The organism is Solirubrobacter phytolaccae, assembly GCF_027587195.1.
In the GTDB taxonomy this organism is placed as follows: domain Bacteria; phylum Actinomycetota; class Thermoleophilia; order Solirubrobacterales; family Solirubrobacteraceae; genus Solirubrobacter; species Solirubrobacter phytolaccae.
The window spans coordinates 112,121-167,043 of record NZ_JAPDDP010000004.1 but is presented as its reverse complement, the minus strand read 5'-3'; the positions used below and the strand labels follow the sequence as shown (position 1 = coordinate 167,043).

The 54,923-nt window shown below is 70.4% G+C and carries 59 protein-coding genes and 1 pseudogene (2 of these 60 running past the window's edge); 24 read left to right on the top strand and 36 right to left on the bottom strand.

The window, feature by feature from the left end; all coding sequences use genetic code 11:
* Together OJ997_RS03740 and OJ997_RS03735 are read right to left on the bottom strand one after the other, a co-directional pair.
* Positions 1-191: the beginning of a DUF7674 family protein gene (locus tag OJ997_RS03740; protein WP_270023671.1), read on the bottom strand. The gene continues 193 nt to the left of window position 1, outside the view; only the first 191 of its 384 coding nucleotides appear in the window; the start codon lies at positions 189-191; the stop codon falls past the left edge of the window.
* Between the two features lie 5 nt (positions 192-196).
* Complete coding sequence (locus OJ997_RS03735) at positions 197-730, bottom strand: hypothetical protein (RefSeq protein WP_270023670.1); 534 nt, start codon at positions 728-730, stop codon at positions 197-199.
* 48 nt (positions 731-778) lie between these two features.
* On the opposite strand from OJ997_RS03735, the gene OJ997_RS03730 reads away from it, so the two are divergent.
* From OJ997_RS03730 to OJ997_RS03720, 3 genes are all read left to right on the top strand, one after another.
* On the top strand, positions 779-1,618 hold the full coding sequence (locus OJ997_RS03730; RefSeq protein ID WP_270023669.1) for a hypothetical protein: 840 nt from the start codon (positions 779-781) through the stop codon (positions 1,616-1,618).
* 92 nt (positions 1,619-1,710) lie between these two features.
* Positions 1,711-2,283: a carboxymuconolactone decarboxylase family protein gene (locus OJ997_RS03725; protein ID WP_270023668.1), complete on the top strand. Its 573-nt coding sequence runs from the start codon at positions 1,711-1,713 to the stop codon at positions 2,281-2,283.
* Positions 2,280-3,149 carry an RNA polymerase sigma-70 factor gene (locus OJ997_RS03720; RefSeq protein WP_270023667.1) on the top strand — a complete coding sequence of 290 codons (870 nt, stop codon included), beginning with the start codon at positions 2,280-2,282 and terminating at the stop codon, positions 3,147-3,149. Before OJ997_RS03725 ends, OJ997_RS03720 begins: the two co-directional genes overlap by 4 nt.
* On the opposite strand, the gene OJ997_RS03715 is transcribed toward OJ997_RS03720, so the two are convergent.
* Positions 3,146-3,529 (bottom strand): VOC family protein, encoded by a 384-nt coding sequence (locus OJ997_RS03715; RefSeq protein WP_270023666.1) that lies wholly within the window; start codon positions 3,527-3,529, stop codon positions 3,146-3,148. The genes OJ997_RS03720 and OJ997_RS03715 overlap by 4 nt on opposite strands.
* A 278-nt stretch (positions 3,530-3,807) precedes the next feature.
* Positions 3,808-4,578 (bottom strand): hypothetical protein, encoded by a 771-nt coding sequence (locus tag OJ997_RS03710; RefSeq protein ID WP_270023665.1) that lies wholly within the window; start codon positions 4,576-4,578, stop codon positions 3,808-3,810.
* A 23-nt stretch (positions 4,579-4,601) separates the two neighbouring features.
* On the opposite strand from OJ997_RS03710, the gene OJ997_RS03705 reads away from it, so the two are divergent.
* Positions 4,602-4,970 carry a hypothetical protein gene (locus OJ997_RS03705; protein ID WP_270023664.1) on the top strand — a complete coding sequence of 123 codons (369 nt, stop codon included), beginning with the start codon at positions 4,602-4,604 and terminating at the stop codon, positions 4,968-4,970.
* On the opposite strand, the gene OJ997_RS03700 is transcribed toward OJ997_RS03705, so the two are convergent.
* Positions 4,963-6,138, bottom strand: a complete 1,176-nt coding sequence (locus OJ997_RS03700; RefSeq protein WP_270023663.1) for an aminotransferase class I/II-fold pyridoxal phosphate-dependent enzyme — start codon at positions 6,136-6,138, stop codon at positions 4,963-4,965. The two genes, OJ997_RS03705 and OJ997_RS03700, sit on opposite strands and share 8 nt — an antisense overlap.
* A gap of 44 nt (positions 6,139-6,182) precedes the next feature.
* Between OJ997_RS03700 and OJ997_RS03695 the strand changes: the two genes are divergently transcribed.
* Positions 6,183-6,629: a hypothetical protein gene (locus tag OJ997_RS03695; protein WP_270023662.1), complete on the top strand. Its 447-nt coding sequence runs from the start codon at positions 6,183-6,185 to the stop codon at positions 6,627-6,629.
* On the opposite strand, the gene OJ997_RS03690 is transcribed toward OJ997_RS03695, so the two are convergent.
* Entirely contained in the window at positions 6,626-7,072 is a 447-nt protein-coding gene (locus tag OJ997_RS03690; protein WP_270023661.1) for a nitroreductase family deazaflavin-dependent oxidoreductase, read from the bottom strand. The genes OJ997_RS03695 and OJ997_RS03690 overlap by 4 nt on opposite strands.
* A gap of 37 nt (positions 7,073-7,109) precedes the next feature.
* Between OJ997_RS03690 and OJ997_RS03685 the strand changes: the two genes are divergently transcribed.
* Positions 7,110-7,670 (top strand): TetR/AcrR family transcriptional regulator, encoded by a 561-nt coding sequence (locus OJ997_RS03685; protein ID WP_270023660.1) that lies wholly within the window; start codon positions 7,110-7,112, stop codon positions 7,668-7,670.
* Position 7,671: 1 nt separating this feature from the next.
* Here the strand turns inward: OJ997_RS03685 and OJ997_RS03680 are convergent, their stop codons facing one another.
* The 6 genes from OJ997_RS03680 to OJ997_RS03655 form a co-directional block, all read right to left on the bottom strand.
* A complete protein-coding gene (locus OJ997_RS03680; protein WP_270023659.1) occupies positions 7,672-8,100 on the bottom strand; it encodes an SMI1/KNR4 family protein in 429 nt (142 codons plus the stop codon).
* Positions 8,097-8,582 (bottom strand): TrmH family RNA methyltransferase, encoded by a 486-nt coding sequence (locus OJ997_RS03675; protein ID WP_270023658.1) that lies wholly within the window; start codon positions 8,580-8,582, stop codon positions 8,097-8,099. Before OJ997_RS03675 ends, OJ997_RS03680 begins: the two co-directional genes overlap by 4 nt.
* A 71-nt stretch (positions 8,583-8,653) precedes the next feature.
* The gene (locus tag OJ997_RS03670) at positions 8,654-9,025 is read right to left on the bottom strand and encodes a hypothetical protein (protein WP_270023657.1); all 372 of its coding nucleotides are present in this window, start codon (positions 9,023-9,025) and stop codon (positions 8,654-8,656) included.
* Positions 9,026-9,247: 222 nt separating this feature from the next.
* Positions 9,248-9,988 (bottom strand): enoyl-CoA hydratase/isomerase family protein, encoded by a 741-nt coding sequence (locus tag OJ997_RS03665; protein ID WP_270023656.1) that lies wholly within the window; start codon positions 9,986-9,988, stop codon positions 9,248-9,250.
* Positions 9,985-11,184: a CaiB/BaiF CoA transferase family protein gene (locus OJ997_RS03660; protein ID WP_270023655.1), complete on the bottom strand. Its 1,200-nt coding sequence runs from the start codon at positions 11,182-11,184 to the stop codon at positions 9,985-9,987. Before OJ997_RS03660 ends, OJ997_RS03665 begins: the two co-directional genes overlap by 4 nt.
* Positions 11,181-12,314, bottom strand: coding sequence for a pyridoxal-phosphate-dependent aminotransferase family protein (locus tag OJ997_RS03655; RefSeq protein ID WP_272599323.1), 1,134 nt, complete (start codon positions 12,312-12,314; stop codon positions 11,181-11,183). The genes OJ997_RS03660 and OJ997_RS03655 overlap by 4 nt, the downstream gene beginning before the upstream one ends.
* On the opposite strand from OJ997_RS03655, the gene OJ997_RS03650 reads away from it, so the two are divergent.
* The gene (locus OJ997_RS03650; protein WP_270023653.1) at positions 12,291-12,791 is read left to right on the top strand and encodes a hypothetical protein; all 501 of its coding nucleotides are present in this window, start codon (positions 12,291-12,293) and stop codon (positions 12,789-12,791) included. The genes OJ997_RS03655 and OJ997_RS03650 overlap by 24 nt on opposite strands.
* 279 nt (positions 12,792-13,070) lie before the next feature.
* On the opposite strand, the gene OJ997_RS03645 is transcribed toward OJ997_RS03650, so the two are convergent.
* Both OJ997_RS03645 and OJ997_RS03640 read right to left on the bottom strand, forming a co-directional pair.
* Entirely contained in the window at positions 13,071-13,595 is a 525-nt protein-coding gene (locus OJ997_RS03645) for a hypothetical protein (protein ID WP_270023652.1), read from the bottom strand.
* A 44-nt stretch (positions 13,596-13,639) separates the two neighbouring features.
* Entirely contained in the window at positions 13,640-14,197 is a 558-nt protein-coding gene (locus tag OJ997_RS03640) for a hypothetical protein (RefSeq protein WP_270023651.1), read from the bottom strand.
* 455 nt (positions 14,198-14,652) lie between these two features.
* On the opposite strand from OJ997_RS03640, the gene OJ997_RS03635 reads away from it, so the two are divergent.
* The 3 genes from OJ997_RS03635 to OJ997_RS03625 all read left to right on the top strand — a co-directional run bounded on the left by OJ997_RS03635 (position 14,653) and on the right by OJ997_RS03625 (position 19,014).
* On the top strand, positions 14,653-14,850 hold the full coding sequence (locus OJ997_RS03635) for a hypothetical protein (protein ID WP_270023650.1): 198 nt from the start codon (positions 14,653-14,655) through the stop codon (positions 14,848-14,850).
* 72 nt (positions 14,851-14,922) lie between these two features.
* On the top strand, positions 14,923-17,676 hold the full coding sequence (locus OJ997_RS03630) for an FAD-binding and (Fe-S)-binding domain-containing protein (protein ID WP_270023649.1): 2,754 nt from the start codon (positions 14,923-14,925) through the stop codon (positions 17,674-17,676).
* 21 nt (positions 17,677-17,697) lie between these two features.
* Entirely contained in the window at positions 17,698-19,014 is a 1,317-nt protein-coding gene (locus OJ997_RS03625; RefSeq protein WP_270023648.1) for an SLC13 family permease, read from the top strand.
* Here OJ997_RS03625 and OJ997_RS03620 read toward each other — a convergent pair.
* The 4 genes from OJ997_RS03620 to argS are packed head-to-tail and all read right to left on the bottom strand — an operon-like array spanning position 18,974 to position 23,957.
* Positions 18,974-20,719: a hypothetical protein gene (locus tag OJ997_RS03620; protein ID WP_270023647.1), complete on the bottom strand. Its 1,746-nt coding sequence runs from the start codon at positions 20,717-20,719 to the stop codon at positions 18,974-18,976. The genes OJ997_RS03625 and OJ997_RS03620 overlap by 41 nt on opposite strands.
* 40 nt (positions 20,720-20,759) lie before the next feature.
* A complete protein-coding gene (locus tag OJ997_RS03615; RefSeq protein ID WP_270023646.1) occupies positions 20,760-21,683 on the bottom strand; it encodes a CU044_5270 family protein in 924 nt (307 codons plus the stop codon).
* Positions 21,676-22,197: an RNA polymerase sigma factor gene (locus OJ997_RS03610; protein WP_270023645.1), complete on the bottom strand. Its 522-nt coding sequence runs from the start codon at positions 22,195-22,197 to the stop codon at positions 21,676-21,678. Before OJ997_RS03610 ends, OJ997_RS03615 begins: the two co-directional genes overlap by 8 nt.
* Positions 22,198-22,238: 41 nt before the next feature.
* Positions 22,239-23,957 carry an arginine--tRNA ligase gene (argS, locus tag OJ997_RS03605; protein ID WP_270023644.1) on the bottom strand — a complete coding sequence of 573 codons (1,719 nt, stop codon included), beginning with the start codon at positions 23,955-23,957 and terminating at the stop codon, positions 22,239-22,241.
* A 54-nt stretch (positions 23,958-24,011) separates the two neighbouring features.
* Between argS and OJ997_RS03600 the strand changes: the two genes are divergently transcribed.
* Entirely contained in the window at positions 24,012-24,296 is a 285-nt protein-coding gene (locus OJ997_RS03600; protein ID WP_372517863.1) for a DUF4287 domain-containing protein, read from the top strand.
* Here the strand turns inward: OJ997_RS03600 and OJ997_RS03595 are convergent.
* The 4 genes from OJ997_RS03595 to OJ997_RS03580 form a co-directional block, all read right to left on the bottom strand.
* Positions 24,293-27,595: a helix-turn-helix transcriptional regulator gene (locus OJ997_RS03595; protein ID WP_270023642.1), complete on the bottom strand. Its 3,303-nt coding sequence runs from the start codon at positions 27,593-27,595 to the stop codon at positions 24,293-24,295. The two genes, OJ997_RS03600 and OJ997_RS03595, sit on opposite strands and share 4 nt — an antisense overlap.
* A gap of 206 nt (positions 27,596-27,801) precedes the next feature.
* Positions 27,802-28,620: an NAD(P)-dependent oxidoreductase gene (locus OJ997_RS03590; protein ID WP_270023641.1), complete on the bottom strand. Its 819-nt coding sequence runs from the start codon at positions 28,618-28,620 to the stop codon at positions 27,802-27,804.
* Entirely contained in the window at positions 28,617-30,815 is a 2,199-nt protein-coding gene (locus OJ997_RS03585) for an LLM class flavin-dependent oxidoreductase (RefSeq protein WP_270023640.1), read from the bottom strand. Before OJ997_RS03585 ends, OJ997_RS03590 begins: the two co-directional genes overlap by 4 nt.
* 2 nt (positions 30,816-30,817) lie before the next feature.
* Positions 30,818-31,147 carry a winged helix-turn-helix transcriptional regulator gene (locus tag OJ997_RS03580; protein ID WP_270023639.1) on the bottom strand — a complete coding sequence of 110 codons (330 nt, stop codon included), beginning with the start codon at positions 31,145-31,147 and terminating at the stop codon, positions 30,818-30,820.
* 79 nt (positions 31,148-31,226) lie between these two features.
* On the opposite strand from OJ997_RS03580, the gene OJ997_RS03575 reads away from it, so the two are divergent.
* The 5 genes from OJ997_RS03575 to OJ997_RS03555 are packed head-to-tail and all read left to right on the top strand — an operon-like array spanning position 31,227 to position 34,976.
* A complete protein-coding gene (locus tag OJ997_RS03575; protein ID WP_270023638.1) occupies positions 31,227-31,883 on the top strand; it encodes an alpha/beta fold hydrolase in 657 nt (218 codons plus the stop codon).
* Positions 31,884-31,929: 46 nt separating this feature from the next.
* A complete protein-coding gene (locus tag OJ997_RS03570; protein WP_270023637.1) occupies positions 31,930-32,445 on the top strand; it encodes a putative antibiotic biosynthesis monooxygenase in 516 nt (171 codons plus the stop codon).
* A 19-nt stretch (positions 32,446-32,464) separates the two neighbouring features.
* On the top strand, positions 32,465-32,929 hold the full coding sequence (locus tag OJ997_RS03565) for a hypothetical protein (protein ID WP_270023636.1): 465 nt from the start codon (positions 32,465-32,467) through the stop codon (positions 32,927-32,929).
* Positions 32,929-34,128 carry a GNAT family N-acetyltransferase gene (locus OJ997_RS03560; RefSeq protein ID WP_270023635.1) on the top strand — a complete coding sequence of 400 codons (1,200 nt, stop codon included), beginning with the start codon at positions 32,929-32,931 and terminating at the stop codon, positions 34,126-34,128. Before OJ997_RS03565 ends, OJ997_RS03560 begins: the two co-directional genes overlap by 1 nt.
* Positions 34,125-34,976: an alpha/beta fold hydrolase gene (locus OJ997_RS03555; RefSeq protein WP_270023634.1), complete on the top strand. Its 852-nt coding sequence runs from the start codon at positions 34,125-34,127 to the stop codon at positions 34,974-34,976. The genes OJ997_RS03560 and OJ997_RS03555 overlap by 4 nt, the downstream gene beginning before the upstream one ends.
* Here the strand turns inward: OJ997_RS03555 and OJ997_RS03550 are convergent.
* Positions 34,965-35,993: a Dyp-type peroxidase gene (locus tag OJ997_RS03550; RefSeq protein ID WP_270023633.1), complete on the bottom strand. Its 1,029-nt coding sequence runs from the start codon at positions 35,991-35,993 to the stop codon at positions 34,965-34,967. The two genes, OJ997_RS03555 and OJ997_RS03550, sit on opposite strands and share 12 nt — an antisense overlap.
* Before the next feature lie 34 nt (positions 35,994-36,027).
* On the opposite strand from OJ997_RS03550, the gene OJ997_RS03545 reads away from it, so the two are divergent.
* Positions 36,028-37,230 carry an MFS transporter gene (locus OJ997_RS03545; RefSeq protein WP_270023632.1) on the top strand — a complete coding sequence of 401 codons (1,203 nt, stop codon included), beginning with the start codon at positions 36,028-36,030 and terminating at the stop codon, positions 37,228-37,230.
* Between the two features lie 18 nt (positions 37,231-37,248).
* Here the strand turns inward: OJ997_RS03545 and OJ997_RS03540 are convergent, their stop codons facing one another.
* The 3 genes and pseudogenes from OJ997_RS03540 to OJ997_RS03530 form a co-directional block, all read right to left on the bottom strand.
* Complete coding sequence (locus tag OJ997_RS03540; RefSeq protein ID WP_270023631.1) at positions 37,249-37,695, bottom strand: hypothetical protein; 447 nt, start codon at positions 37,693-37,695, stop codon at positions 37,249-37,251.
* A gap of 3 nt (positions 37,696-37,698) precedes the next feature.
* The gene (locus OJ997_RS03535; protein ID WP_270023630.1) at positions 37,699-38,508 is read right to left on the bottom strand and encodes a family 1 encapsulin nanocompartment shell protein; all 810 of its coding nucleotides are present in this window, start codon (positions 38,506-38,508) and stop codon (positions 37,699-37,701) included.
* 77 nt (positions 38,509-38,585) lie between these two features.
* A pseudogene (locus OJ997_RS03530) lies at positions 38,586-38,888 on the bottom strand (ferritin family protein); the annotation flags it as partial.
* Between the two features lie 18 nt (positions 38,889-38,906).
* Between OJ997_RS03530 and OJ997_RS03525 the strand changes: the two are divergent.
* Positions 38,907-39,371 carry an ankyrin repeat domain-containing protein gene (locus OJ997_RS03525; protein ID WP_270023627.1) on the top strand — a complete coding sequence of 155 codons (465 nt, stop codon included), beginning with the start codon at positions 38,907-38,909 and terminating at the stop codon, positions 39,369-39,371.
* On the opposite strand, the gene OJ997_RS03520 is transcribed toward OJ997_RS03525, so the two are convergent.
* Entirely contained in the window at positions 39,368-40,507 is a 1,140-nt protein-coding gene (locus tag OJ997_RS03520) for a M20/M25/M40 family metallo-hydrolase (RefSeq protein WP_272599294.1), read from the bottom strand. The two genes, OJ997_RS03525 and OJ997_RS03520, sit on opposite strands and share 4 nt — an antisense overlap.
* Positions 40,508-40,597: 90 nt before the next feature.
* Between OJ997_RS03520 and OJ997_RS03515 the strand changes: the two genes are divergently transcribed.
* Positions 40,598-41,620 carry a hypothetical protein gene (locus OJ997_RS03515; RefSeq protein WP_270023625.1) on the top strand — a complete coding sequence of 341 codons (1,023 nt, stop codon included), beginning with the start codon at positions 40,598-40,600 and terminating at the stop codon, positions 41,618-41,620.
* The gene (locus OJ997_RS03510) at positions 41,617-42,108 is read left to right on the top strand and encodes a DMP19 family protein (RefSeq protein WP_270023624.1); all 492 of its coding nucleotides are present in this window, start codon (positions 41,617-41,619) and stop codon (positions 42,106-42,108) included. The genes OJ997_RS03515 and OJ997_RS03510 overlap by 4 nt, the downstream gene beginning before the upstream one ends.
* Before the next feature lie 110 nt (positions 42,109-42,218).
* On the opposite strand, the gene OJ997_RS03505 is transcribed toward OJ997_RS03510, so the two are convergent.
* Both OJ997_RS03505 and OJ997_RS03500 read right to left on the bottom strand, forming a co-directional pair.
* Positions 42,219-42,722 carry a 2'-5' RNA ligase family protein gene (locus OJ997_RS03505; protein WP_270023623.1) on the bottom strand — a complete coding sequence of 168 codons (504 nt, stop codon included), beginning with the start codon at positions 42,720-42,722 and terminating at the stop codon, positions 42,219-42,221.
* A complete protein-coding gene (locus OJ997_RS03500; RefSeq protein ID WP_270023622.1) occupies positions 42,719-43,189 on the bottom strand; it encodes a nucleotidyltransferase domain-containing protein in 471 nt (156 codons plus the stop codon). The genes OJ997_RS03505 and OJ997_RS03500 overlap by 4 nt, the downstream gene beginning before the upstream one ends.
* A 31-nt stretch (positions 43,190-43,220) precedes the next feature.
* On the opposite strand from OJ997_RS03500, the gene OJ997_RS03495 reads away from it, so the two are divergent.
* From OJ997_RS03495 to OJ997_RS03485, 3 genes are all read left to right on the top strand, one after another.
* A complete protein-coding gene (locus OJ997_RS03495) occupies positions 43,221-43,514 on the top strand; it encodes a hypothetical protein (protein WP_270023621.1) in 294 nt (97 codons plus the stop codon).
* A gap of 81 nt (positions 43,515-43,595) precedes the next feature.
* Positions 43,596-43,928, top strand: coding sequence for a hypothetical protein (locus OJ997_RS03490; RefSeq protein ID WP_270023620.1), 333 nt, complete (start codon positions 43,596-43,598; stop codon positions 43,926-43,928).
* A gap of 133 nt (positions 43,929-44,061) precedes the next feature.
* Positions 44,062-44,568 carry a DUF4240 domain-containing protein gene (locus OJ997_RS03485; protein ID WP_270023619.1) on the top strand — a complete coding sequence of 169 codons (507 nt, stop codon included), beginning with the start codon at positions 44,062-44,064 and terminating at the stop codon, positions 44,566-44,568.
* Positions 44,569-44,686: 118 nt separating this feature from the next.
* Here the strand turns inward: OJ997_RS03485 and OJ997_RS03480 are convergent, their stop codons facing one another.
* From OJ997_RS03480 to OJ997_RS03460, 5 genes are all read right to left on the bottom strand, one after another.
* Positions 44,687-45,121 carry an Imm7 family immunity protein gene (locus tag OJ997_RS03480; RefSeq protein ID WP_270023618.1) on the bottom strand — a complete coding sequence of 145 codons (435 nt, stop codon included), beginning with the start codon at positions 45,119-45,121 and terminating at the stop codon, positions 44,687-44,689.
* A gap of 71 nt (positions 45,122-45,192) precedes the next feature.
* Positions 45,193-45,768, bottom strand: a complete 576-nt coding sequence (locus tag OJ997_RS03475; RefSeq protein WP_270023617.1) for a hypothetical protein — start codon at positions 45,766-45,768, stop codon at positions 45,193-45,195.
* 319 nt (positions 45,769-46,087) lie between these two features.
* Positions 46,088-48,817: a PKD domain-containing protein gene (locus OJ997_RS03470; RefSeq protein WP_270023616.1), complete on the bottom strand. Its 2,730-nt coding sequence runs from the start codon at positions 48,815-48,817 to the stop codon at positions 46,088-46,090.
* A gap of 649 nt (positions 48,818-49,466) precedes the next feature.
* Complete coding sequence (locus OJ997_RS03465) at positions 49,467-50,144, bottom strand: hypothetical protein (RefSeq protein WP_270023615.1); 678 nt, start codon at positions 50,142-50,144, stop codon at positions 49,467-49,469.
* 533 nt (positions 50,145-50,677) lie between these two features.
* On the bottom strand, positions 50,678-51,397 hold the full coding sequence (locus OJ997_RS03460) for a hypothetical protein (RefSeq protein WP_270023613.1): 720 nt from the start codon (positions 51,395-51,397) through the stop codon (positions 50,678-50,680).
* 381 nt (positions 51,398-51,778) lie between these two features.
* On the opposite strand from OJ997_RS03460, the gene OJ997_RS03455 reads away from it, so the two are divergent.
* The gene (locus OJ997_RS03455; RefSeq protein WP_270023612.1) at positions 51,779-52,687 is read left to right on the top strand and encodes a S1 family peptidase; all 909 of its coding nucleotides are present in this window, start codon (positions 51,779-51,781) and stop codon (positions 52,685-52,687) included.
* A 333-nt stretch (positions 52,688-53,020) separates the two neighbouring features.
* Here the strand turns inward: OJ997_RS03455 and OJ997_RS03450 are convergent, their stop codons facing one another.
* Both OJ997_RS03450 and OJ997_RS03445 read right to left on the bottom strand, forming a co-directional pair.
* Positions 53,021-53,866, bottom strand: coding sequence for a hypothetical protein (locus OJ997_RS03450; RefSeq protein ID WP_270023611.1), 846 nt, complete (start codon positions 53,864-53,866; stop codon positions 53,021-53,023).
* 904 nt (positions 53,867-54,770) lie between these two features.
* Positions 54,771-54,923, bottom strand: partial view of an amino acid ABC transporter permease gene (locus OJ997_RS03445; protein WP_270023610.1) — the 3' end only. The gene runs 645 nt beyond the window's last position; only the last 153 of its 798 coding nucleotides appear in the window; its start codon lies beyond the right edge, outside the window — the gene reads right to left on this strand; it ends in the stop codon at positions 54,771-54,773.

The window sequence follows — 54,923 nt, the reverse complement described above, 5'->3', positions numbered from 1 at the left end:
TCGTCGCCCTGCGCTTCGCACCACGTCGCGAAGGCGTACGCGCGCCGCAGCGCGTCGTCGTCTCCGCGGCGGTGAGCGTCGCGCGTGAACGGCAGCACCGCGAAGAAGAACGCGTTCGGCGTCTGCCGATCGTCCTCGTCCACCCACAGCTCGGGCAGCAACTCGGCCGCTGTTCGGCGCCAGCTCGCCATCGTCTCTACGGCTCCACGTAGCGACGCTGCTCCGCTGACAGCTCGTGCCCGAAGCCGTAGGGCTCGCCGGTCGCGACGACCGCCTCGGTGCCGTCGGTGTCGACGTAGAGCAGCCAGTGGCACACCCACTGCTGGTCGGAGAGAAAGTGGACGAGCCAACCGCCGCCCGGCGCGGCGACCACGTGCTCGCCGAGGTCGAGGTAGCAAGCGGTCGGTGAGCGGACGCGCGTCCGCGGCGCGGGGTCACGCACGAACGTCTCGAACGCCGCGGGGAGCCGCAAGTCGAGGGTCCCGATGAGCGCGTCGAGCTCCGACGCGATCGCCGGCCGACCGGGCGGCGGCTCGTCGTCGGCCAGCGAGTCCTCCACCTGCGGCTGCTCGAGGAGCCAGCGCAGCTCGACGTCGAGCGGCCGCGTGATCGGCGGCAGCGCGTCGAGGTCGAACGCGGAGTACGTGACGTACGGGTCGTCGGGTTCTCGGTATCCCGGCAAGCCCGTCGACACCCAAGCCCGCGAGAGCGCGAGCGCTTCGAGCGGCATCGCACGAATCTACCTTTCCAGGTCCGTTCTGGCAGGCTGGCGCTGACGATGCCGGAACGAGACGAACGACTCGAGCGCGCGCTGCGCGACAACCAGGCTCGACGGGTGGTGCCGGCGCTCCCGGGCGGCGTCGCGCGCAGCTCGGAGCAGGTCGAGCACCTGGAGCGGCTCGTCGCCGAGCAGCGCGAGAACTTCACGTCTCAGGTCTCGCGGCGCCGCTGGACCGTCGACCTGCGCGAGGAGGCGCTCGCCACCCTGCGCCGCCACGCGGTGATCGCCGAGCCGGTGGTGCTCATCGGGCTCGAGCCGCACGCGTTCTTCGCCCTCGCGCTGCCCGACGCCGGCTTCCTGCAGCAGCCCGAGGCGCTCGTGGACGACGTCGGGTACTTCGCGGTGGTCGCGGAGTCCGGCGCGGGCCTGCTCATTTTCGAGTGGTACTGGAACGCGCCGCCGGAGGGCCAGTGGGGCGAGCTCGCCACCTGGGGCAGCTTCCGCACGCCGACACCGCCGGAGGACGACTGGTTCGAGGTCTGGCCGCGGTGCGAGGCGTTCCTCGCCCGGTTGCGCGAGCACGCTCGGGTCTGGCCGGACCTGCGCGCGACGGTCCGGGAAGGCACGGGCGGCTGGTTCCGCGACGACTTCGTGATCACCTACGCGGACGTCGACGACGTCGATGTCCACGCCGTCGCCCGGAGCTACCGAGTCGACTTCGACGGCCAGCGCGCGCTCGCCGCTGAGGTCGAGAGCGAGCAGGTGGACTTAGGCAACCTGTTCAAGCCTGACGAGATCTATCCCGACGGTGACGACCCGGTCGAGATCGCCCACGGGACGCCCGAGGAATGCGCGGACGCGGCGGCCGCCTGGTACCTGGAGCAGCTCAGCCGCTAGGGCGTCGTCGGACGCTCGTTCACGTACGCGTGTCACACGCCGGCCGCGGCCGGTGTCTGGATGTCGTGAGGCAACCCGACATTGGAGGCGAGATGGCTCCCCGCATTCCCCCGGCCGAGATCAACGGCGTCTACGGCGCGCTCGTCAAGCGGATGGCGCGCCGGATGCTCGGCGACGTGCCCGAGTCGCTCGGCGTCGCGTGGCACAACCGCAAGGTCCTGAACTTCGGGTTCGGCGTGGGCCGCAAGTCGCAGAAGTGGGACGCGTGCGACGAGACGCTGAAGACGTACGCGCACATGGCGGTCTCCAGCTACGTCGGCTGCAGCGCGTGCCTGGACCTCGGGTACTGGCAGGCCCACCAGCAGGGGCTCGACGTCAACAAGGCCCGCGAGGTGCCGCGCTGGCGTGAGTCGACCCTGTTCTCCCCGCTGGAGTGCGACGTGATGGAGTACGCGGAGGCGATGTCGAACACCCCGCCCACCGTCACCGACGAGCTGTCGGCGCGCCTGCTCGATCAGCTCGGGCCGGCCGCGCTCGTCGAGCTGACCGCGTTCGCCGCGCTCGCGAACTTCTACACGCGCTCGAACATCGCGATGGGCGTCGAGTCCGCGGGGCTCGCGGCGCGCTGTGAGCTCAAACCCCTCGCGATGCCCGCCGCCGCATGACCGAAGACCCGTTCGTCACCCACCGCAGCCTGCTGTTCACAGTCGCGTACGAGATGCTCGGCTCCGCCGCCGACGCCGAGGACGTCGTGCAGGAGACCTGGCTCCGGTGGGCGGACGGGAATCGCGACGACGTGCGCGACCCACGCGCGTACCTCGTCCGCATCGTCACGCGCCAGGCGCTGAACCGGCTGCGGACGGTCGCGCGCCGGCGGGAGGAGTACGTCGGCGAGTGGCTGCCCGAGCCGCTGCTCACGAGCCCGGACGTCGCCGAGGACGTCGAGCTCGCCGAGAGCGTCTCGATCGCGATGCTGACCGTGCTGGAGACGCTCGCGCCGACCGAGCGCGCGGTGTTCGTCCTGCGCGAGGTGTTCGACCTCCCGTACGAGGAGATCGCGGCGGCGATCGACAAGTCGCCCGCAGCGGTCCGCCAGATCGCGCACCGCTCACGCGAGCACGTCGCGGCGAGGCGCCCGCGCGTGCAGGTCGACCGGGCCGAGCGTGAGCAGGTCGTCCAGCGCTTCCTGCTGGCGCTCGAGACCGGCGACCTGCAGCGGCTCCTCGACGTGCTCGCGCCGGACGTCGTGGTGGTTGCCGACGGCGGTGGCCAGGCGAGCGCGATCAAGCGCCCGATCTCCGGCCGCGAGAAGGTCGCGAGGCTCCTCAGCCGCTTCCGGACGATCGCTCCGGACGCGGTCGTGCATCCCTGGTGGCTCAACGGCGCGCCCGCGGCGTGGATCGAGCTCGGCGGGGCGCTGGACACGGCCGTCAGCGTCGAGGTCGCGGACGGCCGGATCACCCGGATCTACGCCATCCGCAACCCGCACAAGCTCGCCCGTCTGGGCGAGGAGGCAACGTTGGAGCGCTAGTTCTCGCGCGGCACGTAGCGCCCGTGCAGCATCAGCGGGTTGCCGTCGACATCCGCGAAGAACGCCATGTGGCACACACCCGTGTCCACGACGTCGCCGAAGAACGTCACGCCGCGGCTCTCGAGCAGCTCGCGCATGCCCTTCACGTCGTCGGTGTGCAGCGCCACGGCGTTCGTGTTGGCCTGGAACTCACGACCGGCCGTCGACGGGTCCCAGATGCTCAGCGTCGTGCCCGCCAGGTCGAACTCCGAGAACGGCTTGTCGACCGTGTGCGGGGACTGCTCGAGCCCGAGCGTGTCGGTGTAGAACACCGTCGCCTTCTCGGCGTCCTGCGTGGGGATCGGGACGAAGTCGACGCGGCTGATCACAGGGTTGCTCATGCCGCGAAGGCTACGCTCGTTTGCGGCCAACTATTGTCCGCAACCGTCAGGCGTTCAACGCTCCCGAACCCCGAGTCCGCCGCGACCGAGAAACGCGTGAGCTTCGGCGACGATCTCCACCCGCGTCGGATGCTGAGCGTTCAGGCCCGCGACGAGGAGGATCGAGGCGTCGTCGCAACCCGCCTGGACCGCGCGAGTCGCGCGCTGGACGGCATCTCCAGGGCTCAAGCGACCGAGCACCCAGTCGGCGAGGAACAGCTCGAGTGCGTCACCCACGGTCAGCCGGCCGCGTTCCGGTGCTCGCGGCGGCGCCGGCGCAGGTCCCAGCCGATCCGCGCCCAGTCGACGAGGCCCGCGCCGGGCAGGCGCGTCTCGATGTGCGGCACCTCGATCTCGGCCGCCACGCCGAAGTCCCACAGCTCGAGCAGCTCCGAGCCCCGCTGCGTGGGTGCCTCGACCGGCGAGCGGGGACGCCGTGAGTACGTGCCGGTTCGCGAGGTCACGCGCCGCAGCCGGCCGTCGCCGTCGATCCACGCCTCTCCGACCAGGCGCGGCGGCGTGCTGGCGCTGTGCGGCGGGATCTCCAGCGCGCCGTGCAGGCGCGCGAGGTCGAGCTCGAAGCTCCGGTGCGCATCATCGATCCGCGCGCTGGTGACGCGGGCGGCGCACAGGGCGTCGATCATCCAGGCGGGATCTCCGGGCGCGCGCCGGTTCGCGTTCGGGTCGCCGTTGCCGATCGGCGTCGGGGCGTCGGGAGCGCCGAGGAAGTGGGCGGTGCCGGCGTAGACCGTGACCATCGGCCCACCCTCTGACGCGAACGCGTCGTGCAACCACGGCCAGCGCTGGTTGACCTGCGTGTCGAGGCGCTCGGCCCACTCTGCGAGCCCGTCGCCAGCGACGAGCTGCGCGCGCGTGCGGCGCGCGGCGAAGTCCGTCACACCGTCCTCGGTCGTCACGACCTCGCCGGATGCGCGAAAGCGGCGCCGCAGCACGCGCGCCGAGCCGCTCGCGAGCGTGGTGTGGGCCGCGGCCACGACGTCATCGCGCATCACTGAGTGGAATCCTTGCACTCGTGACGAACGAGAGCTTTGTCGAGCAGCTGCGCGCGGCCGTGCCGGAGGCGTTCACCGGCTGCGCGCCGGACGAGTTCGACGACGAGGACGGCGCGCTCACCTACCCGGCACTCGCCCACGCGCTCTTCTGGCTCGACGACCACGCCGTCAAGTTCAGCTGGCTGCGGCGACGGCGCGGATCGGTGCGCCCGGAGTTCGAAGACGTGATGCGACGGTTCTGGACCTACCTCGAGCGCGTGCTCGAAGACCCGGGCGAGCTGGACGCCGAGACGCTCATCTGGATCGAGTGCTTCGAGCACGACGACTGGACCGTCGCGGAGCGGTTCATGGGTCCGCGCACGCTCGCGCTGCGGTCCGGCCTCAGCTGAGGCCGGCGACGAACGCGCCGAGCCGGGCGAGCCCTTCGCGCAGCTCGTCGCGGGAGGCGGCGTAGGAGAGCCGGACGTGGGTGGCGGCCGTGTGCGTGCCGAAGTCCGTCCCGGGCGTGAACGCGACGTGGTGCTCGGCGAGGGCGCGCTCGCAGAACTCCCACGCCCCGAGACCGGTGCCCGCGACGTCGAAGTAGACGTAGAACGCGCCGTCCGGGACCGCCGGCACCGGGATGCCGATCCGCGCCAGCCCTTCGAGCACGAGCGCTCGGCGGGCGAAGAGCTCCGCGCGCCGCTCCTCCGCCAGCGCGAGCGACTCGGGCGTGAACGCCGCCAGCGCCGCGTGCTGGGCGGGCGCGGACGCGCAGAGGAAGTAGTGCATCGCGAGCTTCTCGAACGCCGGGACGAGCACCTCGGGCAGGACGGCCCAGCCGAGCCGCCAGCCCGTCATCCCGAAGTACTTGGAGAAGCTGTTGATGACGATCGCGTCCGGGTCGACGGTCAGCACGCTGCGCGGCGGCGAGCCGTCCGGCGCCGGGTCGGAGAGGTCCAGGTAGATCTCGTCGACGATCCGCCAGACGTCCCGGTCACGGGCGAGCGCGCAGATCGCGGTCAGCTCGTCGAACGGGACCGAGGTGCCGGTGGGGTTCGACGGCGACGCGACCATCACGGACGCCGTGTGCTCGCTCCATGCCTGCTCGACCGTGCTCACCGCCAGCTGGTAGCGGGTCGCCGCCGTCGACGGCACCGCCACCACGCGGCCACCGAAGCTCGCGACCATCTCGCGGTTGCAGGGGTAGGACGGGTCGGCGAGGATCACCTCGTCGCCGGGGTCGGTGGTCGCGGCGGTGACGAGCAGGAGCGCGGAGGACGCGCCGGAGGTGATGGCGATCCGCGCGGGATCGACAACCACGTCGTGCCGCTCGCGGTAGAACCCGGCGATCGCCTCCCGCAGCGCCGGCAGTCCCAGCGAGGGCGTGTACGGCAACGGCCGGCCGTCCATCACCGTGCGCATCGCCTCCCGCACGGCCGGCGGCGCGCCGAAGTCCGGCTCGCCGATGCTGAGCTTGACGACGTGGTGGCCTTCGGCCTCGAGGTCGGCGGCCTGCTGCCCGAACGCCAGCGCGTGGAACGGCTCGGCGCTCTGCGCGCGGTGCGAAAGCTTCAAGGGGTCTCCTCGTGACGGATCGGCACGCCGCACGTAGTAGCAACATGCGCTGGTTGATCTTCGCGTTCACGCTCACGGTGACGTTCACGACGTTCGCCCTCGTGTCGTTCGTCGATCTTCCCGAGCCTGAGGACGAGCAGGTGCAGCAGTTCCCGAACCACGAGCCCGAGTCCGACGAGGAGAAAGCGGCCGCCGGCGCCGCACTCGCTTTCGTCCACGCGCTGAACCGCGAACGCCCGGCCGACGCGTGCCGCGTGGTCGCCGAACCGCTGACGACGGCCATGCGCTGCACGAAGCGTCCACGCATCCCGCGAGACCTGCAGGTGTCCGCGATCGACCGGGTCCGCGTCTTCAACATCCGGCTCCAGGGCGCCACCGGCGAGGCGTGGGTGTCCGGCACCTCCCCCGGGCCGGCACTGAGCATCTCGGTGCGGCGGGTGGACGACGCCTGGCGAGTGGTCGCCAACAATGGCGGATTCGGCCTTGCCTAACCCCGCGTGAGCTCGAACAGCGGGATCACGCGGTCCGTCTTGGCCTGGTAGTCCGCGAGCACCGGTGCCGCCGCGGTCACGCTCGGAAACAGCGCGTCGCGCTCCTCACGCGGCAGCTCACGCGCGACCACGGCGTAGTCGTCGGTGCCGACCTCGACGCGGCACCGGGGGTGCGCGCGCAGGTTGTGCACCCACGCCGGGTGCTTGGGCGAGCCCAGCGACGAGCCGACCACGAGCATCCGCCCGCCGACGCGCACGTATGCGAGCGGCGAGAGACGGGACTCGCCCGACTTCGCGCCCGTGTGGTGAAGCAGCAGCAGCTCGCCGCCCGGGAGGTTGCTGATCTTGCCGTCGTTGGCGCGGAACTCCTCGACGATCGCGCGGTTGAAGTCGCTCAGCGCCTCGATGTCGGAAGCGAGCCGGTCTTTGTCGATGTCAGCCATGAGTTAGTTGGCTAACTTAGCGCTAGGATGGCGTTCGATGGCTGACGCACCGGGCAAGCGCGAACGACTGGTCGCCGGCGCGCGCGAGGTCTTCCACGCGCGCGGCGTCGAGCGGACGACGCTGGCGGACATCGCCACGGCCGCGGACGTCCCGCTGGGCAACGTCTACTACTACTTCAGGACCAAGGACGCGCTCGTGGAGGCCGCCGTCGACGACCTACGCGAGGAGTTGCGCGAGGCACTGGCGGCGCTGGAGTCGGAGCCGACGCCGGAGGCACGCCTCAAGGCCTTCGTCCGCCTGCTCGTCAGCGAGGCCCCGCTCACCGCCCGCCAGGGCTGCCCGCTCGGCACGCTGGTCTCCGAACTGAACAAGCGCGAGGACGAGACCGGCGGCGCCTGGCCGGACCTGATGCGCATCCCGATCGACTGGGCCGAGCGCCAGTTCCGCGAGCTCGGCCGCGAAGATGCGGACGAGCTCGCGGTAGCGCTGATCGCCTCCTACGAGGGCATCGCGCTGCTCACCGGCACGTTCCGCGACCCGGAGCTGATGGCCCGCGAAGGCCGGCGGCTGGAGCGCTGGATCGGCACGCTCGCGTGACTCACGGCCCGTCCCAGTCGACCTCGACGGCGACGAGCTCGTCGTCCGAGTCGTCGTGCCTCCACCACGCGAGCGAGCCGTCCTTGAGCACAACCACGAGGTCGCCGGTGCCGTCGGCGCCCCAGGCGACCACGATGTCGTCGGGGAAGAACTCCCCCATCATCTCGCGCACCTCCTGGGTCTCCTTGGTCATCCCCGGCGTCGGGTACTCGCGGCCCTTGGAGTCGCTGTCGGTCGTGCTCGGACCCCAGACGCTGAAGTCCATGTCCTCGCCGTCGGTGGTCTTCACCAGCACGCTCTCGGGGACGCCCGCCAGCAGGCGCTCGCGCAGCTCGTCCGGCAGCTTCGCCCCGAGCCGCTCTTCCTCCGCGGCGATCTCCTCTTCGCTGTAGCGCATGGCGCCCTGATGCCCCGCATCGCCGGCGCTCATGCGAGGCCCGCGAGGCGGTAGGCGACGAGGCTCCCGGCGACCGCGACGTTGAGGCTGTGCCCCACGCCGCGCATCGGGATCTCCACGCACACGTCCGCGTGCTCGATCACCTCCTCCGGGATGCCGTGCGACTCGTGGCCGAGCAGCACGATCGTCCGTTGCGCGGATGGCTCGAGCCGAGGCAGCGGCACCGAGCCCTCGGTCAGCTCGACCGCGACGATGCGCGTGCCCGTGGCCTGCTCGGCCCGCACCCACTCGGCCTGCGTCGGCCCGACCCAGTGCACGCACGGGCAGCGCGCGAGCGTGTCGCCGCGCGCGAGCGCACGGTGGTAGTGCGGTGTGTTGGGCACGGCCATGCAGGCCCCGAGCGCGTCGCAGGTCCGCAGCAGCGTGCCGAGGTTGACGTCGTACGCGACCCACAGGGGCGCGATCAGCAGGTGGTCCCAGCAGGAGGACCCATGCGCGGCGCGAATCGGCCGCACGCGTGACTTGGTGGCGCTCAACGCGCCAGGGCGAAGGCCCTTTCAGTCGTCGTCATCGACGCGAAGGGTAGTCAGCCCGCGGCCGCGCGGAACTCACTCGCCGCGACGATCCGTGCCGCGCGCTCGGCGCGCAGGTCGGTGATGCGCTCGAAGCGCGTCTCCAGCACGGTCAGGTCGAGCAGGATCAGCCGCTCGTAGCGCTGCTCGTTCCACGCCAGCAGCGCCGTGTACGCGCTCGCGCCGACGAGCGACGCGAGCACCGCCAGCGCGGTCGGCAATCCCAGCAGCGCGGACAGCCAGAGCGCAAGCAGCGCACCCGCCACGGGCGCGGTCGCCCATACCCCGGTGCGGTCGCCGCGCAGCCAGAACGGGACGCCGGCGAGCGCATCGTCGAGCAGACGCCAGCGGCCGCCGAAAGCGAAGATCCAGGGTAGGCCTCCCAAAGCGATGACGATCGAAGTCGCCAACGCCCACCCACCCGAACCGGTTCCGACGGCCGCGAACGTCAAGCAAGCCAGCGCGCCATACCCGAGTGCCAGTGCAACCCGCCGATCGGCGGTCTGACGGGCGGGATCGAGCGTACGCAGGTCGAGCATGGCCGCGCCTCAGGTTTCGCTGAATGCGACCGCGCTCCTCTTGTTGCAATCAAACTGCCGCGCGGCGGGCTACCGGTCCAGGAACGCGCGCACGTTCGCGCGGAAGCCCTCGGAGCCGTACGCCTCGAGGATCAGGTCGTCACCCTCGGGCACGAAGCGCGCGCGCCGCAGCGCCTCCTTGGTCACGCGCAGCGTCGTGGCCGAGTAGTCCGCGAGCCGCGCGCACAGTGCCGCGACGTACTCGTCCAGCGCTTCACGCTCGGCGATCTCGCTGACGAACCCGATCGCGAGTGCCTCCTCGGCCTTCACGGTGCGGGCCTGGAAGATGACGTCCTTCAGCCGGGCCTGGCTGCCGAGCGCCGCCGCCAGCCGCACGTAGTTGGCCATCGACAGGCAGTTGCCGACGGTACGGGCGATCGGCATGCCGAACTTCGCGTCGGGGGTCGCGACGCGCAGGTCGCAGCACGCCGCGATCGCGAACCCGCTGCCCATCGCGAACCCTTCGACGAGCGCGACCGTCGGCTTGCGCACCGTCTCCAGCCGATCGAGCACGGCGTCGATCCGGCGCTCGTACTCGAGCCCGTCCTGCGCGGTCTCGAACGCCGTGAACTGGCGGATGTCCGTGCCGGCGACGAACGCCTTGCCACCCGCGCCCGCGAACACGGCGACCCGGATCGCCGGGTCCTCGTCGATCCGCTCGCACGCCTCCACGAGCCGGTCGTACATGTCCCAGGTCATCGCGTTGTGCGCCTCGGGACGGCTGAAGGTGACCCACGCGACGTCGTCGTGGACCTCGAAGACGACCGTCACGTCGCATCCTTCGGCGCGCGCGAGTCCGAGCCCTCTGGGCGAGAACTCGCCGCGACGCGAGCCGTCAGGCGAGCGTCGCCCAACTCCGCCAGGATCTCGTCCGTGTGCTGGCCGAGCGTCGGCGCGGGCCGGCGCACGGAGCCCGGCGTCGCGCTGAGCTTGACCGGGATGCCGAGTCCGTAGACCGTCCCGGCCTCGGGATGTTCCATCTCCACCACCATCTCGCGGGCTTGCGTGTGCGGGTCGTCGACCACCTGCTGCACGTTATGCAGCGGCCCCGCGGGCACGCCCGCCGCGAGCAGCGATTCCACCCATTCGGCGGTGGTGCGCTCGGTCAGCGCCGCTTCCAGCTCGACCACGAGCTCGGGCCGGTTGCGCATCCGGTCCGGGTTGGTCGCGAAGCGCGGGTCCTCGACGAGCTCGGGCCGGCCGATCGCCCCGCACAGCAGCGTCCACAGCTTCTGGGTGTTCCCGCCGACCGTGACGTAGCCGTCACGCGTGCGCAGCGCCTGGTAGGGCGCGCTCAAGCGGTGCGCCGAGCCCAGCGGCTGCGGGATGTTGCCCGTCGACCACAGCTCGGCGGTCTCCCACACGGTCAGCGCCATCGCGCCTTCCCACAGCGACGTGTCGACCTGCTGGCCCTCCCCCGTGCGCTCGCGGGCGTGCAGCGCGCTCAGGATGCCGATGGCGCAGAACAGGCCGGCGCCCAGGTCGCTCACGGGCACGCCCGCCTTGACGGGGTCGCCGCCGGGCTCGCCGGTGACGCTCATGATGCCGCTCATGCCCTGCGCGATCAGGTCGAAGCCGGGCCGCTGCGCGTACGGGCCGGTCTGGCCGAAGCCGCTGATCGAGGCGTAGACGAGCCGCGGGTTGAGGCCGCGCAGCGTCTCGTAGTCGGCGCCGAGCTTCTTCGCCACGCCCGGCCGGTAGTTCTCGAGCAGCACGTCGGCGGTCTCCACCAGCCGGTGCAACGTCGCGCGATCACCGGGATCCTTCAGGTTCAACGTGATCGAGCGCTTGTTGCGGTTGACCGCCCGGAACGCCGACTCGCCCATGGAGCGCCGCGTCTGGTCACCGGTCTCGGGCGGCTCGATCTTGATCACGTCCGCGCCCATGTCCGCGAGCACCTGCCCGCAGAACGGCCCGGCCATGATCTGGGTGAGCTCGATGACGCGCACGCCCTCGAGGGCGCTCACTGCTTGAGCACCTCGAGCGCCGGGGTGACACCGTCGCCGACGTCATGACCCGCGAGCTGCAGGCCCATCTGCACGCCCGACAACGTGCCGGCGAGCATCAGGTCGTTGAAGTCGCCGAGGTGGCCGATCCGGAAGATCTGGTCCTTGAGCTTCCCGAGCCCGGCGCCGAGCGACATGTCGAACCGCTCGAGGATCACGCGCCGCACCTCGTCCGAGCCGTCGAGCAGGACCGCGGTGAGCGCGCCGCTGAACTCGCGCTCGTCGACGGCCAGCACTTCCAGTCCCCAGCCCTGCACCGCGGCGCGGGTAGCGGCGGCGTGGCGTGCGTGGCGGGCGAACACGTTGTCCAAGCCCTCCTCGCGCAGGATCGCGATCGCCTCGCGCAACCCGTAGAGCAGGTTGGTGGCGCTCGTGTACGGCCAGAAACCCGCCTCGTTGGCGGCGATGATCGGCTTCCAGTCCCAATAGGAACGGGGAAGCGATGCGTCCCGGGAAGCGGAGAGCGCCTTCTCGGACACCGCGTTGAAGCTGAGGCCCGCTGGCAGCATCAGGCCCTTCTGCGAGCCGCCGACCGTGACGTCCACGCCCCACTCGTCGTGCCGGTAGTCGATCGATCCCAACGACGAGATCGTGTCCACCAGCAGCAGCGCGGGATGGTCACCGAGCGCCGCGCGCACGTCGGCGATCCGTGACGTCACGCCCGTCGAGGTCTCGTTGTGCACGACCATGACGGCGCGCACGTCGTCGTCCAGCGCGTCCGCGATCCGCTCCGGCGAGGCGCCGTGACGCCAGTCGCCCTCCAGCCAGACGACCTCCAGCCCGAGCCGCTCGGCCATCTCGCGCCAGAGCGTGGCGAAGTGCCCGGTCTCGCTGGCGATCACCTTGTCGCCGGGCGAGAGCGTGTTGACGATCGCGGCCTCCCACGCACCCGTGCCGGAGGCGGGATAGATCACGACCGGACCTTCGGTGCCGAACACCCAGCGCAGGCCGTCGAGCACCTCGAGGCCGAGCTGCGCGAAGTCGGGGCCACGATGGTCGATCGTGGGCGCGTCTATGGCTCGCAGGACCCGGTCAGGGACGTTGGTGGGACCGGGAATCTGGAGGAAATGGCGACCGGGGCGATGCACCAGACGTTTCACACCCTATCTGAGCGCCTTCGAAACGCGCGTTCTGACAACGACCCCAACAATCCCAGCAGCCAGGCCGAAACTGGCGCAAATAAGCCAAACAGCGCCCATCGACGGATCAGGCTGATGGGGTCGTCGTGGTTTGACACCGACAACGCAACGGAGGGCGACAGAGGGCAGCGCCGTTTCAGCCATGACCAATCTGTGACCAACGGGGTGGTGGTCTTCGTCTGCGCCCTGGTGCTGGCGCTGGCGATCTTTGCCGTCGCTGCCTCCATCGCCTTCGGGCAGACGTACCCAACGAGCGCCCCGCCGATGATCAGCAGACACGCGAGCTGGTCGCCGTCGCTTCAGACTTCTGGACCAGCCGCAAGGTCGTTGGGTGCCCTGACGGAATTCGGACCCGATGGGCCGACGACCTTGCTGGCGGAGACGTACGCCACGCTGCTGCTCGCGGTGGCTGGTGCACGGTCTGGCTGAACGCTCCGTACTGGTTCGAGGTTCGATCCAAGCGTGTCGGTCGCACCCAGTGGCGAGACTCGCTGCTGCACGAATGCGCCGCGATGGTCCACGAAGTTGGACACGCGCTCGGCCTACCGCACATCGAAGACGGTGGGATCATGGACGTGAACGCTGACGTGATCCCGTGGGACTGCCGAAAGTGACAGACGACCTGGCTGCGCTGCTCGCAGGCTAGTGTTGCTCCCGGTAGCCACCGAAGTGATTCGACTACCGGAATGTGAACTAGCGACATGGTGATTAGTAGTACATGATCAGATCACCTTGGCAATGTTTGCAACGGGTGGCTTCGATGTGGATGGTTTCACGGCAGAACAGGCACTTCGTCTGCTGGCTCTTGCGATGGACACGATGGTCATAAACAAGCTGAATCATTACGTGAATCGTGCCGATGATTGCCGTCGCGCCAATGAAGTGTGCGGCAGTGGTGCCCTGGGGAAGTCCTATGAAGTCGCGGTCGGTGTTCAGCGACGTACTCCCGATACTTATGATGAGGATCAGGACAGCAATCATCCACACGGCAAACCCGACTGCGACGAATGTGCGGCGAGGCGTCTTCTCGGCGCTGGGCAATCCGAACGCGGTGTACTTTGGGTCGATAATGTCCAAGACGCCGACGATGGCAATCATGGTGATGTAGATGTACGCGTAAGCGGCGAGAGCGTCAGCCCAATCGAATCCGGTACCCGTGATTAGGGAGACTAGCTTGGCAATGCCAGTGATTACGGTCGTGAGTATCCCGACAACGGTCAGAACTCTGAGCATGACTACAAAGACTACTCGGATATTCGGATAGCTTGCCCGAGATATCAGCGCAGACCAGGGTCCACGTGGGGAGGAGTCTGCTGGGTCTCCACTGCCTTGATGGCCTGCTCAACCAGCTCCTGCGCGTCGTTGGCCGACAACGTGTCGCCGCCTCCGTACACGTCGTTGAGTAGAGACAGGATCGCGACCAGGAGGGCGAGGATCGTAAGCATGGTCTGTACATCGACCTTGACTGATCTGCGCGCAGGGGGCTTATCTGAGTGCCAAAGTTCCCCGCTGGATGTAAGAAGCTCGTCTACTACTAGTGCGAGATTTGACCATTCCACGACGCGAGTGGTTCCGTCGCCGTAGTGAAGACGCATGCTGTTTGTTGACGGACTCAGCTTCTCCGCATACGCCTCCACAACAGTGCTGAAGGTCATTGCGCGAAGAACCTCATCCCGCATCTGCACGCGCCGGTCTTCTGTCATCGACGCCAGACTCTGAACCCACCCAGTCGTGTCGATGTTGTTTAGCCAGGTGGCTGCGATTGGTCTGAAGTGTTCCGCCGCAACCGGATTCGGGTTGAAGGTGTAGTAGTAGTCACGCGGATCGTCAGCCATGCAAAGAGTCTACGGCAGTAGTCAATTGCATTAAGTGATGGCGAGCCATCGGTGACATTGGGTGACACCACTGTCTACACCGCAGTACACAGACCTGCTTGACGCATACGACCACGACATTCAGTCGAAGGTTCAGCGGTTCGTCAAGTTCAGCGTCCTGTGTGGTGTTGATCTAGAACCGTTCCAGCGGCTGATCATGAGCGAGTTTCTTCGCTGGTCGGCGCGAACTCATCTGTCTACTGCCACGTGGTAACGGCAAACAACGCTGTTCGCGTTAGTGGCTTTGTGGACGATGCTCACCGTCAAGCGCGGCAAGGTGTTCATCGCCGCATCTACGGCTAACCAGGCGAAGACTCTTTGGGATGAAGCGCTTGCGATGGCGCGATCTCATCCAACGTTAGAGAAGATGACAGACGTACGGGTCAGGGACAACCTGATTTTGTGCGAGAAGACCGGTGGCTCCGCTCAAGCTCCTGCGCACGCTTGCGGGCCACGAAGACGTGACGACGACGATCGCCACCTGCGGGCACCTGTACTCGGACAGCGAAGATCAGGCCGCGATGCTGCTCAACGCCTTCTTTGTCCCACGCGTGTCATCCGTGACCAACGGGATGACCAACGAAGCACCGCACAGCACCGAAAACGCCGTCTAGAGCCAAGGAGTTCCCATGAAGCGTCTACATCAGACGTTTCACACCCTAACGATTTCGGGGACTGGACGGGACATGGGGGAGTTGGCGGTTGCGCTCGCACGCGAGCTCGTAGGAGAGGTCCGTGACGATGCCTATACCCGGCATCTGTTCGCGTCGGACGCAAGTGCGTACGCGATCGAGCCGGCGGCGGTCGCGTTCCCGCGCAGCGCCGACGACGTGAGCGCCGCGGTGCGCATCTGCGCCGAGCGCGGCATCCCGATCGTGCCGCGTGGCGGTGGCACGAGCCTCGCCGGGCAGACGGCCGGCGGACGCGGCCTGGTGCTCGACTTCTCGCGCCACATGAACGTGATCGACGCGATCGATCCGGCCACGCGCCGTGTGCGCGCGCAGCCGGGCGTTGTGCAGGAAGATCTCAACCGCGCGGCCAAGCGGTTCGGGCTCGGCTTCGGCCCGGACACCTCGACCTCGAACCGGGCGACGCTCGGCGGCATGATCGGCAACAACTCGAGCGGCTCGGAGTCGATCGTGCACGGCACGACGATCGACCACGTCGAGGAGCTCGAGGTCGTGCTCGCCGACGGCACGCAGGCGCGGTTCTCGCGCGACACGACGCACGCGTTCGACGAACCCGTCAAGGCCATCCTGCGTGAGCACGCCCGCGCCGTCGCCGAGGACTACCCGAAGCACTGGCGCCAGTCGGGCGGCTACCGGCTGGATCGCATGGAGCCGTTCGACCTGGCCAAGCTCGTGGTGGGCTCGGAGGGCACGCTCGCGATCGTCACCGCCGCGACCGTCCGGCTGGTCGAGCTGCCGAAGGCCAAGATGTTCTCCGTCGGGCACTTCGAGTCCGTCGCGGACGCGATCGCGGCGACGCAGGACGCGCTCGACCTGGAGCCCTGGTCGGTCGAGATGATCGACCGCACGATCCTCAACCTCTCGCGCTCGAAGCTCGAGTACCGCAAGCTGTCCGACCGGCTCGAGGGCGACCCGGGCGCGCTGCTGTTCGTCGCCTTCGCCGGCGACACCGACGACGAGGTGCGCGGCAAGCTCGACGCGCTCGCGGCGGCGTGGGCCGAGCACGGGCATGGCTACCACGTGCTGCGCGCGGAGTCGACCGCCGAGCAGAACGAGCTGACCAAGGTGCGCAAGGCCGGGCTCGGCCTGCTGATGGCGAGCTCCGAGGGCCGCAAGCGCCCGGCGGCGTTCGTCGAGGACACCGCGGTCGCGCCGGAGCGGCTCGGCCCATACGTCAAGCGGTTCGCGGCGATCCTGGAGAAGCATCAGCTGGAGGCCGGCTTCTACGGGCACTGCTCGGTCGGCTGCCTGCACATCCGCCCGTTCATCGACCTCTCGCGCGAGGCCGACACGTTCCGCGCCGTCGCGGAGGAGATCAAGGATCTCGTCGCCGAGTTCGACGGCGTGAACTCCTCAGAACACGGCGACGGGCGCGTGCGGAGCGAGTTCAACGAGCGCATCTTCGGCGCCGAGCTCTACGGCGCGATGCGCAAGGTCAAGACGCTGTTCGACCCGCACAACCGGCTCAACCCGGGCGTGATGGTGGACCCGGCGTCGATGACGGACGACCTGCGCGACGCGACCCTCCCCCGCCCGAAGCCGCTCGTCACCCACCTGGACTTCGGCGAGGGCGGGATGCACGCCGCGGCCGACCGCTGCCAGCGCATCGGCGCGTGCCGCAAGACCGGGCAGGGCGTGATGTGCCCTTCGTACATGGCGACGCGGGAAGAGGAGCACGCCACGCGCGGCCGAGCCAACGCGCTCGTCAAGGCCCTCGGCCAGCCCGACCCGGCCAAGGCGCTCGGGGACGAGCGCCTGCACGAGATCCTCGACCTCTGCCTCGAGTGCAAGGCGTGCAAGAGCGAGTGCCCGCTGTCGGTCGACATGGCGTCGATGAAGGCCGAGTTCCTCAGCCACTACAACGCCATCCACGGCACGCCGCTGCGCTCGCGGATCTTCGCGTCGATCCGCACGTTGAACCGCCTCGGCAGCGCGTTCGCACCGCTGTCGAACGCGCTGCCCGCCCCGCTCGGGCTGGTCGGCATCACGCGTCGCCGCCCGCGTCCACGTTTCGTACGCCAGAACCTGATCCGCTGGAATACCAGTCGCTCACGTTCCAGTGGCCAGCCGGTGACCTTTCTGGCGGACTCATTCACGACGTTCACCGAGCCGGGCATCGGCCGCGCCTCGATCGAGCTGCTCACCGCCGCGGGCTATGACGTGCGGCTCGAGCACGCGGGCTGCTGCGGGCGGGCGTCGATCTCCAAGGGCCTGCTCGACGACGCGCGCCGCAAGGCCGAAGCGCTCACGACGCGGCTGCAGGCGACGGATGGCCCGATCACCGGCTGCGAGCCGTCTTGCCTGATGACGCTGCGCGAGGAGCACGTGCAGCTGCTCGGCGACCGGGGCATCGCGCAGCGCACGAAGCTCGTCGAGGAGTTGCTGCTCGACGCCGACCTGCCGCTGCGCAACGACACACCGCAGCGGATCCTCTTCCACGGCCACTGCCACCAGAAGGCGCTGGCGGGAACGGCGTCGACCGTGGCGCTGCTCAAGAAGATCCCCAACACGGAGGTCGTCGAGCTCGACGCCGGCTGCTGCGGCATGGCTGGCTCGTTCGGGTTCGAGGAAGAGCACTACGAGCTGTCCATGCGCATCGGCGGGATGCGCCTGTTCCCCGCGGTCCGGAGAGAGCCCGCGGAGACGCTCATCGCGGCGACGGGCGTGTCCTGTCGCCAGCAGATCGAGCATGGCACGGGGCGAACAGCGCGCCACCCCGTGCAGATCGTGCGAGACGCGCTGGAGGTCTAACCCCGAGGGAGAGAGACGGGCATGTCCCAGGAAGTCGTATCGATTCTCGTGCTGGTGGCGGTCTTCGCCATCGGCACGCTGCGCCCGATCAACATGGGCCTGCTCGGCATCGTCGCCGCGTTCGTCGTAGGCACCGCGATCGGCACGGACGAGGACACGATCATGGCCGGTTTCCCCGGCGATCTGTTCATCATCCTCGTCGGCGTCACCTACCTCTTCGCGATCGCCAACAACAACGGCACCGTGGACTGGCTCGTCCACGCCGCCGTGCGGGCCGTCGGCGGACGCGTGGCGATGATCCCGTGGGTGATGTTCCTCGTCACGTCGATCCTGACGATGGTCGGATCGGTCGTGCCGGCCGCGGTCGCGATCATCGCGCCGATCGCGCTGGGCTTCGCGGTCAAGTACCGGATCAACCCGGTGCTGATGGGCCTGATGGTCGTCAACGGCGCGACCGCCGGCGGCTTTTCCCCCATCTCGATCTTCGGCTCGATCACCAACGGCGTCGTCGAGCGCAACAACCTGGAGGGCAACTCGACGCTGCTGTGGATCTCGAGCTTCGTGTTCAACGTCGTGCTGTCGGTGGTCGTCTTCTTCCTGTTCGGCGGCCGTGACCTGATCCAGCGCCGCGTGGACACCGACGCGGACGCGACGGACCGCTTCAAGCGCGAGACCACCGAGTCCGGCCAGCCCGTGATCGGCGGCGGCGCCGTCGACATGGCGATGGAGAACCCGGGCCTCGACCGCGACCGCATCCTGACGCTGATCGGCATCCTCACGCTGGTCGGCCTCGCGGTCTCCGGCGTCGAGTGGGACATCGGCTTCATCGCCGTCACCGTCGCCGTCGTGCTGTCGCTGCTGATGCCGCACGCGACCAAGGACGCCGCGGCCAAGGTCGCGTGGCCGACCGTGCTGCTGATCTGCGGCATCGTGATGTACGTCTCGCTGCTGGAGGAGATGGGCACGATCACGTGGGTCGGCGATCAGGTCGCCGACGTCGGCACGCCACTGCTGGCCGCCTTGCTGATCTGCTTCATCGGCGCCGCGGTGTCCGCGTTTGCGTCCACCACCGGCATCCTCGGCGCGCTCATCCCGCTGGCCGTGCCGTTCCTCTCCCAGGGCGAGATCGGCGCCGTCGGCGTGATCATCGCGCTCTGCATCGCATCGTCCGTGGTGGACTCTTCGCCGTTCTCCACCTCGGGCGCGCTGGTGGTCGCGAACACGCCGGAGGAGCGCCGCGACCGCGTCTACAAGCGGCTGCTGCAGTGGGGCATGAGCATGATCATCATCGCCCCGATCACCGCGTGGTCGATCTTCGTCCTCCCGGGGTGGCTCTAGAGGTTGCCGCGGCCAGGGTCGCCGTGGGCACGGTGCGCACGGCGACCCAGCGGACGCGCTTGCGGGTGCTGACGATCACGCGGTAGCGGCAGCGGTCCAGGCGCGCCGTGACCGTCTTCACGCGGGTGAGCTCGACGCGGACGCGGCCGGTGCAGCCTGTGTGGTGGACGCGGCCGGTCACGCGCCAGCGTGCGACGCCGCGCACGGTGCGCAGACGCTCGGCCGCGACCGTGATGCGCGCGGGACGCGCCGGGGACGGGCGCGGGGAGGGCGCGGGCGGCGCGGGTGTGGCGGTCGGCACGGCTCTCGCGGTCGGCGCCGGCCTGGCCGTGGCGGTCGGCGTGGCCGTTCCCGTGACGGCCGGTGTAGCCGTCGCCGTGGCGGCCGGTGTAGCCGTCGCCGTGGCGGCCGGTGTAGCCGTCGCCGTGGCGGCCGGTGTAGCCGTCGCCGTGGCGGCCGGTGTAGCCGTCGCCGTGGCGGCCGGTGTAGCCGTCGCCGTGGCGGCCGGTGTAGCCGTCGCCGTGGCGGTCGGCGTTGCCGTTGCCGTGACGGTCGGCGTGGCCGTTGCCGTTGCCGTGGCCGTCGCCGTCGCCGTCGCCGTCGGCACCGGCGTGGGCTCTCCGTCCGGCGTCGCGCGGACGACCCACGGCTCCCCGTTCGCGCTCAGGAGCAGGAAGTCGTCGGTCGCGACGAGCTCGGGCCCCGCGACGACGTCGGCCTCGACGCGCGTGCCGGCGGCCGTGCCGTCCGTGCTCCACAGCTTGCCCGCCGCGAACCAGACGCGCCCGTCGAACGCGGTGAAGCCCGTCGGCGCGGCGTCGAAGCGGCCGAGCACGACGGTGCCGGCCTCGGTGCCGTCCGTGCGCGACAGCACCGCCTGGCCGTCCTCGTAGTGGATCGCGTAGGCGTGGCCGGCGGCGACCTGCGGCGGGGTGCTCGCCCGCAGCGCGGTGAGCGGGCGGATGTCTCCTCCGGTGAGGTCGGTCGAGTACCAGCGCGGCTCCGAGCTGGAGGTGTCGCCCTGGAAGAGCACGCGGTCGGTCAGCCGCGCGAACCAACGCGGCGCGTCGATCGGCGCCACCGGCTGCGGGTTCGTCCCGCTCGCGTCGAGGCGGAACAGCTCGGCGCGGCCGTCGCTGCCGGTCCCGCGGGTGAGGAAGCCGCCGGGGATCGCGGCCGCGTCACGCGTGGCGCCCGCCTCCGTCGCGGTGTTCCCGTCCGTGCGGTAGAGGAAGTAGCGCGTCTTCACGAGCATCGTCGTGGCGTTGGCCGCGGCGACCTCCGGCGTCCACGCCCACGTGAAGATGCCGAGCGACCGCGTGCCCGCGGCCGTCCCGTCCGTCCGCCACAGCGTGTTGGACTCGGTCTCGCCGACCGGGCGGGCGAGGAAGACGTACGCCGGTCCCGCGCGGCCGAGGCCCGCGAACGACTGGTGCTCGATGCCCGCCTTGACGGGGTCGACCGCGGTCCCGTCCGTGCGGTGCAGCGTGTCGTCGACGCCGGTGAAGTAGGCGGTCGCGCCGTCGGAGCTGAGCTCGTGCGGGTGGAGCTGCTCGCTGAGCTTCGTCGCGCTCGTGCCGTCGGTCGTCCACAGCGCGCCGCTCTCGGTCGAGAACACGGCGCGGTCGCCGACGCGCGCGAGATCCTTCACCGGCGTGTCGACGGGCACCAGCAGCGCCAATGAGGACAGGATGAGCGCACGCACCGCTCGGGATCATGCCGTGCGAGCAGGATGTCTGCGTCGCTCAGAGCTCGTCGACGACCGCGCGCTCCAGGTACGCGGTGTCACCGACCACCGTGCCGACGGGCGCGTCGATGCCCGACCGAGCGGGCTCGACGAGCACGCGGCGCTCGCCGAGCAGCTCGGACGTGCGCGGGTCGAAGATCAGCTCGGTGCGCACGCCGACCTCGGTGAACGCGACCGCCGTGCCCGTGCGGCCGGCGCGGTCAGTCACCGTGCCCGCGAGGGTCACGCCGGGCGTGAGCGCCAGCGCTCCATAGAGCGCGGCGCGCAGCGCGGGTGGCGCGGGGCGCTCGCGCAGCGCGCTGCTGATCGCGTCGAACACCTGCCCTTCGCGCGAATCGCCGCCCGAGCCGACGTGCGCGCGGATGCGGTCGTACACGACCTGGGGGTCCGTCGGATACGCGAGCAGCTCCGCGCGGCTGAGTCGTTCGGTCCCGAGGAGGTAGTGGTGCTGCTTGCCCACCCGTCCCCCGCCGGGGACCGCGACGTCCGGCCCCTGGCGCCGGCCCGCGTCGGCCGGGGTCAGCGGCCGCTTGCCGATCACCTTCACGGTCATCTGCCCCGGGCGTTTCAGGCTCTGCCAGATCTCGCGATCGGCTTCGACGAGCGTCACCGCGTGCTCGTGCTTCGGGTCCACGCCCGCGAACATCGAGAGGTTGGTCGTGCGCGAGCGGACGTAGTAGTACTGGTCGTCACGCGGGACCGGCGCGGGCGTGTCCTGCGCGACGCCCGCGACCGCGCGCAGGACCTCCGCGGCCGTCGCGGGCGGCGTGGTGCCGCCTGCGAGCAGCACCACCGCGACGGCGGTGCTGGCCAGCGCCGCGGTGGCCGCGCCGAAGGTCCACCCGCGGCGGGCGCGCTTGCGCTCGGCGCGGGCGAACGCGGCGTCCAGGTCGGCGCGGAGGTCGTCGAGGATGTCAGGCACGGTTGGGCTCCTCGTTGAGATGGCGGCGCAGCACGCCGAGCGCCCGGCTCACGCGTGCACGGGCGGTCTGCTCGGACACGCCGAGCTCACGCGCGACGTCCACGTACTCACGCTCCTCGACGATCCGCAGCCGCAGCGCGTCACGGTGGTCGTCCGTGAGCTGCCCGAGCCCGGCCGCGATCACGTCGGACAGGCCGGCGAGCGCCTCGATCCGGTCGTACTCGTCGTCGGTCAGCGCCCGCCGCTCGACGCCGAGCTTGGCCAGCGCACGCCGCTCGACCTGCGCCCGGCGCCGCCAGTCGGCGAGCAGGTTGCGGGCGATCCCGTACAGCCACGCGGCCTGCTCGGCGTCCGTCCGCGCGCGGCACTTCCCACGCTCGACGAACGCCCGCGCGAACGTCTCGGCGACGAGGTCGACCGCCGCGTCCGGCTCGAACGTGCGGCGCGCGAAGAAGCCGAGCATCGTGCGGGCGTGCCGGTCATACAGCCGGGTGATGTCGTGACGCTCGAGCATGCACACCGACAGTCGCGCTTCCCCGGCGCCGTGTGACGCGACTACATCCGCGCAGGGACGGTGATGCCGAGCAGGCCGAGGCCCGTCTTGAGCGTCTCGGCGGTCAGCGTGCACATCGCCAGGCGCGAGCGGCGCTGCTCGGGCGTGTCCGCTTTGAGCACCGGGCACGCCTCGTAGAAGCTCGTGTACTGACCCGCGAGCTCGTAGAGGTACGTGCACAGCCGGTGCGGCTCGAGCGTCGCGGCGACCTCGTCCAGCACGTCCCCGAACGCGGCGAGCTTGAGCAGGAGCGCCTGCTCGACGGGCTCGGTGACGACGCTGACCGTGGTCGCGGTCTCCCCCGCCCGGGTCGCGATCGAGCCCGCGCGCACGGCGGCGTAGAGCAGGTACGGGGCGGTGTTGCCGTCGAGCGCGAGCATGCGGTCGAAGCTGAAGATCAGGTCGCGCTGGCGGCTGGTCGACAGGTCGGCGTACTTGACCGCGCCGATGCCGACCGCCCGCGCGATCTCGGCGCGCTCGCCGGCGGGCACGTCCGGGTTCTTCTCGTCGACGATCACCTGGGCGCGTTCGATCGCGCTGTCGAGCAGGTCGGTGAGCGCGACCGTGCCGCCGGAGCGGGTCTTGAACGGGCGGCCGTCGTCGCCGAGCATCGCTCCGAACGGGACGTGCTCGACCTGGCGGCCGTCCGTCCAGCCGGCCTTGGCGGCGGCGTCGAAGACCATCGCGAAGTGCTGGGCCTGCCGCGCGTCGGTGACGTAGATCATCCGGTGCGCGTCGAGCTCGCGCACGCGGTAGTCGATCGCGGCGAGGTCGGTGACGCCGTAGCCGTAGCCGCCGTCGGACTTGCGGATGATCAGCACGGCGGGCGTGCCGTCCTGGTTGGTGAAGCGCGTCGAGGCGACGACCACCGCGCCTCGGCTCTCGGTCGCGACCGCCGCCTCGAGCAAGGCGTCCACCGTCGGCGCGAGCAGCGGGTTGTAGAAGCTCTCGCCAACGACGTGCTCGTCGGTCAGCGTGACGTCCAGGCGGCGGTAGATCGCGTTGATGTGCTCGAGCGAGACGGTGACGAGGTCCCGCCACAGCGCGAGCGTGCCCGGATCACCGGCCTGGAGCGCGACGACCCGCGACCGCGCGGCCTCGGTGAACGCGGGATCGGCGTCGAAGCGCGCCTTGGCGGCGCGGTACAGCTCACCGAGCGCGGCGAAGTCGGGCAGGTGCTCGATGCCGCTGTCGAGCATGTGCTGCGTGAGCATCCCGAACTGCGTGCCCCAGTCACCGAGGTGGTTCGCGCGGACGACCGTGTGCCCCTCGAACTCGAGCGTGCGGACGAGCGCGTCGCCGATCACCGTCGAGCGCAGGTGCCCGACGTGCATCTCCTTCGCGACGTTCGGCGCCGAGTAGTCGACGACGACCGTCTGCGGCATGGCGGCGGGCGCGACGCCGAGGCGCTCGTCGGCGAGCGCGGCGGTGGCCCACTCGGCGAGCGCGCCGGGAGCGAACGTGAGGTTGAGGAAGCCGGGCCCGGAGACCTCGGTCTTGGCGAGCAGGCCGTCGGCGTCGCCCAGCTCGGTCGCGACGCGCTCCGCGACGGCGCGCGGCGCCTCCCCTCGCTGCTTGGCGAGCTTCATCGCGAAGTTGGCCTGCAGGTCGGCGCCCGGCTGCCGGCTCGGCACCAGCAGCGGGTCCACCTCCGGCTCGCCCAGGGCACGTTCGATCGCGGCGGTCAGCGCGGCGCGGAGGGCATGCGTCGGGGCGATCACGGCCGTGAGGATAGGCCCGCGATGAGTTTCGGCCGCGCGTCCCGTCTACGCGACATGTCCTTCCAGAGCTACCTCGACAACATCGAGCTCAAGACCGGCAAGACGCCGCGTGAGTTCATCGCCCTGGCCGAGGCCAAGGGCTTCACCGCTCCGGGCGTGAAGGCGACGCCGATCGTCGACTGGCTGAAGGCCGACTTCGGCCTCGGCCGTGGACACGCGATGGCGCTCGTGCACGTGTTCCGCAACGGCGACGTCATCAGCGACAAACACGTCGACAGCGGCGGCACCCACAGCGATCCGAGCAACCGCCTGGAGCTCGACGGGCTCGCCGCACGCTAGCCGCGGCGGGCGCTCGCGAGTTGCGTGCGCGAGCGGACGCCGAGCTTGGCGTAGACGCGCGTGAGCGTGTTCGCGACCGTCTTCTCGCTGAGGAAGAGCGTCGCGCCGATCTGCTTGTTCGAGTGCCCGCCGGCGACGAGGTCGGCGACCTCGCGCTCGCGCTGGCTGAGCGCGCCGCCGCGGGTCCGGCTTGCGCTCGACACGCGGGAGCCGAGGCGCCGGAGCTCACGGCCCGCGGCGCGGTGCAGGCGAAGCGCGCTGGCGCGGGCGGCGTCCTCCGCGACGGCGTGCAGCGTGCGCTTGGCGTCCTGCGTGCGACCCGCCGCGGCGAGTGCGCGGCCGAGCGTGAACCGCGCGTCGAGCACGTCGAGCGGCGCGGGCGCCAAGGCGGCGGCGCGTTCGGCGAGCTCGACGGCGGAGTCGCCCCGCACGGGCCGCGCGTCGGTCGGCCGCGCCCCGGCCGTGTACTCCGTGGCGGAGTCGCCGCGCACGGGCCGCGCGTCGGTCGGCCTCGCCCGGGCCGTGTACTCCGTGGCGGAGTCGCCGCGCACGGGCCGCGCGTCGGTCGGCCGCGCCCCCGCCGTGTACTCCGTGGCGGAGTCGCCGCGCCTGAGCCGTGCTTCGATCGGTCTCGCGCGCGCCGCGCGCCCGGTGACGGCGTCGCCGCGCATGAGCCGTGCCTCGGCCCGCGCGAGCAACGCGCGCGCCTCGCCGCCCGGGAGCCCGATGCGCGCGGCGTGCTCGGTCGCGGCCGCCGCGAGCTGGTCCGCGTCGTCCACGGTCGTAGCCGCCCGTACGAGGTGGAGCAGGAGCATCGGGCGCAGGGTCGGGTCCGCGTGCTCGAGCTGCGCGCCCGCCACCGCGGTCACCTTCCCCGTCGCGCCCGCGGGATCGCGGTCCGCGCCGGCGACGGCGGCGAACCCGCCGGTGGTCCGCGTGAACACCGTCGGCGTCACCGCGTCCGCCAGCGCGGCGGCCTCGCGCGCGGCACGTTCCGCCTCGGCCGGTTCGTCGCGGTGCGTGTGGACGCGCGACCGGATACCGAGCGTGAAGTGCAGCAGGTGCGGGACGTCCACCGCGCGCGCCGCCGCCTCGGCCGCGCCCGCGGCGTCCAGCGCCCGGTCGAGCTCGAGCTGATGCATGTGCGCCACCGCGCGCAGCCCGAGAAGCATCGTCCGCGTCTGCGCGTCGCCGCCGACGGCCAGCCCGCGCGCGGTCGTGATCACCACCGCGGCGAACCGCTCCGCGAGCAGCTGCGCCAGCGCGAGGTAGGAGCAGACCTCGAGGCGCGCGCCCACCGCGTCGTCGTCGAGCTGTGCCAGCCGTTCCGCGGCACGGTCGAGCGCGATGGACGCGTGCTCGGGCCGCCCCGTCCACAACGCGCCGATGGCCGCGAGCGCGTCGGCGCCGACGCCCAGCAACGCCGCGCCAGCGGCCGACGACGGCGCTCCGCCCTCGGCCAGCCGCGCCGGCCCACCAGCGGCCAGCGACGCTCCGCCCTCGGCCGGCTGCGCCAGCACACCCGCGGCCGGCGACGACGCTCCACCCTCGGCCACCCGCGCCGGCCCACCAGCGGCCAGCGACGCTCCGCCCTCGGCCGGCCGCGCCGACCCACCCGCGGCCGACGACAACGCTCCGCCCTCGGCCACCCGCGCCAGCACACCTGCGGCCAGCGACGCTCCGCCCTCGGCCACCTGCGCCAGCACACCAGCGGCCGACGACGCTCCGCCCTCAGTCGCGCACGGACCGTCGGCGCGCGGTCGCCGCTCGTCCGTCGTGCGGACGAGCTCGCCGGCGTCGCCGCGGTGGAACGCGTTCGCGGCCAGCTCGAACGCGATCGCGGGTCGCTGCTCGGGCGCGGCCGTCGACTGGATCGCGAGCAGCCGGCGCCGGGCTTCGTCGTGGCGGCTGAGCTGAGTCTCCACGCACGCGCACGCGATCGTCAGCGCGACGCGATGCTCGTCGACGGCCAACGCGAGCGCCTGCACGAACGCGTCGCGGGCCACGTCCGGCCGGCCGGCGCTCGCCAGCGCCGACGCGAGCTCGCCCAGCAGCTCGGCGCGTTGGTCGCGGTCACGGTCGGGGACGAGGGCCAGCGCCGCGGTGAGCCAGTCCGCCGCGAGCGCGGGTTCGGCGCGGGCCGCCTCCCGGAGCGTGGCGATCGCGGCGGTGTCGCCCGGCCGCGCGAAGCGGGCGAGGTGCGGCGCGCGCATGGTGGCCGCGGCGCCGCGACGTTCCAGCTCGCGCGCCACGCGCTCGTGCGCTTCCAGCCGCCAGGCGGGCGGCGAGGCGTCGTAGACCACGCAGCGCACGAGCGCGCGGAACACGAACTCCCGCCCGCCGTGCTGGGTGAGGAGGCGGACCGGGGTCGTCTCGTCGACCGCCTGCGCGCCCGCGGGACGCACCAGGCCGGCGGCGACGAGCTCGTCCAGCGCCGTCGCGTCGACCGGCAGCTCCGCGGCCACGGCCGCCAGCTCGGGATCGAACGCCGGGCCGATCGTCGTGGCGCCGGTCAGCAACCGCCGCGCGGCGGGCGACAGGTCGGCGAGCTCACCGTCGATCGTGGCCCGCACCGTCGACGGCAGCGCCGGCTCACCGTCGGCGACCGCCCGCGCCAGCTCGCGCAGGAACAACGGATTGCCGCCCGCGTGCTCGACGAGCTGCGCACGCAGCACCGCGTCCGGGACCGCCCCGACCAAGCCACGCGCCGCGTCGTCGCTCAGTGGCCGCAGCTCGAGCAGCTCCAGCCGACCGGTGCCGCGAGCCGCGTCCAGCACCCGCGGCACGGCGACGCGCGAGGCAAGCCCGAGCAGCAGCGGCACGTCCGGCGGACGGTGCAGCAGGTGCACGAGCAGGTCGAGCGACGCGGCGTCGGCCCACTGCAGGTCGTCGAGCAATAGCACCACCGGACGCTCACGGCCGAGCAGCTCCAGGAGCGACCGGACGGCGTTGCGGTGCCGGACGCGGTCCGCGGGCCCTGACGCGCCCGGAGCCGGCCCCGCTGCCAGGAGCACCGCGCCCAGGTCCTCCCCCACGGACGCGACCCGCGCCGGGTGCATGCCGGCGACGTGGTCGTCGAGCGCGTCGACGATCACGCCGAACGGCACGTCGCGGTCGTGCCGCGCGCCGCGCCCGCGCAGCACGAGCCGCCCCGTGTCCCGCGCGTGCGCCTCCGCCGCCGCGAGCAGCGCGCTCTTGCCGATCCCGGCCTCGCCGAGCAGCGCCAGCACGCGGAAGCCGTCCGCCTCGACCGTCGTGGTCACCACCGCCAGCTCGCGTTCCCGCCCGATCAAGTCCACCGCGAACGCCAGACGCCACGCGCCCGCGCCCGATTCCCGCGACTAGTGTCGCGAGTCGGAAGTTCGGGCGCAGATAGCGGGCCCGATCGTCGTGGCTGGGGGTCGCCGGTGATCCGGCGCATACCGGGTGTACGTGCGGGATCGCCGGCGGCCGCCAGGCGCGGCGAGACGTCCGGTAGCTGCCCCCGAACGTCTGAATCGCGACACTAGGTGTCTCCGCGCAGGACCCTGATCAGCGACGCGTCGTCGGAGCGGCCGAGCCCGGCTCGCCGCCCGGCGACGTAGAGCTGCTCGGCCGCGCTCGCGAGCGGCGCCGGATACGCCGTCGCTCGCGCCGCGTCGGTCACGAGCCCCATGTCCTTGACGAAGATGTCGAGCGCGCTCTTGACCTCGTCGAACGCGCCCTGCACCATCCGCTCGCCGCGGTCGTCGAGCATGAACGACGCGGCGGCACCGTCGCGGACGATCTCGCGCACCGCGCCCGCGTCGAGGCCGAGCGCCTCCGCGAACGCCAGCGCCTCCGCGGCCGCCGCGATGTGCACGCCGCACAGCAGCTGGTTGACGAGCTTGACCTTCTGCCCGTCGCCGGGCTCGCTGCCCACCACGGGAGCGGAGCGCGCCAGCGCGTCGAGCAGCGGCCGCACGCGTTCGACGCGCGAGTCCTCGCCCGCGACCATGATCAGCAGGTCGCCCTCGCCGGCCCGCGCGACGCCACCGGACACGGGCGCGTCGACGATCGACCACCGCTCCGCCCACCGCTGCACCGCGGCCGGCCCGACGGTCGACATCATCACCACGAGCGTCTCCGTCGGCACGTCGCGCAGCACCTCGTCGGCCTGGTCGGCCGTGGCCACCATCACGACGACGATGTCCTCGCCCGCGGCCTCGGCCACCGACGCGGCGGCCTTCCCTTCGATCCGGCTCGGATCGGCATCGAACGCGACGATCTCGAAGCCGGCCCGCGCGGCGCACGCCGCCATCGGACCGCCCATCGCGCCGAGGCCGATCCAGCCGACACGGGTCATGTCATCGACGCGTGCGCGGGCGTGATCGCGAAGTTCTGACGGAACACGTTGTCGGGATCGTACTTGGCCTTGAGCTCGCGCAGGCGGGCGAAGGTCGGCTCCGGGAACGCGTCGTGGATGCGCTCCTGGCGCGGGTCGGTGTCGAAGCTCAGGTAGAGGCCGTTCATGTGCGGATACACGTGCTCGTCCCAGGCCTCGTTGATGCGCTCCATCGTCCGTCCGACGGCGTTGACGCTGAAGTTCTGCGTGCGGTGCGCGTAGGCCGTGGCGTCGGCCGGCACGTCGTTGACGGCGCCGCCGACCGAGCGGATCTGCAGCCAGCCCGACTCGCCCGACTCCATCAACGCGGCCAGGCCGTTGGACGTCGCCTCGTCGAGGTGCTCGGCCAGGCCCGCGCGGATCGCGGTCGGTGAGCCGCCCATGTGGATGCCGCCCTGAGGCGCGACGATCGCCGGGTACGGGACGAGCTGGGCGCTCTGGTCGAGCACGGGCGCGACGTCGAGCAGCGGCGTGAGCGCCTCGATCGCGGCCTCGGTGTCGTCGCCCGCGTAGACGGAGTAGAGCTGGATGATCGGCACGCCCTGCTGCATCACCAGGTTGAGGAAGCTCGTCAGCTCGCGCGGCGAGTGCTCGATCCGGTAGCCCCAGCGGGTGAGTGCCTGCGCGGTGTCGCGCGCGTCGAAGGCCATCGTCGAGAAGACGACCTTGTCGACCGGGTAGGCGTCCAGCTCGAACTCGGTGACGACGCCGAAGTTCCCGCCCGCGCCGCGGATCGCCCACAGCAGGTCCGGGTCGGCGCGCACGATGCTGCCGTCGGCGAGCACGACCTGCGCGCCGGTGATGTGGTCGATCGTCAGGCCGTGCTTGCGCGACATGAAGCCGACGCCGCCCGCGGTCGCGAGCCCGCCGACGCCGACGTCACCGAAGTCGCCCGAGCTCATCCCGAGCCCGCGGGAGCCGAGCTCCTGCGCGACGTGACCCCAGCGCGCGCCCGGGCCGAGCCGGACGGCCGTGCCGTCGCCGACCGCGATGCCGTTGAGCTTGCCGAGGTCGATGATGATGCCGCCGTCGTTGGTCGAGCGGCCGCTGATGCCGTGACCGCCGCTGCGGACCGCCAGCGGCACGTCCTGCTCGCGGGCGTAGATCAACGCCTTCGAGACCTCCTCGACGTTCTCCGGCTGCAGCACGAGGCCCGGCGAGCCCTTGCGCATGTAGGTCGAGCGGACCTTGCCGTACGCGCGGTCGCCCGGCTCGACGGCGGCGACGGGCGCCGCGTCGTAGTCGATGCCCGACATGCGCTGCGCACGCACCGCGGGGCCACGACCGATCGAACCGGTGGTCGTGCCCCGCGCCGCGCGTTCGGTCGCGACCGCCTGACGTACGGCGGGCGCGATTTCCTCCCCGAAGCGTTGGATGGAAGCTGGGTCGTCACTGCCGAGGATGAACGTCGAGAAGCCGTGCTCCAGCGCGAGCTCGACCAGCTCTTCGACGTCGCTCGTGTTGACGTTGAGCATGCGCCGGATCTCGCGCGGATCGCGGCCGGCCTTCTCGGCGGCCTCGTCGATGCGTGCGTTCGCGGGCGCGTAGTCCTCCGGCTGCATGTAAGCCTGGCTCGGCAGCCAGCCGTCGGCCTTGCGCCCGGTCAGGCGCAGCATGCGCGGCTTGTAGGCGCCGAGGTGGATCGGGATCTCGTGCGCCGGCTCCGGGCCGCGCTTGGCGCCGATCACCTTGTAGTGCTCGCCGTCCACGCGCACGCCGCGGCGGGTCGTGACGTCCCACATCTGGCGCAGCACGTCGATCGCCTCTTCGAGCGCGACGACGGACTCGCCCGGCGTGCGGCGCGGGCCGCCCATGGCGACGATCGGGTCCCAGAACGCGCCCGCGCCCAGGCCCAGTTCGAGCCGGCCGTGCGACAGCAGGTCAAGGCTGGCGGCGCTGCGCGCCAGCACGGCGGGCTGACGCAGCGGCAGGCTGAGCACGTTCGGGGAGATCCTCAGCGTCTCCGTGCGCGCGGCGACCCACGTCATCAGCGTCCACGTGTCCAGGAACGCGGCCTGGTACGGGTGGTCCTGGAAGGTCGCGAGGTCCAGCCCGGCGCGCTCGGTCAGCTGCGCGAGCGCGACGACGTCGTCGGGGTTGCTCGCCTGCGGCGTGAGGAAGGTGCCGAAGACGAGGTCGTGTCCATAGTCGGCCATAGCTAGAGGTGCTCCTGGGCCCAAGTCGAGATCTGTTCGAACGCCGGCATCAGCGCAGCGCCGCGCTCTGAGAGCGCGTAGGTGACCGAGATGGGCGGGCCCGCATCGACGGTGCGGGTGATGAGGCCGGCCTGCGTCAACTCGGTGAGGCGGTCCGACAGCACGGAATCGGAGATCCCGCCGACCGCCCGCGACAGCTCACGGAACCCGGTGGGGCCACCGGTGCCGAGCGTGCCGAGCACGACGGCGGTCCAGCGCTTCCCGAGCAACGAGAACGCGCGGCTCAGCGCCGCGTCGGCGCCGAGGCACTGCTGGTGGGTGAGCTGCTTCACGCACATAATGTTAGCGACTTCGGAAATCGAAGCGACTAGGAGCGATGAGTTCGCGGCGCCACCGTCGTCTAAGCCGTTCGTGAGCACCTTCGTCTTGATCCCGGGCGCCGGTGGCGCCGCCTGGTACTGGCACCGCGTGGTGCCGCTGCTGACCGCCGCGGGCCACACCGCGATCGCCGTCGACCTACCGGGCGCGAGCCCGACCGCGGGCCTGCGCGAGTACGAGGCGTTCGTGGCCGTGGCCGCCGCGGGCGAGGCGCGCGTCGTGCTCGTCGCGCAGTCGATGGGCGCGTTCACGGCGCTCGGCTGCTGCGATCGGCTGCCGGTCGAGCGCCTCGTCCTGCTCAACGCGATGCTCCCCGCGCCGGGCGAGACGCCGGGCCAGTGGTGGTCGAACACGAGCTGGCCGGAGACGGACGACGATCTCGCGACGTTGTTCCTGCACGACGTGCCGGAGCAGATCGCGGCGGCGGGCGCCGAGCACCAGCGCGAGGAGGCCGACATCGCGTTCATCCAGCCGAGCGGGTTCTCGCGCTGGCCCGACGTCCCGACCACCGTGCTCGCCGGCCGCGACGATCGCTTCTTCCCGTTGGACTTCCAGGCGCGCGTCGCCCGTGAGCGGCTGGGCGTCGAGGTCGTGCCCGTGCCCGGTGGACATCTCGCCGCGCTGAGCCAGCCCGAGGCCGTCGCCGAGGCGATCCTCGCCCCTGCGTATCCGGGCGCGCGGGTGCCGTAGCGCGCTACTGAAGACGCACGCGCCGAGCGGGTGGACGCTGTCGTCCATGACCACGATCCTTCGCGAGACCTCCGCGCGCGACCCGCTCGTGCTGGTCTCGACCTGGCGCGCCCATCCGGGCCACGAGGCCGACCTCGAGCAGCGGCTGACGGACGAGCTCGACGCGGTCCTGCTGCACGAGGCGGGCGTGCCGGACTACCACCTCGTGCACCGGTTCGCGGACCGGGGAGCGATGCGCCGCTGGCTGGACTCCGCCGACCGTGACGCGCTGCACGACGAGCTGGCCGGCATCGCGGAGCGCGTCGGCGAGCCGGAGCGGCTGAGCGGCCTCGAGCCCTGGTTCACCGCGGTCGGCAAGCCACCGAAGTGGAAGATGTGGCTGGCGTCGTTCGTCGGCGCGTACCCGCTGGTCGTGCTGTTCCAGTGGCTGGCCGCGCCGCACGTCGAGCACCTCCCGCTGCTCCTGCGCGCGGCGCTCCTGCCGCTCGTGCTGCTCAGCCTGATGACCTACGTGATGATGCCGGTCGTGACCCGTGTGCTGGGAGGGTGGCTCGCGCGTTGAACGGGTACCGAGTGGACCGATGCCACGCCATTCGATCGTGCTCGCGGTGCTGTCTGCGCTGACCCTCGCCGCGTGCGGCGGGGAGGAACAGGCCGCGGCCCCGACCTCGACCCCGACGCCCACGCGGACGTCGACACCGACCGCGACGCCTTCCCCCACGCCGACGGCCAAGCCGGCGCTCTCGCGCGCACGGTCGCTGAAGCAGTGCGTCCAGCTGTGGAACGAGGACGCGCTCGACGACAGCTTCCAGGTCACCGCGAACGAGTTCGTCGCCGACCTCGCGCCGATCGACGTCTACGTGTCCTACGAGCGCGGCGACTGCTTCGTGGTCATGCCGATCGGCGGCAAGCGGATCGCGGTGCTGTGGGCGGAGGACGGCCGGCGCCCGTTCCACAACCCCGACCGGCGCCGCCTCAAGCGCGGCGAGCGCTTCACGGAGAACGCTCGCGCCGACGACACGGGGCGCATCGAGCTCAAGTCCTGATGGCGCTGTCGTACCCGGCTCCCGGACTCTCCAGCGGCGCGGTGACGCTGCGGCCGTGGCGTGACGAGGACCTCGCGTGCGTCGAGCAGGCGGCGACCGATCCGCGCATTCCAGCCGGGACGACGGTGCCCGCGGTGTTCACGCGCGAGGCCGGCCTGGCGTTCATCGCGCGGCAGCGCCGGCGGATCGAGGACGGTGAGGGGATCTCGCTCGCGATCACCGAGGACGACGTCGCGGTGGGGTTGCTCTGGCTGGGTGTGCGACCGCAGCCGCGTGTGGTCGGGCTCGGGTACTGGGTGGTCCCGGCGGCACGCGGGCGGGGCATCGGCACGAGGGCGGCGCGGCTTGCGGCCGGCTGGGCACTCGACCACGCCGGGATGCAGCGCGTGGAAGCCTGGGTCGCGCCGGTCAACGCTCCCTCGCAGCGGCTGCTCGCGTCGGCCGGGTTCACGTACGAGGGTCGGCTGCGCGCGTTCCTCGACGGCGGCAAGACGGACGCGCTCGTGTTCGCGCGCACGTACGACGACGAGCTGCGCGGGACCGCGGCCGCCGTCGGTGTCCCGCGGCGGGAGCTGCTGCGCGTGGTGAAGGACCTCAACGGCATCGTGGTCTCGCTCGACCGGATCGGCTCGGCGGTCGCTTTCGACGGCGCCGACGACGCGGCGACCGTGCTCGACTACACCGATCGCGCGGATCTCTTCGCCCGGCTCGCGGTCGCCCGCAGCGTCCTGAGCGACGCGCTGTTCGCCGAGCTCGACACGGAGGCGGAGGAGCTCGCGCTCGAGGACGAGATCAAGGCCGGCAGCACGTACTGGCCGCAGCTCGGCGAGCCCGTCGTCCTCGCGCTGACGGACGACGTCCGCGCCGTGCTCGTCCGGCTGCTCGAGGTCGCGCTCGAGGCGAAGGCGGGAGCGAGGGTGATCGACCTGCTCGGCGAGGATCCCTGGGGCGATCTGCCCGCGCTCGTCGAGCAGGTCTACAAGCCCCTCGAAGCGGGGCGCTCCGAGCCGGGCGACGTCACCATCACCGCCTACGAGGTCCGCCCGCTGCTCGCCGTGCTGGAGGGCCTCGGTGAGTCGTACTCTGGCGGCGTGCCGTGGGTCGAGCTGGACCCGGTCGAGTCGTACGTCGTGCGCCGGGTCCTCGACCGGCTGCGCGCCGATGAGTTCCTCGAGCCCGAGGAGTCTTCGGGAACATGAAGACCACGCACGTCGTGCACCACGCGCAGGCCGACATCACCTACGACGTCCACGGCTCGGCGCCTGGCCGGCCGCTGCTGATGATCGGGCAGCCGATGGACGCGAGCGGCTTCCGCGCGCTCGCCGCGCTCTTCGCCGACCGCACCGTCGTCACCTACGACCCGCGCGGGATGGGTCGCAGCCTCCGTCACGACGGCCGTGTCGATTCGTCCCCCGAAGTGCAGGCTGGGGACGTGCACGCGGTGATCGAGGCGGTCGGCGGCCCAGTCGACCTGTTCGCGAGCAGCGGCGGCGCGGTCACGGCGCTCGCGCTCGTCGCGGCGTACCCGGACGACGTCGTCACGCTCGTCGCGCACGAGCCGCCGCTGATCGACCTGCTGCCGGACGCCGAGGCGGCCCGCCGGGCGAGCCAGGTCGTGCAGAACACCTACGCGGCCAAGGGCTGGGGCCACGGCATGGCGGCGTTCATCACGCTCACCTCGTGGCAGGGCGAGTACACCGACGCGTACTTCGCGCAGCCCGCGCCCGACCCCGCGATGTTCGGGATGCCGGCCACGGACGACGGCACCCGCGAGGACCCGCTGCTGAGCGACCGCGGCGCGGCGATCCGCGACTACCGCCCGGACGTCAAAGCACTCGCGGCAGCTCCGACGCGGGTGGTGATCGCGGTCGGCGAGGAGTCGCGCGCGACGTTCACCGGCCGCACCGCCGACGGCACCGCGGCCTTCCTCGGCCAGGAGGCGGTCGTGTTCCCCAGCCACCACGGCGGGTTCCTGGACGGCGAGTTCGGCTGGGCGGGCCAGCCCGAGGCATTCGCCGCGAAGCTGCGCGAGGTCCTAGGGACGTGAGCGCAGCGACCCGATGCCCAGCGACGACGCGGCCGGGTCACTCGCCACGACCGCCTTCGCGGGCGGCTCGGCGAGCGCGTCCAGCATCGCCGACGTCGGCACGAAGAACGTCGTTCCGGTGACCGCGGTCGAGAAGTCCAGCAGCCGGTCGTAGGCGCCCTCCGGCTCGCCGACGAACATCCGCTCGAGCATCTGCTCGATCACCCACAGCCGCGCGGAGTAGCCGATGAAGTAGGTGCCGAACTCGCCCGCGCCGGGCCGGCCGAACGGCATGTTGTCGCGCAGGATCGCGAGCTCGCCGCCGTCCTCGTCTTCGATCGTCGCGAGCGTCTTGTGCGACTTGCGCGGCGCGTCATCGTCGTCGAGCTCGATGTTGTCGAGCTTGGTGCGGCCGATGATCGCCTCCTGCTGCTCGGTCGTCAGCGCGGCCCAGCCCGCCATGTCGTGCAGGTACTTCTGGACGACCACGTAGCTGCCCCCGGCGAACGCGGCGTCGTCGCCGATCACGGCCGCCTCCGGCAGCTCCGCGCCGACCGGGTTCGCGGTGCCGTCGACGAAGCCGAGCAGGTCACGCGCGTCGAAGTAGCGGAAGCCGACCGTCTCGTCGACCACACGCGCGGAGTCGCCGAGCACGTCGAGCAGCTGGCGCTCGAGCTCGAACGTCATGTCCTCACGCTCCGCCCGCAGGTGGAACAGCAGGTCCCCGGGCGTCGACGGCGCCGTGTGGACCGGGCCGTGGATCGGCGTGAACGGATGCAGCTCGGCCGGCCGCGCGCCGGGCGACAACCGATCCCACAGCGGCGCGCCGATCCCGACGACGCACGACAGCCGCCCACCGAGGTCGCGGAAGCCGACGTTCTTGACGAGGTCGCCGACCGAGCCGAGCGCGTCACGGATGCCGGCGAGCGCCGCGTCCCCCGCTCCGGCCTCCATCACGAGGAACACCGCCGCGCGCGACAACGGTGCATCCACGCTCTGCGCCTCGATCGGGACGCGCTCCCACGCTCGCTGGTCCATGCCTCGATCCTTGCACGGAGTACCGTCCGGCGCCGTGACCGCGTCGGGCGTCGGCCGTTATCGGGCCCTGGTGAGGATCAGCGGCGCCCGCGCGCCGCTGATCCTGTCGACCGCCGGCTCGATGCCGATCGGGATGTACGGGCTCGCGATCCTGCTGCTCGCGCGCGACGGTGGCGGGACGTTCGCGGAGGCCGGCCGCGTGGTCGGCGCGTTCAGCCTCGCGAACGCCTTCGGCGCGGTCGCGCAGGGGCGGTTGATGGACCGGTTCGGCCAGACGCGGGTGCTGCGGATCGCGGTCGCCGGGCATCTCCCGGCGCTCATCGCGCTGGTGCTGGCGGCGCGCGCCGGGTCGTCCGCGTGGGTGCTCGCGGCGCTCGCGCTGTGCGGTGGCGCGACGCTGCCGCAGCTGCCCGCCGCGATGCGCTCGCTGTGGACGATGCTCGTGCCGGACCCGACGCTGCGAGGAACGGCGTACGCGCTCGTCGCGGTCGTGTTCGAGGTCGCCGTGGTCACCGCGCCCGCGCTCGTGGCGGCGATCGTCGCCGTGTTCTCACCGGAGGTCGCGGTGCTCGCCGCCGGCACGCTCGCGACCGCCTCGGTCGTCGGGTTCACGGTCACGCGCGCGTCTCGCACCTGGCGCGGGGAGCCTCACGAGGTCGGCTGGCTCGGGCCGCTCGGCGCACCCGGGATGCGGACCGTGATCGCCGTGCTCGCGCTGTTCGGCACGGCCGTCGGGATCGTGCAGGTCGCCGTGCCGGCGTTCGCGGACGAGCGCGGGTCGGCGGCGACGGGCGGCGTGCTGCTCGCGGCGCTCTCGGCGGGCAGCCTGGTCGGCGGGCTCGTCTACGGGCTGCGGACCTGGCCGGGCTCGCTCCCCCTCCGCCTCCCGCTGCTGCTGCTCGCCCTCGGCGGCCTGCTCGCGCTGCTGGCCGTCGCGAGCACGAACGTGCTGCTCGCCGTGCTGCTCGTCGCGTGTGGCGTCCTGTTCGCGCCCACCACGGTGGTCGGCTCCACCCTGCTCGACACGGTCGCGCCCGCCGGCACCGTGACCGAGGCGTTCGCGGCGATGGTGATGGGCATCGTGGCCGGCACGGCGATCGGCAACGCGCTCGGCGGCTCGCTGATCGAGTCCGGGTCCTTCGAGGTCTCCGTCCTGGTCGCCGGTGCGGTGGCCGTGACGGGTGCGGCGCTCGCCTTCGTTCGCCGCGGCACGCTGCGGGTACAGACGCAGGCGTGAGCGCGAGCGCGCGTGACCCTAGTCAGAGACCACGGCGACGGCAGCTTCGCTGACGGCGGCGAACGACCGGATCGTCTGTTCGCGCTGCTCCCCCGCGTACCAGCGCGGGTTGCTGGTCTGTCCCCACGCCTCTTGGATCAGATCGGCGAGCATGGCCACGAGGAACGGATCGACGTCCGCGGCGCCGCCGACCTCCTCGCGCAGGCGGGTGAGCTCGTCGAGCAACGTGCGTTCGGCGGCGTCGTCGACGCCTTCCCCCATCCGCAGCGGGACGAGGTGGTCGACCAGGGCGGTGGTGGGCCGGGCGAGCCGCTCGATGTCCCAGCCGCCCGGCGCCAGACGGTCCACGAGCTCCTGCGTGCTGTCCATGAGCGCGGTCGCCCGCGCGTCGTCGGGGTCCTCGTACTCGGCGGCGCAGGCCCGGCGGAGGTCGTCGAGCAGCGTCGCCGCCTCCTGCCGGTCCACGGCTCAGCTCGGCGCCACGAGTGAGCACGCCGCTTCCGGCGTCGCGACGCGGAAGCTGAAGCTCTCCTCCAGGTAGAGGTAGACGGACTGCGCGTCGTGGTGGCTGTAGCCGATCGACAGGTCCTGGCCGGACTCGAACAGGAAGTCGCCGCCGCGCAGCGACACGACGACGGCGCTGTCGACGCCCGGCGCCCAGATGATCGGGCCGCTCTGGAGGATCTTGCGCAGGTGGTCGAACAGCGGGTAGCCGCCGTGCTCGGTGCTCTGCACGACGCCCGTGTACTGCTCGGGCGCGAGGGCGAGCGCGTACGGGCCCTTGATGCCGTTGCGCAGCAGCGTCTCGACCGCCTCCGCGACGTGGCGCGTGTAGGCGTTGAAGTCGCCGGACAGGGCGATCGCGTCGTGGGTGCAGGACTCGGCGATGCCCTTGAAGCCCGCCGACGCCCAGCCGTGGAACACCGCGCGGTTCTCGGCGCGGGCCATGCGTCGCGCGGCCTGCTCGAGCGGCTCGAGGTCGATGTCGTCCGCGCCGCGCTCCAGGTCGGCGAGCTCGTGGCGGGAGAGCGCGAAGTCCACGCGCATCTCCACGAGCGGGAGCACGCGCCGGCGCGCGGCCGTCAGCCCGTTCTCGCCGTCGGGCAGCGCCTCGATCCGGCCGAGGTTCGTCGCGCTGTAGTCCCAGCCGAGCGGGCCGGAGAAGTCCACGACCTTGCGGGCCGCCAGGCCCGGCTCCAGGCGCTCGCGCGCCTCCTCGTCGAGCTCCGCCCAGCCCTCTTCGGTGATCGGCGCCTTCTCGCGCAGCAGATGGTTCACAGCCCGGCCCCCTTCAAGCTTCCGATGCCCAACGACCCCGGCTGGCCACCGCCACCCGATCCACCAAGACCCGCACCTTCCTCGGCTTCCTCGCCCGCCTCCACGATGTCCCCCTCCTGGAAAAGGACGCCGCGCGCGATCTCCCGCCACACCGGCGTGCGCCGCAGCAGGAACTCGAGGTCCATCGCGAAGTGCTTGAACTCCTCCGTCTGCGCGTTCTTCATCACCGCCAGCGCCTCGGGGTCCTGCTCGACGGCGAGGCGCTGCTCGTACCAGCCGATCGCCTCCGCCTCCTCGGTCAGCGAAGCGCACAGGCGCGCGAACGTCCTGGTCCGCGCCGGCAGCTCCTCCGGCGGCTCGTGGTACTGGTCAAACCCCATGCCCGGCACACTACATCCGTGGACGAATGGGGCGAGGACGACCGGGTGCTCGAGGCGGTCGAGCGCGGCGACGTGGCGGCGGCGCGCACGCTGCTCGAGGCCGGCGCCAACCCGCACTTCGACAGCTGGGGGTGCTCGCTGATCGGCGAGGCGCTCGATCGGCGCGACGGCGCCATGGCGCGGCTGCTGCTGGAGTTCGGCGCCGTGCTCGGCGAAGTCGGTGAGGACGGTCGGCACCCGATCCACCGGGCGGCGGCCGCCGGACCCGACCCCTGGGTCCTCGAGTTCCTGCTCGAGCTCGGTCATGATCCGAACGTCACCGACCAGCACGGTTGGACGCCGCTCCACGCCGCCGCGGCCTACGGCGCGACCCGGGCCGCCGAGCGGTTGCTCGCCGCCGGCGCCGACCCGTCGGCGGTGACGCACGAAGGCAAGACGCCCGCCGACCTCGCCGCCGTCAACGGACGTGACTGGCCGCTCTAGCGGCAGAAGCTGGTCGCGAGCGCGGTCAGCGTGCGCGTGACCGCCTCGACGGACGCGACGCTCACCCACTCCTCGACCGCGTGCTCGCCCTCGCCGGTCGGGCCGAACAGCAGCGCCGGGATGCCGGCGGCGGCGATGAACGCGGCGTCGGTCCAGTACGGCGCGCCGGTGAGCGGCGGGGCCGCGCCGAGCTCGCGGGTGGCGTGGTCCTGCGTGAGGCGGACGAGCTCGTGGTCGGTGGCGATCGCGAACGCCTCGCGCACGAGGCCGGTCGTGAAGGACGCGCGGAGGCCGGGCTGGACGCGGGCGGCCTGTGCGATGACCGCCTCGAGCTCGGCGGCGAACGTCGCCTCGGACTCCCCAGGCAGCGTGCGGCGCTCGACGGTGATCGTGCACCGTCCCGGATAGGACGACGCCTCGATGCCGCCCGTGATCGTGCCGGCGTGCACCGAACCGCGCCCGAGCACCGGGTGCGGCTCGCGCGCGACCAGCTCCGCGTCCAGCGCGCCGAGGGCCGTGAGGACCGCGCCGGCGTGGACGATCGCGTCGACGCCCCGCTCGGGCCGCGAGCCGTGCGCGGCCGTGCCCTCGACGACGATCTCCGCCCAGACGAAGCCCTTGTGGGCGACGATGATCTCCTCGCGCGTGGGCTCGGTGACGACCGCCGCGTCGGCGCGGACGTGCTCGAGGACCTCCTGCATGCCGAGCGACGCGTGCTCCTCGTCGGCCACGCAGGCGACCACGACGTCGCCCGCGAGGCCTGAGTTGCCGGCTTCGCGCGCCGCGATCAACGCCGCGGCCAGGCCGCCCTTCATGTCGCACGCGCCGCGCCCGTGGAGGCGGTCGCCGTCGCGCCGGGGATCGTGCGGTACGTCCATGTCGTCGACGCCGACCGTGTCGGTGTGCCCGCACAGCAGCAGCGTCCGGCCACCACCAGTCCCGCGCGCGGTGATGACCACCGACGGGCGGCCGGGCGTGCGCTCGAAGACCTGCGCGTCGAGCCCGTTGTCCTCCGCCCAGCGCGTCAGGAACGCGGCGATCTCGCGCTCGCCCGCGCCGCCCGGAACGAGCGCGGGATTGACGGAGTCGATGGCCACCAGCGCGGCGGTGAGGTCGGCAACGGTCACGCGCTGCATGGTGCGGATCCGCGCCGACCGGCGCAACCGACTTTCGCTGATGTACGAACAAGCTGCGCTGATGGCGTTCTGCGGGTACATGCTGTTCCGATGACCAAGGTCGCGATCATCGTCGTCGTGGTCGCCATCGCGATCGCGGTGCTGGCCAGCGTGCTGCGGGGCGATCCGCCGTCGAACGCCGACAATGCGGGCGTGCCCACCGTGCTGGTCTCCGCGCGGGTGGTGGGGAACGGCACGGCGCGGAGCTGTACGTCGAACGCGGTCGTCAAGGCCGTGCGGGCCGGTGGTCACATCCGGTTCGCGTGCGGGCCGAAGCCGGTCACGATCACGCTGCGCACGACAGCCAAGGTGGTCAACACCTCGCGGGAGGTCACGCTCGACGGTGGCGGGAAGGTCACGCTCAGCGGCGGCGGCAAGCGGCGCATCCTCTACATGAACACGTGCGACGAGGCGCAGAAGTGGACGACGTCGCACTGCCAGGACCAGGCCACGCCGCGGCTGACCGTCCAGGACATCGCGTTCACGCGCGGGAACGCGACCGGCGAGCGCGTCGACGGCGGAGGCGGCGGCGCGATCTTCGCCCGTGGCGGGCGGCTCCGGATCGTCCGCTCGACGTTCACCGGCAACCGCTGCGACCGGGACGGGCCCGACGTCGGCGGCGGCGCGGTCCGTGCGCTCTCGCAGCATCGAGGCCGTGCGGTCGAGGTCATCTCCAGCCGCTTCGCGCGCAACGTGTGCAGCAACGGCGGGGCGCTGAGCAGCATCGGCGTCTCCTGGAACATCCAGCGCAGCGCGTTCGTCGCCAACCGCGCGATCGGGCGCGGCGCGAACCCGGCGCGCGGCGGCACGCCCGGCGGCGGCAGCGGCGGCGCGATCTACAACGACGGCAACCGCTTCACGCTCACGCTTGCCGACAGCGAGCTGCGCGACAACGAGGCGCGCGAAGGTGGCGGCGCGATCTTCTTCGTCAGCAACGACCGCACGGGCACGCTCGCGATCACGCGCAGCCGCCTCGAGGGCAACCCGAGCAAGGGCTTCGAGACCCGCGGCCTGCCCGGGATCTTCTTCCTCGGCGCCGCGGCGCCGACGATCACGGAGAGCGTCCTGCGTTGAGCCAGGCCGCGATCCGCGCGCTGTACGACCGCATCGGCGACGACCCGCGCTCGCCCGGTGAGGAGGCGCTCCGCGTGCTGATCACCGCCGCCGACGAGGTCGCGGCGGGCGGCTTCGAGCAGCTCTACTACTTCGAGCCGGACATCGCGAGACGGGCTCCCGTGTGCGCGCGGCTGGTCACCGCGCGGCGTTTCGAGCGCTTGTTCGAAGCGGCCAACGCGATCGCGTTCGAGGACCCGGAACCCAAGCGCCGCAGGACCGCAGCCCGCCGGATGCTGAGGGCCGTGGAGTCGCACGGCGATCAGCTCGCACAGCTCGACAACGCGTTCGACGCGCTGATGGCCGACGACGCCGAGCGGATCGAGGTGCACCTCGCGCGCTACGTCGAGTATCACCCGCACGAGTTCGAAACGGAGGAGGGTGGCCGCCGCGCGGGTCAGGCGCGGCGGCCGGAGATGCGAGGCCGGCGGGTGTCGGAGAGGGAATGAACTGCCCGGGAGCCTTGATCTGTTCGGAGGGGGTCAGCCTCTTTCGATGTCCCCAGAATCGCCCTCGCCCGTGTGGATCCGATGTGGGTTTCCTCGGAGAACCCTGAGAGTCACTCGCTGAAGGCGAACGAGCGCAGCGGCTCCCACGGCCCGCCGGCATAGGCGAACAGCGCCAGACCGGGCAACGTGAACTCCCGCGGCGCGAACCGCGCCTCCAGCTCCTGCTCAACCGCCCGGGCACGCTCCGGTGTGACCTTGTTGCAGACCGTCACGTGCGGCCGCAGCGGCTGCTCGTCCTGCCGCGTAAGGTCGCCCGCCCACGTCGCGGCGAGCTCCGCGCGCAGCGCCACGAGCGCGGGTGCGTGAAGAGACACCGCGACGCCCGCCCCAAGGAAGCGCAATCCGTCCGCGCGCGCCGACAAGGGTGACGTCCGTCCTGCGACGGCTTCGAGCTCCGCCTCGATCAGGTCCCGACGCGCACCAGGCAGCGCGTGGAAGAGCGTGAGATGCGCCGCGAGGTGGTTGCGCTCGGGCGGGAAGAACTCCGCCCGCCACCCGTCCAGCCACGCCTGCTCCGGCGGCGGCAGCACCGCGGTGAGCACGAGTGGCCTCACGAGCGGCCCGCCAGCAGCGCCAGGTCGTGACGGTCGACGTCGCGCAGCGGATAGCCCTGGCGAAACCGCAGCTGCTGCGCTGCGGTGAGGCACGGGACGACCAGCCCGCCGAGACGGCCGACCGTGAAACAGCCGACCGGATACTCGAAGGCGCCGCCGTCGAGATCCGACTGCTCCCCGCGGCCGTCATCGTCGAACCGCACCGGGTGGAGATCCACCCAGCGCTCGCCGGCCGCCCCCAGCTCGACTCGAGCCGGCCGCTGGTCCGTCTCGATCGCGTAGCCGAGGCGCCCCAGCACCGTCAGCGCGTCGGCCTCGCACGCGGCGTCGATCGCGAGGTCCAGATCGCGGTGTTCCCGCGTCTGCTTGCCCACGAGCACGTCGACGCCCCAGCCGCCGGCGACCCAGAACCGGCACCCGGTGAGCTCGAGGGCCGTGACCACTTCAAGGACCGAACGGAGGCGCATCGTTCGACATTCTGCGGGTACTCGCACGCTCATGGTCCGCGCGTTCTTCCTCGCCTGGCTGCTCGGGTTCGTCGGCATCGTCCTCTCGAGCCGGAACGACCGCTGGCTGGTGCTGCTCGTCCCGGCCGGACTCATCCTCGTCGGGCTCGGCATCCGGATGTTGCTGAACCGCCGCGCTTGGCTGGCGTTCGTGGAGTCGCAATCCAAGCGGTACCCGCAACCGAGCGGGCCGGTCGCGCGGCGATTCACCGGCGCCGGGATCGTGATCGTCGGCCTGGGCTGGCTGCTCGGCGGCGTCGTCGGCCTGCACGCGCTGCTCACGTAGGCCGAGCGGTGCCGGCGACCAGCGTCAGCACCGCCACAGAGCTCAAACCGCGGAATCGTCGAAAAGAGATACTCCGACGACGTGACGTCAGGACGGTTTCGCAAGCCCGCGCGCATCGACGCTTACGACGCGGAGCCCGTCGATCGCCGGTTGCGAGTCGACTACACCACTCGTCCGGCCCACCGGTTCGACTCCGTCTCGGTCAAAGAAACGAAGGAAGCCGTCGCGATCGCGATCGTCGTCACTGCGCCACGTGGGCTAACGCGTGCTGCCGGGCACATGCACTCCCTAAGCGTCGAGCTCGCAGCGCCCTTGGGCGAGCGCCGCGTTATCGACGCCTGCACAGGTTCGATCGTGCCGCGGCTGCCGTCACCGATGGACCCACCGCCGCAGCCCGGCGGACCGGGCACGTGACCGCGGCAACCGGAACGTCGGGCGCCCTGAAGGTCCCTTTTCGTCGAAAAGGACCGCTCCCGTGCGACTCGACCCGCCGCCGGGAGCTGAGGTCTGACGGGCTCGCCCTTTCGACGCAAGAATGGGTGGTGTGATGACTGAGACGGAGTTCTGGCGCCTCATCGATCAGTCTCGGGACGCGGTCGGTGGAGACCTTGACGGGCATGGACCTGCGCTGGAGCGGCTGCTTGAGGGTCGGTCGCGCGAGGACTTGGAGGCCTTCGCGCGGTTGTTTGATGTCTTTGAGTGGGAGGCGTACCGCTGGGACACCTGGGGCGCTGGTTACCTGCTCGCTGGCGGCATGCGAGAAGCGTCGTTCGAGCTGTTTCGCGGGTGGCTGATCAGTCGCGGACAGGCGATCTATGAGATCGGCGTCCGCGAGCCTGATGCGTTGGCCGAGCTTGTACCGCGGGACGTTGAGACGTTCGAGATTGAGGGTCTGTGGCTTGCCGCGCGCTCGGTGTACGAGGAGGCGTTTGGCGGGGAGATGCCGGACTTCGACGACGTGCCGATGTGCCTAGAGCCCGTTGGCGAACCGTGGGACGAGAGGGATCTCGAGGCGCGGTTCCCACGCTTATGGCGTCGAGCGCACGATCGCTGAAGCGGTCACGTCACGGTTGGGCGAGGTGAGGGCTTCCGATGACAGCGCCGGCGAAAGCGGCGAGTTCGTCGAGAAACACCACTTCGGACGTCTGCTGGCCGCTCGTGCGGGATGCGGTTCAGGCAGGGTCTTCGAGGTCGTCCTCGACCGTCGGGACATGCGGCGATAGCAACGCGTCGGCGTGCCGCTCGACGCGACCGCGCTTCATCACGCGGCAGTACCACCAGTTGTCGAGCTCGCCCGTGTCGTCTGGTCCTCGCGGGGTTCCTAACCCAGCTTCCTCATCGTGGGTGAACAGCACTCCGTATGACCCCGGAGCGATGCGGGCAACGGCCTCGAAGAGCCTCACGACGTTTGGGTTGCGGTGGTTGTTGAGGCCGTGGATCTGGAAAAACCAGGAGCCGTTGCGCGCGCCGAGCGCAACACGGTGCTCTAGGCCCGAGTCCGCCATCGCACTTCGGACGGCCTCGAGCGTGGCGGTCGACGGGTCCTCGTCGAGGTCCTCGTATCCGGTCGAATCCAGGATCGTGGCCCAGCCGTGATACTCGAACATGCCCGTCATTGTGGTCGGTTCGTCGAATAGAGCTACTTTCGCTTCTGGCTCGAAGCGGAAGCGCCGCCGCGTCAGCGGGCCAGCAGTCCTCTGGCGCGGCAGTCAGTACTCAACGGGACACAGCTGTCCTCCAGCCACACCAAGCACTCCTCGGGGTTGACTTCGATTCCGATCGTCACCCGGTCGACCAGGTCCTTGGGAACCCAGCTCACGAGGTAATCCAGCGGGGCATCGTCGTGCCAACGCGGGCTGAGTCTCGCTTGGGCGTGGAACACTCCGATCCAGGTGTCCCACGGAGGAGTGTTGTCCTCATCGAGGAACCCGAGCGTCGCTTCCTCGGCCGCGCCGTCGCTGAGCGTCTCATCCGGCGCGAACACAAGCAGCCGCCCATCGTGCAGATCGGCCGTCGAGGTTGCGGCGCGCGCGTCAAAGACGGCGCGGTCCCAGGCCACCCTCAGCTCGCACAGGTGGCGCAGCGTCGAACCGCGACCCGTTGCCAATAGGGAGGGCCGGAGCGACGGAGTACGCAGCGACCAATCGGGGCGTGCCGGATCCCATCGTGTCGAGCACCAAGCGATCGCCTGGGCGAGTCGCAGTTCGAAGCCGACGTCATCACCGACGCCGTGGAGCAATGGCGGGTCCGGCACACACCGACCGTAGCGACAGCCACTGGTCCGGGCGCCGCACCGTACGCCCCGTCCAGGACAGTCGCTGCTCCCTTCGTTGAACCCCGGCGGCGAGTGGGTTGGGCGATGGCCGCGGATGCGCGAGTTCGTCGAAAAGCGCCCGTTTCGAACTGGCCTCTGCTCGGCCCTTCTGCGTAGCTTTGAGCCGTCGCACGCGATACCGCAAGTGAACCCGTCGTGCGCCGGACGCCACCGCCACTTGGTGCGTCTCTAGAACGACGAATGGCGCGGATGCTCGCCGCGATCTGTTGACCGCGGCGAGCGGAACGTCAGCCGCCGACTACGGCGTGGTCGTCGACAGCGTGAACGTCAACGCCGCCGAATAAGGGCCGGTACGCAGCGGCTCGTTGGCGCTGATCGTCTGCGAGACCGTGAGCGGCACCGGGTCGTTGGACACTGGAGCGTCCCAGGAGCGCGGCACGCCGGACACCTCGACCGGCGAGGCGAACGTGAACGGGCCGTTCGTCAGTCGCACCGGCCCGGCGACGGTCAGTGTCGCGTCGCCGGCGGAAGAGACCACGTTCGCGGTCGTCGTCGCAGTGTAGGTCCGCGGGACGCCCGCAGCGAACGTCCCAAGAGCCACCGGGCCACCGAGCGTCAGCGACAACGTCGCCGGGACCGTCCCGCCGACCGTCCCGTTCGTCCGGGTCTCGGCGTTCTGTTCGACTTCGATCTCGTGGATCGTAGTCGCGAGCTCACCTTGGCCGGACTCGACGGCGAGCGTGATCGTGTACTCCCCGGCGGACGGATAGGTGAACGATGCGCGCGGCGTCGCGGACTCCGCGTCGACCGTCCCGTCGGAGTCGAAGTCCCACCCGTAGCGGACCAGCGGCCCGTCTGGGTCCCCGGACGCGCTGGCGTCGACGTCGACGGTCAGGCCGCGGTCGGTCGCGGTGAACGACGCCGACGGCGCCCCGCCGGTCACGGTGACCGCGGGCGCGACGACGGTCGTCGTCTCACCTTGGTCGTCGGCGGCGGTGGCGGAAGCGGTGAATGTGCCGGGCGTCGTGTAGGTGTGCGTGACCGCTTCCCCTCGCCCGGCGCTGCCGTCCCCGAAGTCCCAGGCGACGTCGACGACACTGCCGTCGCTGTCAGCGGCGTTCGCGGTGAACGTGACCTGCACCGGCGACGCGCCAGTCTGCGAGGACACCGTCGGAGTGATCGTCGGCGTCTCGTTCTCGAACGGAACGGCACTGGCACCGAAGACGACCGGCTCGCCCTGCGGTTCTACGTCCGCACCGTAGAGGCTGACCTTCCACTCGCCCGACTCGGGGACCTTGACGACGTAAGACTCCTGCGTGCCGGACACTGCGTGCGTGACGTCCCAGTCCTCGGTGGTGCGGGTGATTTGCCGGCCGGACGGGGACTCCAGCGTCATCACGATGTCGCTGCCCGGCCAACTGGTCGAGAACACCGCCTGCGCGGTCCGCTTGGCGACCTGCACCAGCTTCTGGATGGTCTGTCCAGCACGGATCGTGTCCGACGCGCACGGGTTCGGGGTCGCACCAGCGATCTGCGCGCGGATCTTCTGGAACTCGCACTGGAGGTTCGCGGCGGTCGGGACCGGCTGGTAGGTCCCGCCGGTGTCGTTGGCGATGCTGGTCAGCAGGCTGGCCGAGACGCCGCTGCCGAGCCCGACCGTGAACACCTTCCACCCACGGGAGGAGAAGCAGGACGCCTGGTTTGAGTAGCTGCCGACGCCATCGGTGAGCAGGATCGCGGCGCGGCGCTGCGGCAGCCCGGTCCCGTTTTGCAGCAGCGTGCACGCTGAGCTCATCCCGGCGCCGATGTTCGTCCCGCCGCCAGCGTAGATGTTCGCCGAGGTCAGCGTGCCCAGCAGCGCGTCCCGGCCGGAAGGCAACTGGCGCATCGGGGAGATTTGCCGGGCGGAGTCCTCGAACCCGATGATGCCGACGTGGTCCCCGTCGACGCCGGTAGTGATGTAGGACCGCGCCGCCTGCCCGCGCAACGCCGACGGGTCGTTGGAGGACATCGACCCGGAGTTGTCGATGATCAGCGCTGTCGCGACATTGTCTGAGCCGCTTATCACGTCCCCGCCGAGCCCTGTTTTGGACCGGATCCACTTGACCATTGCCGGCACGCTCGCCGGATGCTGCGGATCAGAAGCGGTCGGGAAGCCGGTGAGCGGAGCGAAGCTAACGACGCCGACCTGCGTCGGCTGCCCATCCGCGTCCGTGGCGTACAGCGGGCCGCCACTGTCACCTTTGCCGGTGCCGCCGTTAGCGGACGGCGAACGGGTGCACAGCACCGTGCTCGGCGCGATCTGCGACGAGTACGGCCAGTCGGGGTTGCAGCCCGGCATGGTCGGGATGTCCGTGAGCTGCAGTGAGCCGGGACGCGTGGAGCGCAGATCCGACGACTGGGAGTTGCCCGATCCGGAGTCCGTGTCGCCCCACCCGAATGCGGTCATGGCGCGGCCGCCGCTGATCAGCGCAGAGCTCGACGGCAACCGCGAGTGAGCAAGACCGCGCGCAGGCGTCTTGAGGCGCAGCAGCGCGACGTCACCCCAGACCGACCCGTGTTCAGGGTCGAGCTTGCCGCACTTCCACGCGCAGCTAAGCGGCTTCCAGCCGGGCGCGCCAACGGGCGTCGTCTGCGCATACGCGTTGTAGACGCTGACCTGCGCGACGTCGAGCGTCCCGCCGGAGGATGTCAGCACGGACATGTCCGACGCCTTGGACGCCCTCCAGCCCAGGTACAGGTTCCCCGCCCGCTCGATCAGCGCGTAGCAGGAATCCGTCGGATTGCCCCAGAGCAGCTGCGCGCATCCATACACGTCAGTGGTCTCGGTGACGCAGTGCGCGGCGGTTAGCACCCACGAATCGTCGATCAGAGCGCCACCGCAGGAGTAGTACCCGCCGCCCGAAGCTGCCTTGTGGACCTTCACCAACTGGCTGTTCGATGACCAGGCAACTACCTGCCCGTTGTAGATCGCCTCCGCCGGCTTGCCACTAGCGCCGATCGCGACCGCGCACACCGCGAGCGCCACACACGCAAGCAGGCTGAGCTTGACTGTTGGCCTTCGGAACATCGTGACCCCCGAAACCGGCGTATTGGATAGGCGCCGCCCCTTGCGGCACAGCGCAAGCTACCGCCACTGATCAGGAAATCACAACTAAACGAACGTCCAGGGACGCCGTGCGTCTCGGCGATCAAGTGATCGCCGGCTCAACAGCTCGCCCCGATTCGCCCGACGGAGCGTTCGTCCACTCGGATGCGAGACTCGGGCAACGAGGAAGCGACCAACCAAACGAGCAGCGCGCCTGCCGCAGCCGCGGCTAAGACGTAAAGCCCTGCCACGATCGTTCGCCACGGCTGTCGCTCCGGTACCCACCCCAAGAAGGCGTCGATGACGAAGAAGAACGCGTCGGCCAGCACGCCCTTCGTCGTTGGCGCTGATGTCTACTCGCAAACCGAACCTCGCGGATCCGGCCGCCTCGGAGTGCATCAGTTACGCGTACAGCGAGGTGCCAAATCGTCGAAAAGCACTGCTTCCACTTCTCGTCCTGAACACAAGTGCGACAGCGCGCTCTGGGAGGAACACAGCCGGATTTCGGTCAAGCAGCAAACGCTATGGGCGTCGGAACGTTCAGCCGCTCGATGACCAGGCGTAAGTCGGATGCCAGGGCTCGGCTGACCTACGCCCTCACCTGGAGCGTCGCACCTTCGGATTCAGTGTCCGCCGGGCACAGCGCCTGATTTGCGAGTATCGATCCCACGAACTTGTCGAGTGCGCGGAACAACTCGAGGAAGTCCCACATCGCGAGAACGAGATTCCACCGCAGGAGCGCGGAATCCCATCCACCGAGTTCATTCCACCTCTTGCGCTTGGCTTCATCCGAGTGGAACGCCACCCCGTTGATGAAGACGTCGAGAATCTCCTCAGGGGTCACCTCGTGCGTCGAACCGTCAGGAAGTTCGAGCGTCCAACCCAGCACCCTTGACCCGCGCAGCAGCTCTCGCCGAACTGACTTTAGCTCCTTGAACCAGTCGATCAGCGTTCGGCCCTCGGGGGTGCCAGACGCTCGTGCGTGCCGCTGGATTAGGTTGCGCAACTGGTCGAACGTGACGCCGCTGGGTTCGTTGTTCCAGCCGAGCTTGCGGAAGTCCATCGCCAGTGACTTGATCTGGTCGACGGTCACGCCATCAAGCCGGTCGTCTCCTGCCCCGCCGATGTTGAAGGTGAGCTTCGTGCGCTTGGCAAGCGCACTGTGCTCAAGTTCGGCAACGAGCTCGCGGTAGCGCTTGAGGATTCGAACCTCGTCAATGTCGAAGGGTGTCAGCCCCTGTGCGATGAGATCGGCGTCAGTCGGCACAGGGTCAGTATGACGCCCGATCCGGGCCCAATCTGAATTCCACTTCACTCGACAAGGGGTCGTACCGGTCTCCGAAACCCGCACTGAGGCCGATGGGCCTCTCGCGGCACCGCTGCTTTCCATTCGACGCGAGAACCGAAGCCGCCGGCCAGTGACGTAGCGGAACCGTCGAGAAGTGCTAGTTCCGCTTGTCAACCCAGGAGCAGCGGCGCAGCTGTCAGACCAAGCGCGGGCCGCTTGGCTCGAGCTGTCGGCGTAGCCGATGGCCACGGTGTCGCGCCTGAGAGCGGGCCGCAAGGTTGCGCGGTCCGAGGCTGACGCGGGCCGTCGGATGCTGGGAATGCAACCGCCATCCCAGCGAAGGCTGGAAATCCCGCTCAACGTGGAACACAGGGCGCTCGTGACGCAGCTCACCCATGGCTCCTGCGATGAGGGAGGCAGTCCCCACGCGGAGATCAGTTGCCATCGCGACTGGGCGTGCGCTCAGCCGATTCTGGAGCGGCGGGTAGCTGCCTTGGCCCGTACTGGCATTGCTAGCTGAGCGCTTTGCCGGCCTTGATCTTGCCGCCTCGCCAGAGGCGGAAGTGCGTCTCGCCCATCACGATCTTGGCGGCGGAGTTGAAAGAATTGACCGCAGTGCTGCCGTTGAGGAGCAACGTGAGGAAGAAGCTCTGGCAGAAGTGGGACGCTGCGGCCCCGTGAACGACGCCGAACGGCGCCACGAAATGCGAGCAGACTGAAGACTCCGAGAACGCCTTCGCGAAGTTCTTTCGTCCGCTGCATGCAAGAGACGCCCAGACCTTCTCTGTAGCTGTTGGTGCTGCCGCGTCAAGCGCTGCGGACAAGTCAGCGCCGGACACGTGGCCATTGTCGAGGAACGACACTGTGCCGCCGCCAGCGTGGGCGATGAGCACGACATGGCTGCACAGAGTGTGATTAGCGGCCCAGTACGTCGTGAGCTCGGACATCGTTCTGACTTGGAGCACGCGAACGTGGTCATCAGGCACAAGCAAACGGAGGAATTGGAGAACGGACTTCCCGAGTGGGTCGAGCAAGGCCGGCTCTGACACGAAATCGCCGATGCGCAACACCACGAATCCGATCCGCGAGTCGTGGACCCTTGCGGATCCGATGTCAACGGTCGCGCCCCCAACGTAGTCGACGGTGATGCTGCGACCGTGGGTGGCGAGGACGGTCTTCTTCGTCAGCGCATGCGGCAGTTGGGACGCATTGCTAAGGACAGACGAGGGCACGTATACCTCGTCATTCACTTCGAACTTGGGGCAAATGGCTCCACGAGAAGGATTCCATGCGCGACGGGACGCCACAACTTGCAGTCCTCGGAACGAACGGAATAGATCGCGGAGCCGTCGCGTCTCCTGTCGCTTTCCGTGCGAAGCGACAGCCACCGCTGGCCCGGTGGATGGCGCAATCGTCGAGAAGGACCATCTTCGCTTGTCGTCCGTTGCGACAGTGCCGAAGCGAGGTCGCGTCAGGATCGAGTTCGCCTGAATGCGAGTGCGGACGCGGATTCTGACTGGGGCGGCTTGGCGCCACACTGCGCGGGCCAGCATCGACGACAGCGGTGGACCGCCTCTCCAATCGAGAGCTACCGATCGAATAGCCTGGCGCGCATGTCCCTCTTGCCCACGAGATACCTCGATGCAGTCGTTGCGTTGGAGACCCTGAACGACCCCGACGACCCTGACGACCCCGACGAGGAGCCGGACTTCGAAGCGCTTGGTAGCGGCGTGCTGGTTGAGGTGGAATTTCCCGACGCCGACAACCAGGAGGAGATCGTTCGGTTCCTGTTCCTAGTGACGGCACGGCACGTCGTCGTTGGACAGGACACCCTATACGCGAAGATCAACGCCGGACCGAACGCGACGAGGTACGTCTTGAGTTCCCGCGACGACGAGGGACCGCGCTGGTACGACGCCGAGGGCTATGACGTCGCCGTCACGCTCATCGACGAGGAGCAGTGGGATGCGGATGGGGTCGATTACACGGCTGTGCTCCCAGGAGGGTGGCTCGACGTTGGGGAGCTACTTGCCGCAGACGTTGGCGCCGGAGACGAGGTGTTCGTGTGCGGATTCCCGTTGGGCCTCTCTGGCGTGGAGCGAAAGTACTCAATTGTCCGCGGCGGCATCATCGCGCGCCTGGACGCGGACGTGATCGAGGAAGCCCGTGGCTTCATGATCGACTGCAACGTGTTCCCCGGAAACAGTGGCGGGCCGGTGTTCCTCAAGCCGTTGCTGCGGATCGGCGAGGACGGTAAGACCTTGGAGTACGGGACGACGTTCCTAATCGGCATTGTGGACTCGTATCTGCCGTACCACGACGAGGCGGTCTCGGTGCAGACGGGGAACACCCGGGTCGTGTTTGAGGAAAACAGCGGATTGGCGACCGTGGTGCCGGTTGACGCTATTGCCGAGGCCATTTCGGACTGCTTGGAAGCGTTGGCGAGCTCCGACGACGACGACACGCCGCCGACCGAGGGTCACGCGACGAAGCCGGCGTCCACGCCGCATCAACCGCAGTAGGCGCGTTTCCTTCGACGTCTACGGGTGCCCTGACGCGCCAGCCGCGAACTCCTCAGCGGTCAGCACGGGAACGCTCGGCGGAACCGCAATCACCAGCAGGAGCTGTGACGCGGCATCTGGGCGCCCGCGCCCGCGGCGCACTGCAGCCGAAGCCGGGCTCCGGGCTCTCGTGCACCACTGCTGGTCCCCATGCAAAGCGACAGCGTGGCGACGGTCGCCGACGGAGTAGCTCGATCGTCGAGAGACACCCTTTGCCCGACCGTTCGGAGCTGCGTGCCTCAGCGCGAGAGAGACCGGCGTGGTGACACGGTCGTACGGCGACGCCCCGACCCTCTACGCCTGCCCACGCAGAGAGGCAACCACCGCGTCCCTCTCATAGTCTGGCATCGCGGCTAGCCCAAGAAGCCTGTGCACGCGGACTCCCAGCGGCGTGAGCCGGGCGCGATATAGGTCCATTGTCCTCCACGAGCTGCCCTCGATAACGGCCGTAAGAGGAACCACTTGGCCGTCCGTTTGTCCGACTCCGATGAGCCCGATAGAAGACAGTTCGTCCATCTCGGCGACCACATCGTCGTTGGAGCTGAAGGTTCCCTCTCTGCGCTCGGCGCCGAGCTGAATCAGCATCTCGAGGTAGTTCTCGCTTGCGAGAGTCGCCAGAACCCTGAATTGCCCGTAGGTCAATCGATCGAGCAGCTTCAAGATCAGATTCGCGAGTGAGACGGACACCGTTTCGTCGAACGCCAGGTTCGCGAAGAATCGGCCCATGTACGGGACTTTGCGCTGCTCATACGAGTTGGCAGCCGTCATCAGCGTCCCCTCGAGTACCTGCGATGCGTCCGAGTCCTCCGCTGGATAGTCCGCGAAATCGGGGCGTGGGCGCTCGCCTTCAGCGAGGCGACGGTCAATCTCTACGGTCGCCACGGCGAGCGCCGCCGCTGCTCGTACACCCTGCCGTTCAGCCAGCCGCCTATCGAAGAACTCGACGCCGGCACTTGCAAGCACTTCCCCAACGGTCGTGCCAGCAGCGCCACCGGCGAGCGCCGCCTCAGGTCCTCCCAGCAATCCAATGGCGGACCCTGCAACGGCACCGACGACCTTGCCTCCGAGGCTCACGAAATCGCGAATTCGCTCAGACCGATCCTCGTTATCGCTCGCAGAAGCATTGAGCACAGACAGCATTGTCCTCGCCTGCGACGACGGAACCGTCGGAAGCGGCACTGCTCACGGCTCTGCCCGGCAAACTCGCCGCCCCTTTGGGGGGGCCGACAAGACCCGAGTCCGTGTGGGCCGAGACGGCAATCGCTCCCGGGCCTGTAGTCGGAGCTACTCAGCCACTGTTAGTACCTAGCCACCGTCCCAGGGGGCAGGTCTCCCCGTTGGATCCTTCGCAATTCGGAAGCGATCTCAATTAGAGCTTCGTGCATCAGCAGCAAAGCTTCGCCCTGTCGCGCTACCCGCTGCTCGAGATTCACGTAGTCCGCCGCCTTCAGGATTTCGCCGGCACGCGTAAGGGGATTGTCGGACACCGCCATAGGGTGTGCGAGACGTCGGACGGACCCGGGTTCGAGCTGCACCGTGCTAGAAGCTGTGACGAGCGGCCCGTGGCTGTTCGACGGCAATCGAAAAATAGCGTCTGTGTGGACAAACGCGTACTTCGATGGCGCTCGAATGACGCCGTCCACCGACGCCACTGGAGACAGCGACAGCGATGCCCAGCTTGGGTCTATGCCAAGCGGACCGCGCCCGAGAGCACCGAAGGGCCAGAGATGTCAGGGAAGCCCACCCCGAGGGCGCGGCTTCCACGGGAACGCCTCGGCGATCAAGCGGGAGGGCTGACTTGATCTCTGGGAAGCCAAGGAGGCGAAAGGCCACGGCACCTCTCCCCCGCCTCCCTCAGACGCGCCACCAAAGAGAAGGCGCCACGCTCGCCAACCTAGCTTCCTAGGCGGAACGCGGCGGTACCTCCCAGCACACTTAAGAGCCCCGCGAACGACACGCACCAGCACGCGAGTCCAGGGGCGAGTGCAGGGAGGTGCCGACGGGTTCCGACTCCCAACGACGACTGCCTCCCTACGCCCACGTACTAGACCGGGTCCGCCGCCACCTGGTCCTCGAGGCCGCCGACGCGCTTGAGCTTGGTGCCCGTGATCTTGCGCTCACGGATCTCCAGCCGGCGTGACAGCCGCGAGAGCAGGTAGTTCACGACCACGAACAGGAACCCGATGAAGATGAACAC

Bases quoted from the DNA above. Each gene is read 5' to 3' on its own strand.
- OJ997_RS03610 (WP_270023645.1), bottom strand. From the start codon at position 22,197: ATGCTCGAGCGTCACGACATCACCCGGCTGTATGACCGGCACGCCCGC.
- OJ997_RS03695 (WP_270023662.1), top strand. From the start codon at position 6,183: ATGCGCTGGTTGATCTTCGCGTTCACGCTCACGGTGACGTTCACGACG.
- OJ997_RS03485 (WP_270023619.1), top strand. From the start codon at position 44,062: ATGACTGAGACGGAGTTCTGGCGCCTCATCGATCAGTCTCGGGACGCG.
- OJ997_RS03735 (WP_270023670.1), bottom strand. From the start codon at position 730: ATGCCGCTCGAAGCGCTCGCGCTCTCGCGGGCTTGGGTGTCGACGGGC.
- OJ997_RS03560 (WP_270023635.1), top strand. From the start codon at position 32,929: ATGGCGCTGTCGTACCCGGCTCCCGGACTCTCCAGCGGCGCGGTGACG.
- OJ997_RS03480 (WP_270023618.1), bottom strand. From the start codon at position 45,121: ATGTTCGAGTATCACGGCTGGGCCACGATCCTGGATTCGACCGGATAC.
- OJ997_RS03570 (WP_270023637.1), top strand. From the start codon at position 31,930: ATGACCACGATCCTTCGCGAGACCTCCGCGCGCGACCCGCTCGTGCTG.
- OJ997_RS03710 (WP_270023665.1), bottom strand. From the start codon at position 4,578: ATGCGCGATGACGTCGTGGCCGCGGCCCACACCACGCTCGCGAGCGGC.
- OJ997_RS03650 (WP_270023653.1), top strand. From the start codon at position 12,291: ATGGCGACCGGGGCGATGCACCAGACGTTTCACACCCTATCTGAGCGC.
- OJ997_RS03585 (WP_270023640.1), bottom strand. From the start codon at position 30,815: ATGGCCGACTATGGACACGACCTCGTCTTCGGCACCTTCCTCACGCCG.
- OJ997_RS03690 (WP_270023661.1), bottom strand. From the start codon at position 7,072: ATGGCTGACATCGACAAAGACCGGCTCGCTTCCGACATCGAGGCGCTG.
- OJ997_RS03680 (WP_270023659.1), bottom strand. From the start codon at position 8,100: ATGAGCGCCGGCGATGCGGGGCATCAGGGCGCCATGCGCTACAGCGAA.
- OJ997_RS03500 (WP_270023622.1), bottom strand. From the start codon at position 43,189: ATGCGCCTCCGTTCGGTCCTTGAAGTGGTCACGGCCCTCGAGCTCACC.
- OJ997_RS03645 (WP_270023652.1), bottom strand. From the start codon at position 13,595: ATGCTCAGAGTTCTGACCGTTGTCGGGATACTCACGACCGTAATCACT.
- OJ997_RS03555 (WP_270023634.1), top strand. From the start codon at position 34,125: ATGAAGACCACGCACGTCGTGCACCACGCGCAGGCCGACATCACCTAC.
- OJ997_RS03685 (WP_270023660.1), top strand. From the start codon at position 7,110: ATGGCTGACGCACCGGGCAAGCGCGAACGACTGGTCGCCGGCGCGCGC.
- OJ997_RS03630 (WP_270023649.1), top strand. From the start codon at position 14,923: ATGGGGGAGTTGGCGGTTGCGCTCGCACGCGAGCTCGTAGGAGAGGTC.
- OJ997_RS03590 (WP_270023641.1), bottom strand. From the start codon at position 28,620: ATGACCCGTGTCGGCTGGATCGGCCTCGGCGCGATGGGCGGTCCGATG.
- OJ997_RS03725 (WP_270023668.1), top strand. From the start codon at position 1,711: ATGGCTCCCCGCATTCCCCCGGCCGAGATCAACGGCGTCTACGGCGCG.
- OJ997_RS03600 (WP_372517863.1), top strand. From the start codon at position 24,012: ATGTCCTTCCAGAGCTACCTCGACAACATCGAGCTCAAGACCGGCAAG.
- OJ997_RS03455 (WP_270023612.1), top strand. From the start codon at position 51,779: ATGTCCCTCTTGCCCACGAGATACCTCGATGCAGTCGTTGCGTTGGAG.
- OJ997_RS03495 (WP_270023621.1), top strand. From the start codon at position 43,221: ATGGTCCGCGCGTTCTTCCTCGCCTGGCTGCTCGGGTTCGTCGGCATC.
- OJ997_RS03515 (WP_270023625.1), top strand. From the start codon at position 40,598: ATGACCAAGGTCGCGATCATCGTCGTCGTGGTCGCCATCGCGATCGCG.
- OJ997_RS03640 (WP_270023651.1), bottom strand. From the start codon at position 14,197: ATGGCTGACGATCCGCGTGACTACTACTACACCTTCAACCCGAATCCG.
- OJ997_RS03730 (WP_270023669.1), top strand. From the start codon at position 779: ATGCCGGAACGAGACGAACGACTCGAGCGCGCGCTGCGCGACAACCAG.
- OJ997_RS03720 (WP_270023667.1), top strand. From the start codon at position 2,280: ATGACCGAAGACCCGTTCGTCACCCACCGCAGCCTGCTGTTCACAGTC.
- OJ997_RS03520 (WP_272599294.1), bottom strand. From the start codon at position 40,507: ATGCAGCGCGTGACCGTTGCCGACCTCACCGCCGCGCTGGTGGCCATC.
- OJ997_RS03625 (WP_270023648.1), top strand. From the start codon at position 17,698: ATGTCCCAGGAAGTCGTATCGATTCTCGTGCTGGTGGCGGTCTTCGCC.
- OJ997_RS03565 (WP_270023636.1), top strand. From the start codon at position 32,465: ATGCCACGCCATTCGATCGTGCTCGCGGTGCTGTCTGCGCTGACCCTC.
- OJ997_RS03450 (WP_270023611.1), bottom strand. From the start codon at position 53,866: ATGCTGTCTGTGCTCAATGCTTCTGCGAGCGATAACGAGGATCGGTCT.
- OJ997_RS03715 (WP_270023666.1), bottom strand. From the start codon at position 3,529: ATGAGCAACCCTGTGATCAGCCGCGTCGACTTCGTCCCGATCCCCACG.
- OJ997_RS03550 (WP_270023633.1), bottom strand. From the start codon at position 35,993: ATGGACCAGCGAGCGTGGGAGCGCGTCCCGATCGAGGCGCAGAGCGTG.